The organism is Photobacterium kishitanii, from assembly GCF_003026355.1.
Classification (GTDB): Bacteria; Pseudomonadota; Gammaproteobacteria; order Enterobacterales; family Vibrionaceae; genus Photobacterium; species Photobacterium kishitanii.
The window spans coordinates 1-57,671 of sequence record NZ_PYON01000002.1; the positions used below are offsets into that span (position 1 = coordinate 1).

41 protein-coding genes (1 of these 41 running past the window's edge) are annotated in these 57,671 nt (G+C 37.2%); 25 read left to right on the top strand and 16 right to left on the bottom strand.

Features of this window, described 5'->3' with window-relative positions; all coding sequences use genetic code 11:
* The 5 genes from C0W29_RS02240 to phaC all read left to right on the top strand — a co-directional run.
* The coding region (locus C0W29_RS02240; protein WP_146147146.1) for an ATP-binding response regulator at window positions 1–1,592 on the top strand (1,592 nt) is incomplete at its 5' end.
* A 702-nt stretch (window positions 1,593–2,294) separates the two neighbouring features.
* Window positions 2,295–3,038: an SDR family oxidoreductase gene (locus C0W29_RS02245; protein WP_045045308.1), complete on the top strand. Its 744-nt coding sequence runs from the start codon at window positions 2,295–2,297 to the stop codon at window positions 3,036–3,038.
* Between the two features lie 21 nt (window positions 3,039–3,059).
* Window positions 3,060–4,265, top strand: coding sequence for an acetyl-CoA C-acetyltransferase (locus C0W29_RS02250; protein ID WP_036791674.1), 1,206 nt, complete (start codon window positions 3,060–3,062; stop codon window positions 4,263–4,265).
* A 72-nt stretch (window positions 4,266–4,337) separates the two neighbouring features.
* Window positions 4,338–4,694 (top strand): phasin family protein, encoded by a 357-nt coding sequence (locus tag C0W29_RS02255; RefSeq protein WP_036791676.1) that lies wholly within the window; start codon window positions 4,338–4,340, stop codon window positions 4,692–4,694.
* 63 nt (window positions 4,695–4,757) lie between these two features.
* Complete coding sequence (phaC, locus tag C0W29_RS02260) at window positions 4,758–6,542, top strand: class I poly(R)-hydroxyalkanoic acid synthase (RefSeq protein ID WP_036791678.1); 1,785 nt, start codon at window positions 4,758–4,760, stop codon at window positions 6,540–6,542.
* A gap of 692 nt (window positions 6,543–7,234) precedes the next feature.
* Here the strand turns inward: phaC and C0W29_RS02265 are convergent.
* Both C0W29_RS02265 and C0W29_RS02275 read right to left on the bottom strand, forming a co-directional pair.
* The gene (locus C0W29_RS02265; RefSeq protein WP_036791680.1) at window positions 7,235–8,434 is read right to left on the bottom strand and encodes an acetate/propionate family kinase; all 1,200 of its coding nucleotides are present in this window, start codon (window positions 8,432–8,434) and stop codon (window positions 7,235–7,237) included.
* A 490-nt stretch (window positions 8,435–8,924) separates the two neighbouring features.
* Window positions 8,925–9,602 (bottom strand): CatB-related O-acetyltransferase, encoded by a 678-nt coding sequence (locus tag C0W29_RS02275; RefSeq protein ID WP_045042907.1) that lies wholly within the window; start codon window positions 9,600–9,602, stop codon window positions 8,925–8,927.
* 80 nt (window positions 9,603–9,682) lie between these two features.
* On the opposite strand from C0W29_RS02275, the gene C0W29_RS02280 reads away from it, so the two are divergent.
* From C0W29_RS02280 to C0W29_RS02320, 9 genes are all read left to right on the top strand, one after another.
* Window positions 9,683–10,141 (top strand): hypothetical protein, encoded by a 459-nt coding sequence (locus tag C0W29_RS02280; protein ID WP_045045309.1) that lies wholly within the window; start codon window positions 9,683–9,685, stop codon window positions 10,139–10,141.
* A gap of 547 nt (window positions 10,142–10,688) precedes the next feature.
* Complete coding sequence (locus tag C0W29_RS02285; RefSeq protein WP_036791687.1) at window positions 10,689–12,206, top strand: sodium:solute symporter family protein; 1,518 nt, start codon at window positions 10,689–10,691, stop codon at window positions 12,204–12,206.
* Window positions 12,207–12,208: 2 nt separating this feature from the next.
* A complete protein-coding gene (locus C0W29_RS02290; protein ID WP_045045310.1) occupies window positions 12,209–13,486 on the top strand; it encodes an AGE family epimerase/isomerase in 1,278 nt (425 codons plus the stop codon).
* Window positions 13,483–14,763, top strand: a complete 1,281-nt coding sequence (locus tag C0W29_RS02295) for a hypothetical protein (protein WP_045045311.1) — start codon at window positions 13,483–13,485, stop codon at window positions 14,761–14,763. Before C0W29_RS02290 ends, C0W29_RS02295 begins: the two co-directional genes overlap by 4 nt.
* A 2-nt stretch (window positions 14,764–14,765) precedes the next feature.
* Window positions 14,766–15,536 carry a glucosamine-6-phosphate deaminase gene (locus C0W29_RS02300; protein ID WP_045045312.1) on the top strand — a complete coding sequence of 257 codons (771 nt, stop codon included), beginning with the start codon at window positions 14,766–14,768 and terminating at the stop codon, window positions 15,534–15,536.
* Entirely contained in the window at window positions 15,533–16,681 is a 1,149-nt protein-coding gene (locus tag C0W29_RS02305; protein ID WP_045045313.1) for an N-acetylglucosamine-6-phosphate deacetylase, read from the top strand. Before C0W29_RS02300 ends, C0W29_RS02305 begins: the two co-directional genes overlap by 4 nt.
* Before the next feature lie 6 nt (window positions 16,682–16,687).
* Complete coding sequence (locus C0W29_RS02310; protein WP_045045314.1) at window positions 16,688–17,440, top strand: sugar isomerase domain-containing protein; 753 nt, start codon at window positions 16,688–16,690, stop codon at window positions 17,438–17,440.
* 163 nt (window positions 17,441–17,603) lie between these two features.
* Window positions 17,604–19,268 carry a family 20 glycosylhydrolase gene (locus tag C0W29_RS02315; protein WP_045045315.1) on the top strand — a complete coding sequence of 555 codons (1,665 nt, stop codon included), beginning with the start codon at window positions 17,604–17,606 and terminating at the stop codon, window positions 19,266–19,268.
* 314 nt (window positions 19,269–19,582) lie between these two features.
* Complete coding sequence (locus C0W29_RS02320) at window positions 19,583–20,743, top strand: ROK family protein (RefSeq protein ID WP_045042913.1); 1,161 nt, start codon at window positions 19,583–19,585, stop codon at window positions 20,741–20,743.
* 151 nt (window positions 20,744–20,894) lie between these two features.
* Here the strand turns inward: C0W29_RS02320 and C0W29_RS02325 are convergent, their stop codons facing one another.
* The 6 genes from C0W29_RS02325 to C0W29_RS02350 are packed head-to-tail and all read right to left on the bottom strand — an operon-like array spanning window position 20,895 to window position 27,333.
* Window positions 20,895–21,521, bottom strand: a complete 627-nt coding sequence (locus C0W29_RS02325; protein ID WP_045045316.1) for a bifunctional 4-hydroxy-2-oxoglutarate aldolase/2-dehydro-3-deoxy-phosphogluconate aldolase — start codon at window positions 21,519–21,521, stop codon at window positions 20,895–20,897.
* On the bottom strand, window positions 21,521–22,510 hold the full coding sequence (locus C0W29_RS02330; RefSeq protein ID WP_045045317.1) for a sugar kinase: 990 nt from the start codon (window positions 22,508–22,510) through the stop codon (window positions 21,521–21,523). Before C0W29_RS02330 ends, C0W29_RS02325 begins: the two co-directional genes overlap by 1 nt.
* On the bottom strand, window positions 22,507–23,931 hold the full coding sequence (uxaC, locus tag C0W29_RS02335; protein ID WP_045045318.1) for a glucuronate isomerase: 1,425 nt from the start codon (window positions 23,929–23,931) through the stop codon (window positions 22,507–22,509). The genes C0W29_RS02330 and uxaC overlap by 4 nt, the downstream gene beginning before the upstream one ends.
* Window positions 23,932–23,981: 50 nt before the next feature.
* On the bottom strand, window positions 23,982–25,445 hold the full coding sequence (locus C0W29_RS02340; protein WP_045045319.1) for a fructuronate reductase: 1,464 nt from the start codon (window positions 25,443–25,445) through the stop codon (window positions 23,982–23,984).
* A 55-nt stretch (window positions 25,446–25,500) separates the two neighbouring features.
* Window positions 25,501–26,802, bottom strand: a complete 1,302-nt coding sequence (locus C0W29_RS02345) for a TRAP transporter large permease (RefSeq protein WP_036791712.1) — start codon at window positions 26,800–26,802, stop codon at window positions 25,501–25,503.
* 18 nt (window positions 26,803–26,820) lie between these two features.
* Complete coding sequence (locus tag C0W29_RS02350; RefSeq protein WP_036791714.1) at window positions 26,821–27,333, bottom strand: TRAP transporter small permease; 513 nt, start codon at window positions 27,331–27,333, stop codon at window positions 26,821–26,823.
* Between the two features lie 299 nt (window positions 27,334–27,632).
* On the opposite strand from C0W29_RS02350, the gene C0W29_RS02355 reads away from it, so the two are divergent.
* The 4 genes from C0W29_RS02355 to C0W29_RS02370 all read left to right on the top strand — a co-directional run bounded on the left by C0W29_RS02355 (window position 27,633) and on the right by C0W29_RS02370 (window position 31,464).
* The gene (locus tag C0W29_RS02355) at window positions 27,633–28,616 is read left to right on the top strand and encodes a TRAP transporter substrate-binding protein (protein ID WP_045042917.1); all 984 of its coding nucleotides are present in this window, start codon (window positions 27,633–27,635) and stop codon (window positions 28,614–28,616) included.
* A 97-nt stretch (window positions 28,617–28,713) separates the two neighbouring features.
* Window positions 28,714–29,478, top strand: coding sequence for an FCD domain-containing protein (locus C0W29_RS02360; RefSeq protein WP_045045320.1), 765 nt, complete (start codon window positions 28,714–28,716; stop codon window positions 29,476–29,478).
* 145 nt (window positions 29,479–29,623) lie between these two features.
* Window positions 29,624–30,808: a mannonate dehydratase gene (gene uxuA / locus C0W29_RS02365; RefSeq protein ID WP_045042919.1), complete on the top strand. Its 1,185-nt coding sequence runs from the start codon at window positions 29,624–29,626 to the stop codon at window positions 30,806–30,808.
* Between the two features lie 395 nt (window positions 30,809–31,203).
* Window positions 31,204–31,464 (top strand): putative hemolysin, encoded by a 261-nt coding sequence (locus C0W29_RS02370; protein WP_036791725.1) that lies wholly within the window; start codon window positions 31,204–31,206, stop codon window positions 31,462–31,464.
* A gap of 112 nt (window positions 31,465–31,576) precedes the next feature.
* Here C0W29_RS02370 and C0W29_RS02375 read toward each other — a convergent pair whose 3' ends face one another.
* Window positions 31,577–31,996: a hypothetical protein gene (locus C0W29_RS02375; protein ID WP_045042920.1), complete on the bottom strand. Its 420-nt coding sequence runs from the start codon at window positions 31,994–31,996 to the stop codon at window positions 31,577–31,579.
* A 485-nt stretch (window positions 31,997–32,481) separates the two neighbouring features.
* Between C0W29_RS02375 and C0W29_RS02380 the strand changes: the two genes are divergently transcribed.
* Window positions 32,482–32,904: a YhbP family protein gene (locus C0W29_RS02380; protein ID WP_045045321.1), complete on the top strand. Its 423-nt coding sequence runs from the start codon at window positions 32,482–32,484 to the stop codon at window positions 32,902–32,904.
* Between the two features lie 404 nt (window positions 32,905–33,308).
* Entirely contained in the window at window positions 33,309–34,013 is a 705-nt protein-coding gene (locus C0W29_RS02385) for a helix-turn-helix transcriptional regulator (RefSeq protein WP_045042921.1), read from the top strand.
* 42 nt (window positions 34,014–34,055) lie between these two features.
* Here C0W29_RS02385 and pdxH read toward each other — a convergent pair whose 3' ends face one another.
* The gene (gene pdxH / locus C0W29_RS02390; protein ID WP_036791734.1) at window positions 34,056–34,694 is read right to left on the bottom strand and encodes a pyridoxamine 5'-phosphate oxidase; all 639 of its coding nucleotides are present in this window, start codon (window positions 34,692–34,694) and stop codon (window positions 34,056–34,058) included.
* A gap of 274 nt (window positions 34,695–34,968) precedes the next feature.
* On the opposite strand from pdxH, the gene C0W29_RS02395 reads away from it, so the two are divergent.
* Complete coding sequence (locus C0W29_RS02395) at window positions 34,969–36,912, top strand: bifunctional diguanylate cyclase/phosphodiesterase (protein ID WP_045045322.1); 1,944 nt, start codon at window positions 34,969–34,971, stop codon at window positions 36,910–36,912.
* A 381-nt stretch (window positions 36,913–37,293) separates the two neighbouring features.
* Here the strand turns inward: C0W29_RS02395 and C0W29_RS02400 are convergent, their stop codons facing one another.
* From C0W29_RS02400 to C0W29_RS02415, 4 genes are all read right to left on the bottom strand, one after another.
* Entirely contained in the window at window positions 37,294–38,040 is a 747-nt protein-coding gene (locus tag C0W29_RS02400; RefSeq protein WP_036791741.1) for a phosphatase, read from the bottom strand.
* 11 nt (window positions 38,041–38,051) lie between these two features.
* A complete protein-coding gene (locus C0W29_RS02405) occupies window positions 38,052–40,181 on the bottom strand; it encodes a tRNA(Met) cytidine acetyltransferase TmcA (RefSeq protein ID WP_045045323.1) in 2,130 nt (709 codons plus the stop codon).
* A gap of 102 nt (window positions 40,182–40,283) precedes the next feature.
* Entirely contained in the window at window positions 40,284–41,258 is a 975-nt protein-coding gene (locus C0W29_RS02410; protein ID WP_045044016.1) for a ParB/RepB/Spo0J family partition protein, read from the bottom strand.
* A 7-nt stretch (window positions 41,259–41,265) separates the two neighbouring features.
* The gene (locus tag C0W29_RS02415) at window positions 41,266–42,480 is read right to left on the bottom strand and encodes an AAA family ATPase (protein WP_036791751.1); all 1,215 of its coding nucleotides are present in this window, start codon (window positions 42,478–42,480) and stop codon (window positions 41,266–41,268) included.
* A 1,347-nt stretch (window positions 42,481–43,827) separates the two neighbouring features.
* Between C0W29_RS02415 and C0W29_RS02425 the strand changes: the two genes are divergently transcribed.
* The 3 genes from C0W29_RS02425 to C0W29_RS02435 all read left to right on the top strand — a co-directional run bounded on the left by C0W29_RS02425 (window position 43,828) and on the right by C0W29_RS02435 (window position 53,253).
* Window positions 43,828–45,828, top strand: coding sequence for a replication initiator protein RctB domain-containing protein (locus C0W29_RS02425; RefSeq protein WP_045045325.1), 2,001 nt, complete (start codon window positions 43,828–43,830; stop codon window positions 45,826–45,828).
* A 139-nt stretch (window positions 45,829–45,967) separates the two neighbouring features.
* Window positions 45,968–48,247 carry a patatin-like phospholipase family protein gene (locus C0W29_RS02430; protein ID WP_045044019.1) on the top strand — a complete coding sequence of 760 codons (2,280 nt, stop codon included), beginning with the start codon at window positions 45,968–45,970 and terminating at the stop codon, window positions 48,245–48,247.
* 629 nt (window positions 48,248–48,876) lie between these two features.
* On the top strand, window positions 48,877–53,253 hold the full coding sequence (locus C0W29_RS02435; RefSeq protein WP_045045326.1) for a M36 family metallopeptidase: 4,377 nt from the start codon (window positions 48,877–48,879) through the stop codon (window positions 53,251–53,253).
* Between the two features lie 86 nt (window positions 53,254–53,339).
* On the opposite strand, the gene ptsP is transcribed toward C0W29_RS02435, so the two are convergent.
* Both ptsP and C0W29_RS02445 read right to left on the bottom strand, forming a co-directional pair.
* A complete protein-coding gene (gene ptsP / locus C0W29_RS02440) occupies window positions 53,340–55,835 on the bottom strand; it encodes a phosphoenolpyruvate--protein phosphotransferase (RefSeq protein WP_045045327.1) in 2,496 nt (831 codons plus the stop codon).
* A 27-nt stretch (window positions 55,836–55,862) separates the two neighbouring features.
* On the bottom strand, window positions 55,863–56,180 hold the full coding sequence (locus C0W29_RS02445) for a PTS fructose transporter subunit IIB (RefSeq protein WP_036791768.1): 318 nt from the start codon (window positions 56,178–56,180) through the stop codon (window positions 55,863–55,865).
* 773 nt (window positions 56,181–56,953) lie between these two features.
* Between C0W29_RS02445 and C0W29_RS02455 the strand changes: the two genes are divergently transcribed.
* Window positions 56,954–57,671: the 5' portion of a GH92 family glycosyl hydrolase gene (locus C0W29_RS02455; RefSeq protein WP_045045329.1), read on the top strand. The gene runs 2,195 nt beyond the window's last position; 718 of the gene's 2,913 nt are visible here — the first part of the coding sequence; its start codon is at window positions 56,954–56,956; its stop codon lies off the right edge, out of view.

Below are 57,671 nucleotides of genomic sequence, written 5' to 3' on the forward strand. Positions count from 1 at the left end.
CTATTATTTCATGGAAGTATTGTTTTAACTGTACAATAAGAATTACTAAAAAAATAATATATAAAAAAGGTCTTTCTCCATCAGATAAAATTATATCTCTAGAAAAAACATTCCACCTTTCCATTGATAAAGGAATGAATGAACTTAGCCTTTTATTAAAAATACCTAACGATAATTTAGCAATCATAATTAATGATGATAATTCTTATAAGAGTTATTTCGATAACAATGAAAAAATAATCATTGCATACGAATTAGCCCATGAAGTTCAGTTTTTAAATAATCAAAATTTAGAATTGTTATACAACAATATGTGTAATAACCACATTGAGATTATCATTCCATTATTTACAACAACCGATAATATCAGTCACTATTTCATTTCTGCTAACAAATCGAACAATACTATATATTCATATGAGGAAATCGTAGCCTTAAAAGAATTATTTAATCGAATTCAGCATATTATTACTGCTGAAATTAAAATAAAAAGCTCACAAGCGCTAGCTAACTCTATTGCACATGAAATGAGAAATCCATTAGCACAAGTAACTTTACAATTAAAAGAAATAAGCAATAAAACAATAGATAAAAAAATATATCCACATATCATCAATGCTAAATCTGCAATCAATCATGGTAACCAACTCATTGATATTATATTAAAAGAAATAAATGACTTCACTTTTGCTGATCATAACATTGAAAATAAAAATATATCCGATATCATTAACTTTGTAATAAATACATATTGTTATGATAAGGATCAATATAGAAATAGAGTTATTTTCTTTGATAAACAAGATTTTATTATTAAGACAAACCCTACTTTAATAAACTTTGTGTTTTTTAATCTTATTAGAAATGCCACATTTTATTTTGAGTCTCACCCAGAAAGTACTATTCATATAAAAACCGTAACTGGTGAGAAATATAATTATGTAATATTTAGTGATTTCGGTCCAGGTATACCAACTAATATCATAGATAATATTTTTAATGAATTTTTCACACATAACAAAGTTGGTGGCAGTGGATTAGGATTAAGTTATTGTAAACGCGCAATGGAAGCTCTTGATGGAACTATTACATGTACCTCAATTGAAGGTATATACACCGAGTTTAAGCTTCATATTCCTATTATAGTATCAACTAAGAACAAACATCTGCCTCATAAGGAAACTAATCCACAGACTCCATTATATAACTTTACTCATAAAACAATATTGATTGTTGATGATAGCCATACGATGCGTGAGCTTACAGCTCAATATCTAAAAAAGTTTAATGTGAATATTGCCATGGTATCTAATGGCCTCGATGCAATAAATTATATAAGCCATAATCATGTTGATCTTATTCTAATGGATATTCAAATGCCGGGATTAAATGGCTATGAGACAACTGCAAGAATAAAAAAACAATTGCCTCAAATACCTATTATTGCTTTATCGGCCCAATCATCACTAGATGAAATCACTAAAATAGCAATGACGATGGATGATCACATAATGAAACCACCCACAAAAGAACAGCTACAATCAATATTAGTCAAATATCTAAAAAATACTCATCTTGTTGCGTCATCTTAAACTAGAAGCTGCTAGTGTCCTTGGCATTGAATACCAAACTGCAACATTTAAATGGCTAAACCATTACAGAAAACAGTAAAGCCTTTTGTAAAGCAACGGTTCTTAGTCATATTCAATTGTATTTAAAATTCATTGCCGATCCCACCTCCTGTAAATGCAATTATCAATGAATATAGTAATAGACACCTTTCTATACCCCAATAACATGTTGTTTATTTGTTACTAATATGGATAAACAAGGGCGAACAGTCAAAATATTGTATTAAATTATCTACTTTATAAAAATATTCACTGCTTGTTTTTTGAACACTTTTACAACCATTGATTCTAGGTGACTTACGCCACACCTGCGCGCTATTTTGACCGAGCAATACTTAGATATTCGAGTTGTTCTGTTATATCAAGCCAACCAATAAAGATGAATCACCAAACAAGAAAGATAACGCCATTAAATCTATATTAAACTCAGAAAAACAAACACTGTAGCAGTGATATTCGTTTCATATGAAAAATGACTAAATCAACCTGTAAATATACAAACTTACTTGTTTATTTTAGAAATATAAAATAACAATTCGTCGGCGCAGAATAATTAAATCAGCGACGAGGTGTTAATTTTTAAATTCACCGCCCGTAGATAAAATAGACATAACATCATGAATATTATGTATTTTAATTTAACAACAGGAGAAAAATGTAGTAATGACTAATCAAATTGCTTTAGTAACAGGGGCTAATGGTGGCATTGGTTCGAAAATTACTGAAGAGTTGGTAAAAGCAGGCTATCGCGTTATCGCAGGTTATTACCCAAGCGAAAAAGACAGAGCAACCGCTTGGATTAATGATGCCAAATATACTCAAGATGAAGTGCGCTTATTACCATTAGATGTAACTGATGCAGAACATTGCCAAGAAGTATTAACAGCTTTATGGCAAGAAGAAGGCCAAATCGATGTACTTGTTAATAACGCAGGTATTACACGAGATGCATTATTTAAACGTATGAATTTTGAACAATGGGATGCTGTTATTAAAACAAATCTTAATAGTTTGTTTTATGTTACTCATCCTCTTTTCAGCTTCATGTGTGAAAAAGGTAGCTGTCGTATTATCAATATGACTTCTGTTAACGGTTTAAAAGGTCAATTTGGTCAAGTTAATTACTCTGCGGCAAAAGCAGGAGTGATTGGTTTTACCAAAGCGTTAGCCGCAGAAGGTGCAAAATTTGGTGTTACTGTTAATGCTGTTGCACCGGGTTATACCAATACTGCAATGGTCTCTGTTTTAAAACCAGAAGTGATTGATAACATTTGCTCAACGATTCCTATGAAACGTCTAGCCGAACCCAGTGAAATCGCTGCAGCTGTTGTATTCCTTGCCAGTGAAAATGCTCAATACATCACTGGTGAAACATTATCCGTTAATGGCGGCTTGTACATGCACTAATGCTACAAAAGGATTGTAGGCATGAATAAAATTTACATTGTAGCGGCAAAACGTACCCCAATAGGTAGCTTTAACGGCTCATTAAAAACATTGTCTGCGGCAAAATTGGGTTCTATTGCAATCCATGCGGCTGTTGAACAAGCTCACTTGTCCAGTGAAGAAATTGATGAAGTAATTGTTGGTAATGTTATCAGTGCCGATCAAGGAATGGGAATTGGCCGTCAGGCCTCTTTATTATCGGGAATTCCAGAAACAGTTCCAGCCTATACATTAAATATGGTTTGTGGCAGTGGTATGAAAACTGTTATGGATGCAGCGTCACACATCAAAGCAGATGATGCCGAAATTGTTGTTGCAGCGGGGGCAGAGAGTATGTCTCAAATTCCATTCTGTGTACCTGCAGCCATTCGTAATGGTCAAAAAATGGGAAGTCTAACCCTCAAGGATTTGCTCGTTACTGACGGTTTGACTGATGCTTTTCATCACTATCACATGGGTGTAACAGCTGAGAATGTAGTTAGTAAAGAAGGACTTACACGTGAACAGCAGGACGTGTTCGCATTAAATAGTCAAAAAAAAGCTATCAGTGCAATTGAACAAGGTAAATTTGTATCTGAAATTGTACCAATTGAAGTGGTAACTCACAGGGCAACGACTATTGTTGATACGGATGAATATCCAAAATCGAACACGACTATAGAATCGTTACAAAGTTTACGCCCAGTATTTAAGCTTGATGGTACCGTAACGGCAGGGAATGCTTCTGGTATTAATGATTGTGGCAGCGCGATTATCGTTGCATCTGAGAGTGCTGTTGAAAAATACAATTTAACCCCACTAGCTGAGATTGTCAGTTATGCTCAAGCTGGTGTTGCACCAGAAATAATGGGCTTAGGGCCAGTACCTGCCGTATTGCAAGCTTTAAGTAAAGCCAAATTGTCCTTAGGTGATATTGATTTATTCGAATTTAACGAAGCCTTTGCTGGTCAAGCATTAGGAGTCATGTCCGAATTAGCTAAAGATACAGGTGTACATGTTGAAGACTTAAGTCGACGTGTAAACGTAAATGGCGGTGCGATTGCATTAGGTCACCCTCTAGGAGCTTCTGGTAACCGTATTCTTGTTACTCTTATATATGAAATGCTTCGTTCCAATGCTAAATATGGATTAGCAACTTTATGTGTTGGTGGCGGTATGGGAACTGCGGTCATTATCAAACATATTTAATTATGTTTACGATAATAATCTAATTTTCTATTTCTCTTCCTGTTTTATTCTCTATGTTATAAGGAAAATATTATGTACAACGAAATGTTTAAATCTTTTTCAGAGCAAGCAGAAAAAACGCTAGCTCCTTATATGAAATTCAATCATCTTTTTACTAAAAATATTGAAAATATAGCTGAATTACAACTTGCAGCTGTTCGTGCTTACTCAGATCTTGGTCTAAGTCAGCTAAAATCAATTGATCAAATAAAAGATATACAAAGTTTGGGTGTCTACAGTACTCAACAAATTCAATCATTAACTAAATTGTCTCAACAATTAATCGATGATAGCAACAAATTCTCTAATATTGCTCAAGAATTCAAGAACGATATTGAAGAGCTTGCGGCTGAAAATATGAAGCAAAGCGCTACCGCTAAATGCATCTGATATGTTTATAATTGCCGCCTGATCATTTAGGCGGCTTTTTTATAGCTAAAGAAGGTCGTTAAAATGGATAGCCGTTTTTTTTCAGAATATTTTTCTAGTTTAAATAATATTAACGAAACTTGGTGGAGTAATTTTAAATTAGAAAATACAGCTATTACTAGTCCATTAACTCAAGCATTGAATGATTTAACACTAAAAGATAGTCAAAAGTTGATTGAAGGTACATGGTCAAAACCTGATAGCCTTACAAAGATACAAATGGAATGGTGGGAAAGCCAAATGGCTATTTGGCAAGAAGTTATCACTTACGATAAAAAAACATCCCCTGTTATTCAACCAGACGAAGGCGATAAACGGTTTTTAGATCCAGCTTGGGATAATGATGCTTTTTATAACTGTATCAAACAATCTTATTTGCTTTTAAATAATAAAATTCAACAAGCTATCAATGATATTGATGGTGTTGATGACAAAGTAAAAGAGCGCTTAAGTTTTTTTTCTCGACAAGCGCTAAACGCTTTATCACCAACGAATTTCTTAATGACAAACCCTGAACTAACACGACTAACCATTGAACAAGATGGTGTTAACTTAGTTAACGGTTTGAAATTACTAGAGCAAGATATCGAATCAAGTGCTGATGTATTAAGAATTCGTATGACAAATAAAGAAGCTTTCCAAGTCGGTAAAGATTTAGCAAATACTGAAGGGAAAGTTGTCTTTAAAAATCATTTATTCGAATTAATTCAATACAAATCATTAACGGCGAAAGTTAATGTAACACCTCTACTTATTATTCCGCCTTTCATAAATAAATACTACATTCTAGATTTACGTGAAAAGAATTCCATGGTGCGGTGGCTTCTTCAGCAAGGTCATGCTGTATTCATGATTTCATGGAGAAATCCAGATGCATCTATGAAAGATATCGATTTTGCTGATTATATAATCGATGGTGTAATTAAGGCGACCGAAGTTGTTGAAGATATAACTAAGGCCAAAAAAATTAATGCCGTTGGTTACTGTATTGGTGGTACTTTGTTGGCAGCTAGCCAAGCATATATGATTGCAAAACGTATACGTAATCGTATTAAGACAGCAACGTACTTTACAACATTATTGGATTTTTCGCAGCCTGGAGAGATCGGTGCATATATCAATAATGAAATGATTTCCGCGATTGAACAAAGTAATGCTCAAAAAGGCTATATGGATGGCCGATCTTTAAGTGTTACTTTTTCATTATTGAAAGAAAATAGTTTGTATTGGAACTATTACGTTAATAATTATTTAAAAGGTAATAATCCAATTGACTTCGATTTATTGTACTGGAATGGTGACAGTACTAACGTGACTGAAAAATGTCATAGCACCTTATTAAGAAGTCTATATTTAAATAACAAATTGATAGATCCTAAAGGACTTAAAATAAATGATGTATACTTAGATTTAACAAAAATAAAAGTACCCTCTTATTTTATATCTGCTCAAGAAGATCATCTAGCACTTTGGAAAAGTACTTACTGTGGCGCTTTAAATCTTTCAGGCAAGAATACTTTTGTATTAGGTGAATCAGGACATATTGCTGGTATTGTAAATCATCCAGATCGGCAGAAATATGGTTACTGGACTAATGATACAATATCAAAAACACCAGAATCCTGGTTTGATAAAGCAAACCACCAAACAGGATCTTGGTGGGTCCACTGGAATGATTGGTTGAAAAAACAAGAAACTGCTAAACCTATTTTAGCCAATAGATTTGGAAGTAAAAATAATCCCGTTCTAGGTAATGCTCCTGGAGTCTATGTTTTACAAGGTTTACCTATTGTACAAGAAACTATTTAGGCATTAGTTTTACAATCAATTAAAAATATTTATTTCTTGTGATTTCTAATTGATCTGTTAATAAGTAATTTAATATAACGTCTCTTTATTACCACCGAAATTAGACAGAGTTAATCATTCTTCTGACATCGGTGGTGATCGAGTACTGCACCTGATTAATTTATAGAATACATCTATCCACTCTCATATAAATAAACTCCCAATACTGTTTATCAATATAATTAAATTCTTTACCTGCCAACTTTTCTTACAAAACACCTGATACCGTATTATGACAATTTTCACCCTGTTATAAAAACCTTTATAAAATAATGGCTTTATTTTCAGTCTCAAATAGCGGCTTCTTTGGGGAAGATTCAGAATAGAATGGTATCGCGATTAACTGTTAAGCACTGAGTAGCAGTGTATATTATAAAATATAGGGTGAATGTAAGGCTAGATTAAGTACTGGGCTTATCTTGAAATGAATAATATAACTCTTTGGTTGAGCTGAAAACGAATCTCTATCTATGTATATTCAAAATAAAAACAAACATAAAATTCAAGCTTTGACCCTTGAGTCAAAGCTTGATTGATTTATGTGTGAATATTTTCAACGCTAGACTTTTTAAGCTTTCGTCCATACATAACACTAATGCTTTGTAGTTCGACAGCTATACGCGAAACTAAGTCTAAAACAATGACAGCTACTATTACGCTTCAGCGTTAAGTAGAGCAACTGATTGTTGAGCAATCACAAATTCTTCGTTAGTTGGAATCACCATCGCTAATGGCGTATTTGGTTGGCTAATGATACCTTCAGCACCAAAACGGGCTGCTTCATTACCCGCAACATCTTCACGGTAACCAAAAATTTTCAGTAAACGCATAATTTCACGACGTACTGGCAGTGAATTCTCACCGATACCACCTGTGAAAATGATGCCATCTAACTCATCTAACGCGACCATATATGAAGCAATATATTTAGCAGCACGGTAGCTAAAGACTTCAAATGCAAGTTTAGCATCATGATTACCGGCTTCCATCGCTTCAATAACGCCACGACAATCACTGGTTAAGCCTGAAACACCTAAGAAACCAGAATTACCCACTAGTTCTTGATGTAAACGTTCAGGTGTCCAACCTTTCTTCAATAGATATTCAAGAATACTTGGATCAATATCACCACAGCGAGTGCCCATCATTAGACCAGCAAGCGGGGTGAAACCCATTGAAGTATCAATACTCTCACCATTTTTAACGACACAAACAGATGCACCGTTACCAAGGTGAACAGAAATAAAGCTTGATGCTTCAACAGGTTTATTAATCCTTTTTGCAGCTTCACGAGTAACATAATAATGGCTTGTACCATGTGCGCCGTAACGACGAATATTATATTGCTGACAAACTTCTTTTGAAATTGCATATGTATATGCTTTTTCAGGCATTGTTTGGTGGAAAGCAGTATCAAACACAGCAAACTGTGACAAGGTAGGAAATGCTTTAGCAGCAGCACGCATACCCAATACATGGGCAGGATTATGTAACGGAGCTAAATCACTCAACGCTTCAATATCAGCCATTACTTGCTCATCAACGCGAACCGTTGAATTAAACTTAGTCCCACCATGTACAACACGGTGACCAATAGTGACGATATTATCTTTCATACCAAGTTCATCAACCAATGCAACGATACGATCAATTGCTTGTTGGTGATGACCGTCAAGGCCTGTAAGTTTGAACTCTTGTTTTTCACCGTTAACTTTCCAGCTAACGACTGCTTCAGGGAGATTAAAACACTCACCAAGGCCACTTAACGTAGCTTCACCGGTTACAGTATCAATCAACGCAAATTTAAGTGAAGAACTACCAGAATTGATTACGAGAACTAAAGAATTGCTCATGGTTATCTCATCAGAATTTTTAAGGGCGAATTTCGGATTTAGTAAAAACATCCAGTTTCGGATTTACTCAGTTCAATGCGTGATATTCATTCAACTCAGTAAGTACGTGCTAATCATATTACTCAATTTTTTTTTAATGTCTCAACTTTTGTTTCAAAAAACCCTCAAAAGTTTAAAATTTACTGGTTTAGATCAATTTTAAGACTAAAAATCGATTTAATTCGCATAAATCCGCACCATTTGATCAAATTAAGTTGAGTGTTTGATGGGCTTTTTTTTATCTTTTTAAGCTATCACTAACGATATCTTATGGTTTTACCATCGGAACGATTAAGAATTAACCGTATTTAGTACGTGAATTTCAATTGAGAAATGGAATAGACACAATAAAAATAATATTATCAGTTATGCATTCTTGCAGCGAATACTAAATAGTAAGAAAACATTACCGATCACAAACAAATTAACTTCTTTTGAGATGATAGCTAAATTATTCATCTACTGATGAGCTGTCCAGTGCTTGATAATAGTCATAAAGACTATCAATATCCGCACTACACATAATTGTCATAGCTGCTTTTAATTGTGGAACTGACCAATTCCACCACTTCATTTCTAGTAATTGATTAATCTGTAACGGTGTAAAACGTTTTTTAACGCACCGACCAGGATTACCAACGACTATCGAATAAGGTTCAACATCTTTAGTGATCACCGCACGCGTCCCAATCACAGCACCATCGCCAATCTTAACGCCTGGCATAATCACACATTCAGCACCAAGCCAGACATCATTACCAATAACGGTATTCCCTGCACGCTCAAAACCACTTTTAACCCCATCACCAAACTCCTCAAAATCAAAAGGGAATGATGAAATCCAATCATGGCGATGGCCTTGATTACCTGCCAGCATAATCACGACCCCACTCGCAATTGAACAAAACCGGCCAATAATAAGCTTATCGACTTCACCAAAAATACCTGACTGCCAAACCTCATTACTCGATTTGTCGCCCAATAAATAGTGAACACATTGATCTTCAAAATGATGTTGATGGTAATAGCCAGAATAATAGCTGTAATCACCCACTTCTATATTAGGATTCGTGATATGTTGTTTAATTTCATAACCACCAATCCAAGATGGAAAAATGCTCAACGTCATTACTATTCTCCTTTTTATACTCAACATTCAAAACAAAACGGCATATTATAACTAAAATACAAATCACCTTGGATCCCACTATGACACTCAATCATTTGCACGACGCTTATTTAGGTGAACTCTATGGCATTAGTTTTTTTACCACCTTTGTTGAACAGTATAGTGACCATAGTCATAACAATAAATGGCAAACCTTATTAGATATTGAGGTTATTACAGCCAAGAAACTAGAAACAGCACTCGTACCATTAGGCATTCAATGTCCTGATTACGATGTTGAAATGGCTCAAAAAGGCATAGCAGATGCTAATAAATGGCTCCATCTGCCATGGCCAACATTAATTAATACCATGGTTAGTTGGGTCGCTCCCTATCAACAGCGCTATCAACAACAAGCAGACAATGCCCAACAACATCAGGATTTATTTGCACTCGTTGCTGATCATGAAAATGCTATTTATGATTTTCTGCTAGCTGAGCAGGCAGGTTCAGCTGAAAGTCTTCAAATATTGCAGCGTTTTATTAATAAGCACAGTTGATATCTTTATAATAAATATTTTTATTACAATCATTTAAGCCTTATTCTTGTAAAGATAAGGCTTTAAAATCACCAAGAACCATTGCTTTAATTAGAAGTTTACCCCTATTTACACGCCTTAATATTCTTTTCTTACTAACGTTCAGCCTCTTGGGTTGCTACTGTAACCGCTCAGCAGTGAACGAAATAAACTATCGACCTCAGCCTTCACCTTCCCCCTCAAATGAAGCCATTATTTTTTTGCATTGGTACTTTAAATATAAAACAGCTTATAGATGTCGATGAAATACATTCATCTAAAAAACCAATATTTAATCAACCAAATAACATTTCCCCGTTGATATTTAAGAGAAAATCATATAATTAAAACGCCTTTTGTGACGGCGATCACCAAGCATAAATTATTGAATAAGATGAAAAAAAAGCAAATTCATTGTGAGCACCCTCATATAATTACACCCAGTGTTATTATATCAACGTTGTATGAACATCTATCCCTGTTGTGATTTTAACAGTTGAATTAATATTAACGTGAAAGGAATAACAATATGCAATGGCTTGACTGGTTAGCACTCATAGCTTTCTTTTTAGTGATGATAGGGATAGGTCTTAACGCCTACCGAAAAATTAAAGGTTCAAACGATTTTTATGTTGCTGGAGGTGGACTTCCTTGGTGGCTTGCCGGCATTTCACACCATGTTTCAGGCTATTCTGGCGTTGTCTTCACCGGTTATGCTGCAATTGCTTATTCGACGGGATTTAATTTATATATATGGTGGGCGATGAACGTCGCTCTGGCTTGTTCTCTTGGTGCATGGCTCGTCGTACCACGTTGGGCTCGGCTTCGAAAAGCATTAAATATTCAGTCCCCAACAGAATACCTTAAACTTCGTTACGATATAAAAACCCAACAAGTTATTGCATGGTTAGGTGTATTACTAAAACTACTTGATACGGCAGGTAAATATGCCGCTATAGGGGTACTACTTTACGGTTTTGCTGGGGTTCCAATCCATTACGGTATTCTTATTGCTGGCTTCATCGCTATGTTATATGTCACTGTTGGCGGACTTTGGGCTGATACAATGAATGACTTTTTCCAATTCTTTGTTCAAGTTGCTGCTGGCTTAGCGATGTTTTTTATCATTCAAAACCAACTAGGAGCCGTTGGTACTAACTATTTATCAATGTGGGATAAACTTCCTGCTGGTCACTCTGACTGGTTCAATAGCGAATATTCACCGCTATTTTTTATTAGTTTTAGTATTGTTATTTTCCTTAGTTACACAGGCGGTACTTGGAACCTAGCATCACGCTTTATTGCTTCACCAACCGGGCGTGCAGCAAGAAAAGCCATGGTACTATCTTCAGTTCTATATTTAATTTGGCCACTATTCTTATTTGCTCCTATGTGGGCAGCCCCTCTTCTTCTTCCTGATTTAGCAATTGCCGACCAAACTCAAATATATTCAATGTTAACGGTAAAATATTTACCAGCAGGCGCTGTTGGGATTGTACTGGCTTCAATGTTTGCAGCAACACTTTCCATGGTAGCTTCAGATGCAAATGCGATCAGCTCAGTACTATCAAGAGATATTCTGCCATTACTTAGTAATAAGTTTAGAAATGAAAATGGTGATACGCCCTTAAAAATTGCACGTATCGTTACCTTTACTTTTACTCTTGCCACAATTCTTATTGCCTTAAACAAAGATTACTTCGGCGGCATTATTGGTCTAATCCTAGTTTGGTTTGGTGGTTTAATTGGACCAGCATCAATTCCTATGGTTTTAGGACTATTACCTTTCTATAAACATTGCGGACCTAAATCAGCACTAGGCTCAATGGCTATTGGTTTATCCGTCTTTGTATTTACACGCTTATTCGTTGCAGAACCATCAATGGCTCTCTCTGTCGGCGGCCCAGTTATTTGTTCACTTATCTTCTTTAGTCTAGCGGCAATCTATAACCGTAAGTTCGAGGTTAAACCTGAAATCGAAGATCTGATGGTGAAATTAAGCCGAGATGAGCAAGAATCAGAAATGGAACTCGCTGAGAGCAAATAATAATGACATTGACACAGAATCCCTTAAACAACATTGAAGCCATTTGGCGTAATGAGTTAGTCAATAATATCTTACCGTTCTGGAATGCTGCGATTGATACAGAAAATGGTGGGGTATACACCTGCTTTAGTAATGATGGTTCTGCGCTTTTAAGCCATGATAAATACATATGGTCACAAGGACGTTTCTTATGGAACTGGAGTCGTCAGGCATACCTTATTGAACAGGGTTATCTTGATGGTGATGCTAAAAGTTATATTGACCAAGCCAAGCTTACTGCTGATTTTTTAGATAAAAACGCGTTACTAGAAAACGGTAATTGCTGTTTTGTCTTAACTGAAAACGGTAACAAAAAAGAACGCATGAATGGTGAGAGTTATGATCTTTCATTCTACGCTGATTGCTTTGTTGTGATGGGATTCTGTGAATATGCTTATGTCAGTGGTGAGCATTATTATTTTGAAAAAGCATTGTCACTTTATGACACGATTAAAAATAGATTAAAAAGCGGTTCAGTTAAAAGTGAACCTTACCCAGCAGCTGAAGGCTTTGAACCTTATGCATTTGAAATGATCGTACTTGGTATCACTAACGAATTATTACGCTATGCCATTAAATACAATCATAGTTCATTAACGCATTTAAAATTTGCATGTACACATAGCTTAAATCGCATCTTTTCAGACTTTCATCATCCAAAGTCATTAATGCCATTTGAAATGCGCACTAGCAAAATGAATCAACACACTTTATTGGCAAGCCATGTAACACCTGGGCATACACTTGAGAATATGTGGTTTTGTATACAAGCCGCACAGTTACTTGGAACATTAGAGTCCTACCTGCCTAGGATTATCACTATTACTAAGCAAATGTGGGCAATAGGCTGGGACAAAGAGCATGCTGGCCTATTCCGTTACACTTCTCGCCTTGGGAGCAAACCTAGTGGGAGTTTATTAGGTAACGACCGCTACGAAAATCTGGTTCTCGATACTTGGGACACTAAAATTTGGTGGGTGCATTCTGAAGCATTGTATACGCTGCTACTTACTTACCAATTAAGCGGTGATAAAACCCTATTATCTATGTATCAGCAAACTGAAGCTTATGTATTAGCAACCTTTCCCAACGATGAATTTGGTGAATGGACACAAATAAGAAATCGCTTCGGTCAACCGCTTAACAAAGTGATTGCACTGCCCGTCAAAGACCCGTTTCATATCATGCGTAATTTGCAATTAATCGTGCAACTTATTGGAATAAAAGAGGAAAACTCATGATTATTGGAATGAGTAAGGTTGATATTACACCTTCAATGCCAATGAAACTGGCCGGCTTTGATTTTCGTAGAGGTCATTACGAAAAAGTTGGAATGCCCATTTTTTGCCGTTGCTTAGTATTTGAACAAAAAATTGCATTGATAAGTCTCGAACTACTTTTCATTGGCGATTATCTCGATGCTTTAATTCGAGATAAAATTGCAACTTACAAAGAACTAAAAAAGCTTAATCTACAGCTGTCAGCAACACACAGTCATTCGAGCATGCAGTCTGCAAATAACCACTCTCCAAGACTTGGAGAATTTAGTGCGACATATTGTGAAGATGTTGCCAACAAAGTAATTACAGCAATTAAGCAAGCACTTTTGAACCAAGAAATAGTTACGGTTAATAAAGCCATCACTAGCTGTGATATCGCAATATATCGTCGTGTTATCAATACTAAAGGGAAGATAGAAATGGCACCTAATAGTAATGTAGAAATTGATAAGAGCGCGCATATATTCCAATTTATTAGAAAGGATGGAACGACAAAGGCAATCCTTATCCATAATCATTGCCACCCAACTGTCTCCGCAGACAACATCCTCTCAGGTGAATATCCAGGAGTGGTTTGTCATCAAGTAGAAGCGACATATGCCAATTCTGTTTGCTTGTTCTTACAGGGGTTCTGTGGCGACATTCGGCCGAACCTTTGCCGAGATAATCAATTTTATAGGGCCCATTTTGATGAGATCATTCGCATAGGTACTTCACTCGCCTCTCGCTACCTGAAGGCAATAAAAACATCGATTAAGATAAAAGAAGAATCAGTTGTCGTTTATTCAGAGAGGATGGTTTCTTTACCTTTAAATAAACCACAAAACTGGTTCGAGCTTGAAGAATATAAAAAATCACAAGCTCAAGATAATATTCATTTTGAATGGGCTGTTCATCAGCAAGGATTATTAAATAAAGATGCTATAAAAAGTAATAATTCACAACAACAAATAAAACTTTGCTTCTTAAATATTAATAACATTTTAAAATTCATAATGATTAACGCAGAAGTTGTAAATCATTACCAACACTATATAACTAAAAACATTGATTCATCCATCCTTGGGGTTGGATATTGCAACGGCATGATTGGTTATATTCCAACACAAGATCAAATTATACAAGGTGGTTATGAACCCGACTTATCATCTTATTATTTTTATTTACCCGCGACATTTACTCAACACGTTGAAAGCTGTTTAAAACAAGCATTAAATCAAATTATTGACGAGAACTAATCATGACTAAATTACTTAATAATAAAAAAGATCAATTATCTTACCAAGTTTATTCAACAAGACAGGCTATGGGTAAAGCAGCGGCAAACTATACCGAGCAGCTATTGATTAAACTTCAAAATGAGCAAGATAGTGTGCGTATTATTTTTGCATCAGCGCCTTCTCAAAATGAGTTTCTGGCCCATTTAAAGGCTTCAACTAAGATTGACTGGTCAAAAGTCACAGCCTTTCATATGGATGAATACATTGGTTTACCAACGGGGGCTGAGCAAGCATTTAGCCACTTCATTAAAAATTCATTACTTGATGAAGTCAAACCCTCTGCGGCACACTTTATTAATATTGATGCACAAGATAGCGTGCAAGAATGTCAGCGCTACGCCGCTTTATTACAACAAGCCCCGATTGATCTTGTTTGCTTAGGAGTCGGTGAAAATGGTCATATTGCCTTTAATGATCCATGGGTTGCTGATTTTAATGACAAAGCCATTGTCAAAAAAGTTCAGCTTGATACTCAATGTCGTCAACAACAAGTTAATGACGGTTGCTTCGCAGCCCTAGACAATGTACCGCAATACGCGCTAACGCTGACAATTCCAACCTTAGTCAACGCTAAACATATGGTTTGTATCGTGCCGGCTGCAACCAAACGTGAAGCAATAACCGCAATGATCAATGGCGATATTAGCGAAGATCTCCCGGCATCAATCTTAAGAAAACACCAGAGTGCCGCATTATTTCTTGATAATGAATCAGGAGCAGACTTGCTATGATCATTACAGGAAAAACCTTGGCCGAGCAGCCAATCCGAATCTATACCGAAGCGGGTATTATCTCTCAGGTAGAACCTATCGCTACTACTGATACAACTAGCCTACCCTACATAGCACCAGGCTTGATTGATCTTCAGGTCAACGGCTTTGCAGGGGTTGATTTTAATACATTACCATTGACAAAATCAGGCATCACCCACGCGACAGAGCAGATGCTGAGCTTTGGGGTAACTGGCTATTACCCGACAATTATCACTAACAGTGACGATAATATTTGTCAGCTATTTAGTGATTTCCAACAGTTCAAACGTAATGATGCTCAACTTGCACAAACCTTACTTGGTTTCCATCTAGAAGGGCCATTTATCTCACCGAATGATGGACCTCGAGGGGCACATAATCGCGACTATGTTCAAGCACCTAATGTTAGCCTTGTTAAAAAATGGTATGACGCATCTGAAGGTCAGCTAAGTATTCTGACGCTATCGCCTGAATGGGAAGATGGTTTGCAAGAAACCATTGAATACTGTGTTGCGATGGGCATTAAAGTATCAATTGGCCACTCTGCTGCAACTCCAGACCAAATTCAACAAGCCACACAACTTGGTGCAACCATGTCAACTCACCTTGGTAATGGTTGTGATTTACAGATCCATCGTCATCACAACTACATTTGGCAGCAGCTCGCAGAAGACCAATTGTGGACGGCGATTATCGCAGATGGCTTTCATCTCCCTCCAGCGGTAATCAAAGTCATTTTAAAAGCCAAGCAAGATCAAGTGATTTTGACCAGCGATACCACTGCATTTGGCGGAATGAAACCAGGCCGTTATCAAACCCATATTGGCGGTGATGTCATACTGACAGAGCAAGGAAAATTACATCTAGCCAGTAATCCGGAGTTACTTGCAGGTTCTGCTAAATCCGTTCTTGATTGTATAAATTACCTCATTAATTCCGACTTACTGAGCGCAAACAGTGCTTGGAATAAAGCCAGTTATAGTCCATCAAGTTTCATGGGACTAAAAAACAGAGGCTCTCTAGAAGTAGGTCAACGTGCGGATATCGTTATGTTGAATAAAAACGACAACGGACTGTCGGTCTTACAAACCATTCTTGCAGGAGAAGCAGTTTATACTGCTTAACAAACCATGAGTTTATCTAAAGATTACTTACATCAAATTACCCAACATTTGAACTGTATTCATGATTCTGAGTATCAAAATATCTTAGAAGCAGCAAAGCTCATTGCTTCACAAATAGCCCAAGATAAAGTGATCCATGTTGCAGCATCAGGTGGCCATTCAAACCTAGCAACCCAAGAGATTTTCTTTCGTGCTGGCGGATTAATGCATATTAATCCCATCATTGATGAAGGGACGTTATTAACCAATGGTGCCTTACGTTCGATGGCAATTGAACGACTGGCTGATTATGGAAAAATCGTCGTTCAAAACAATCCAATGCAATGTGGTGATGTTCTACTATTAATTAATGCCTATGGTATCAATGCTGCGGTTCTAGACATCGCACTTGAAGCAAAAAAGAAAGGCGTCACGGTTATTGCCATCACATCAATAGAGCATGCTCAGCAGACCTCGGCTGAGCACCCGGCACGTCACCCAAGTAAGCAAAACCTGTGTGACGTTGTTGATCTCGTCCTTGATTGCAAAGTTCAAGTCGGTGATGCCGTTGTTCAAATAGAAGGTATCACTCAAAAAGTCGCAGCAATATCAACATTCGCTAATTCGTTTATCCTTAACGCACTCGTCATTAAAACCGTTAACTTACTCGCTCAACAAGGAATCGAACCTCCAATTTGGAAGAGCGGTAACGTTATTGGTGGCGATGAATGGAACCAGCAATTCATTGCCCGCTTTAAAGACAGAATCCGCTTATTGTAATGCATCAGCTAGCGCGCTTCTTCTAGCGCGCTGCAACTTAAAAACAAACCAATCTCGGTTAATTCACCATTAACCGCTAGCAAGGTCTTGCCGAAAGACATGACCTAAAAATAACGATAAAAACATTTTTATTAAAAATAAATCTTTTGCAAGGAGAATACCGATGACAAATAGCATTAGTAAACTAAGTCTCTTATTGTATAGCTGGGGTAAACGTAGCCGGTTTTATTTATTAAGCACTCTATTATTACTTGTTTCACAAGTACTTCATGCAGAGACAAATAATAGTGAAAATAAAAACAAACAACCTGTAATTGCATATCATGTCGATTTTCGCGTACAAGTTATGCCAATTACAGCGCTAAAAGCAATGGTAAAAGAAATATCATCTTTAGGGTTTAATACAATAATAATGGAATGGGAAGCAACATACCCATATAAAAAGCACAACATTATATCTAATCGTTATGCTTATACTCGAAAAGAAGTAAAAGAGTTTATTGAATATAGCGAAGATCTGGGACTTGATGTTATCCCGCTACAACAAAACTTTGGTCATGCTGAATATATTTTAATGCATGAACGTTATGCTTATTTAAGAGCCGACGCGAGACAACTATCACAAGTTGACCCAACACGATTAGATGCAGCCAGAGATCTGTTTGAAGAACTTTTTGACGATATGTTCTCCACGCATAATTCTCAATATGTTCACATCGGTGGAGATGAAACACGCTTACTCGATTGTGCAAATTGCCAAATCGCATGGGGGGATCTCGGTGAAGAAGCCGGTAAATCTAAAATCTATGTCGACTACATGAAAATGATAGCGGAAATTGTAACGGAACGAGGGAAAACCCCACTGATCTGGGCTGATATGATTCTTAAGCATCCAGACGCTATTAAAGATATGCCCAAAAATGTCATTTATATTGATTGGAATTATGGCTGGGATTTTGATCGCTTTGGCTCTGACCCACGAGATTTAATCAAGCAATATGGCCTTGAGTTTTGGGGAGCACCTTCTATCCGCTCAGGCCCCGATGATTATCATAGTAATTCGTGGGAAAAACACCTTAAAAATATGGCAGACTTTATCCCTGAAGCTAAAAAAGCGGGTTATACCGGCATGGTGTTAACGTCTTGGTCTACATCCGGTGAGTATGGTTATAATTGGTTCAGTGGTGAAGTTGAAACAATTGAAATCTACCCTATTCGTCAGGTCTATCCACATTCATACCCTAATGATGCATTTAGAATGACAACCAGTGCTTTTATTGACGCACTACAACAAAATGAACCGATTAAAGTTAAAGGCTATGCCCGTAGTTATGCTAAGAATCGATTTGGTATAACCGCAGCAAAAGCGAATGCTCTTTGGAATATTCTGAGTGCTGAAGTGATGAATAACAAAGTAGTAATAGGATCGGTTAAATTATCAGGTGAAAAAGGACTCTCTGAAGAAGATCGTCGTCTGGCAGAGCTAAGTCTAGAAAAAATAAGAGAATTACAAGCACAGCTTAAAAATATAGAGCCTAAATATAACAAAGCGGAATTTTCACATTATACGCTACAACTTGATTTACGTGAGTTTTGGTTAAATTATCGAACAATTCAAGGCTGGGTTCAATCTCAGGAATTTACCCGTAAAGATAAACCAGCAGCTATCGCAATGTTAACCACATTATTGGTTAAAGCCGAGCAACTCAATCAGCGTTTTTATGCTTCATTTGATGGTGCGCTATATGCATCAGAAATTGAAACCCTCAATGAATACCGCAACCATAAAATTGAAGTATTATTACAGCGACTATCAAATCAACGTTGATTATCAATAACCGTTTTTAAATTGACAAAATTGACTACTATTGTTTAAACAGATATTGCGAATTAAGCAATATCTGTTTTTCTAGTGTTCATCATATCGACTTTATTTAGCTTCAATAAATAGTATTAATATTTATAACCAAGATAAAAATCTAGTCATATATTTAGCTAAAATAAATAGCCACGACTGAAAAAACTATTTTAATATATAAAGTTAGTTGTCTATAAAATCAAAGCTAATAAATAATTTGTGCATTTAGAAGTGACTCGATATGATAAAGGTAGTTAGAGGCTCAACGATAATTAAAAACAATTATGAAACCAAAAAGTTTATCTCTAGAAAGAAAGATTCTTTTATTTGAGCAAATTATTAGTGGCTACCAAAGCGATGAAATGATTACTCGTAAAGGCTTAGTCGAAACAAATGGCCTTCGTCCTGCAACCGTAACCCAACTTATTTCCGACCTAATCTCTCTTAATATGGTAAAAGAAGATACAAAAGCTCAGGTATCAGGCCCAGGTCGCCCTGAAGTATGTTTAATTCCCAATTTACAAGCATTTAATGCCGTTTTTGTATATGTAGACTCATTGACCATTATTTCATCATTGGTAAACCTCGCTGGAGAGGTTCTTTTTACAACTAATATTGAAGTTGATAATCGAGAGGCAACCAAAGAAGAATTAGTCTTAGCCGTCGAATCTTTAGTCATTAAAGCCATCGAATCTGCGACACCTGCGATGACAATTTGTGGCATTACTTTATCGCTACCAGGTATTATCGATCGCGAAAATCAGGTTTGGAAGTATTCTAATCGTTGGCCCAATGCGACTAATATTTCGTTTAAATCGCTTGCATCTACTATTAACTATAAAATTAATCTTGTTAAAAATCTTCAGTCTGAGCTCAATGCCTTTGTTTTAGAAAATAGCCAACTGCAATCAAGAAATACCCTATACATACACTGGGGAGAAGGAATTGGTGCCGCAAATTATGATTCTCAAAGAATGACTCGCTTTAGAGAAAAAGGATTATTCAGTGAATTGGGTCAAACGATTATCGATTCGAATGGTAACACCTTAGAACAAGCTGTTTCTCTTGCTGCTTTACGCAACGAATTGAGTCATTGCCTTGGTTGTCTAATTGGCAATGAGAAACAATGTGCTGAACAAGTGATTAAACAATCACTATCGTCATTACCATGCTTGGAAACGGCCACTCAGACATTTACGCGTGCGTTAGTAAATACCTATCTCACCTTATTCCCTGATACCATCATACTGACAGGACCATTTGTTCAAAATGAGCAAGTCTTCAACTTATTGAGCCAACAATTTTTTGCGCAACTACCAAGTTATTATTCGTCTGACATTCAGTTACTCGTCAATACAAACTCTGTAAAAAATGAACTGCAAGGCTCGATAGTGCCCTTTTTTAGCCAATATGTTAATGAAACAATCTCAAAAGAGCCTTGCTAACAAATACATATTACATAGCGTTATTTAATTGAGAAAGACAGGACAGGATAGAATTAACTAGTATGCTGAAAAACGACGAACCGTTTGATGTTAAAGTGATAAATAACATAAAGACTTCCCTGAGGAAGTCTTTTATTTTAAACATAAATCCTTAGCTGACTAAATCTGCCGCTTCACGTGCAAGACGACCTATTTCATCCCAACGACCTTCATTAATCATCGACTTATCAACCATCCACGTACCACCACAAGCAAGTACTCTATCTATCGCTAAATACTGTTTAATATTCTTCGATGTAATACCACCAGTAGGCATAAATTGAATTTGGCCATAGGGACCCAGTAAAGACTTCACCATATTGATACCGCCCGATGCTTCGGCAGGGAAAAATTTAAGGGTGGTGATCCCCATTTCAATTGCCGCTTCTACCGCACTTGGATTATTAACACCTGGAATAATATCGATTCCAATCTCTTGGCATGCTTTTACTGTCTTAGGATTAAACCCAGGAGATACGACAAACGTCGCCCCTGCTTCTTTAGCTGCAATCGCTTGCTCAATATTTAAAATAGTTCCTGCACCAATAAGCATCTCAGGTTGCGCTTCACGTAATAAACGAATCGCATCAACAGCGGCATCTGAACGGAAAGTAATTTCAGCGGCCGGTAAACCATTATCAAAAAGAGCCTTACCCAAAGGGATAATATCTTCAGCGCGATCAATTGCAATTACAGGAATAACTTTAATAGCAGCAAGCTGTTGGGCTGTCGTCGTCATTACACAATTTCCTTGTTGATGTATTGATTAAAAATGTTAGTCGTCGTTTGATCGTTATTACAATTAATTTCTGCAGTTTCAGAGGCTGGAATGATGGCGCCTTTATGTTGAATAACAATACCTGCAAGTTGATGCCCTAATTCAGAACATTTAACAGGAGACAGTCCACGAATAACCCCTGCAATAAATCCAGCATTAAATGAATCGCCAGCAGAAGTTGTATCAACCACATTTTTCACAACGGTTGCCGCAACAAAAGTTCGTATATCCATCATGAAATTCTCATAATAATTCCCTTTCGGCCCCATTTTCACAACCGCTTGTTTTACCCCTGTTTGCTTAAGCCGAAGCAGTGTTTCTTCTTCAGAAGTATCTCCCCATAATGCGGCTTCGTCGTCATTGGTCACTAAAGCTAAATCAGTAATAGCAAATAGTTGGTGGTAACAATGACGAGTAGTCTCACTATCTTCCCAAAGTGCAGGTCGATAATTGGAATCAAAAATAATACTGACACCTTTTTTACTTAAGCGAGTAAGCAAATCAATGAGTTGTTGGCGATCATCAGGGGGTAAAATAGCAAGACTGATACCACTCAAATACACCATATCAACACCATCAAGATGTTTAACTATCCTTTCAAACTCAGAGTGGCGAAGCATATAACGAGCTGCGGATTGATCACGCCAATATAAAAAAGTACGCTCACCAAATTCATCAAGTTGAATCAAATACAAACCAGGCTGCCGATGCTTATCACGCAGCACAGTCGTCGTATTTATTCCCTCTTGTTGCCAACGCATGATCATACCGTCACTGATCGCATCACATCCCAATGCTGAAATATAATCAATGGCCACCGATTGCCCTGCAATACGAGCAAGATACACCGCAGTATTAAGAGAATCACCGCCATAGGTTTGTTGCATGGCACCAAATGATGAACCATTCAGTTCAATCATACATTCGCCAATCAGTGCAATACGCTTCATTTACGTACTCCTGATGGCTGAAAGTATTCTTTGGCATTGTGGTAACAGATATCTTGAACAAGCTTACTTAGCATATTGATATCATTAGGAACTTCGCCATTCATTACCCAATTACCAATAGTGTTACATAGGATTCGGCGGAAATATTCATGGCGCGTATAGGATAAAAAGCTACGAGAATCCGTGAGCATACCGACAAATTGACTTAATAATGCCAATTGTGACAATTGTTCAATCTGACGCTGCATTCCATCTTTTTGATCGTTAAACCACCATCCAGATCCAAATTGAATTTTTCCAGCAATCCCACTACCTTGGAAGTTACCAATCATTGTTGCCAACATCTCGTTATCACGGGGATTTAGACAATAAAGGATGGTTTTTGGTAGCTCATTAGTAATATCCATATCATCAAGCAATGCAGCTAATTGAGAAGCAAATGGGCGATCTCCAATTGAATCAAAACCGCAATCAGCACCAAGAAGCTGGAACATACGAGTATTATTATTACGTTGGGCACCAATATGTAATTGCATAACCCAACCTCGCTTAGCATATTGTCGACCAAGCCACACTTGAACGGCGGTACTAAACTGATCAATTTCATTATCAGTTAAGGTTTCGCCGTTTAATCGACGACTAAGGATTGCATCTAAAACACGCTCTGAAGGTGTCTTACTATAACGAACGACCTCAATACCATGATCAGCAGCACGACAATTATGTTCAGCAAAATGATCAAGCCGCAGATCTAATGCACTTAATAAGTCACTAAAACGATGAATATTAATATCAGCGACTTCACCAAGTTGCTGCATATACTCAGCAAAACCGTCAAGTTCAATTTTAAAAGCACGATCTGGGCGCCAGCTTGGCGTTACATCAACATCAAAACTATCATCTTGTGCAATCATTTTATGATATTCAAGTGAATGGATAGGATCATCTGTTGTGCCTGCCATAACAACATTCATGCCTTTCATTATTCCACGAGCAGAAAATTCTGGTGTCGCCAACATTTCATTACATTGATGCCAAATACCTTCCGCAGTATCGGGACTAAATAATGTACCAGTAATACCAAAAGGACGACGAAGCTCTAAATGCGTCCAATGATAAAGTGGATTACCTAATGTTTGCGGCACAGTTTTAGCCCATGCCATATATTTTTCAAAATCAGAGCTTTCTTTTCCAGTAATTAACGCCTCAGGTATACCTGCTGCCCGCATACCACGCCATTTATAGTGATCACCTTCAAGCCAAATTTGGCCAAGGTTTTTAAACTGACGGTTGTGAGCGATTTCCTGTGGATTTAGGTGACAATGGTAGTCGTAAATAGGCATATCTTTGGCGTAGTCATGATATAACTGACGTGCTACATCATTAGAAAGTAAAAAATCATCACCAAGAAACGTTTTCATGTTTTGCTCCATGCAATATGCTGGGCATAACAGCCCAGCTTATTATTATCTTAAAGAGAGGCAACCGCAGCGCGAGCGCCTTGAGTGATGATTAATTGATATGCTTCAGTTAACGTATTAACAAAGCTTTGATTTTGAATTAAATCGGTACCGAAAATAGCCTCAATAGATAATAAAGCTGTCACGACCGAAGGCTGGATACCATGTTCAGCATAAATAGCGTTAAATTGCGCAACCATAGGATCTCGCACATCTATCGGATTACTCTGCTCATCGACAGCAGCGACATAACGCATCCAGCCAGCAATACCCATTGCTAACCATTTATAATCAGTATGTTGTTCTAAGTGATGACGTAATGATCCCCCCATTCGTTGAGGTATCTTTTGGCTGCCATCCATGGCAATCTGCCATGTCTGATGCTTTAAACTTGGGTTAGTAAAACGTTCAATTAATAACGAAGCATATGCTTGTAAATCTGTACCTTCAGGCATGGTCAGTGTCGGTGCCTGTGCTTGCATCATCATATCGAATGCCGCTTTACGATAACTGTCGTTAGTCATCGTATCCGAAATATGAGCATAACCACCAAGATAACCAAGATACGCTAGAAATGAATGACTTCCATTTAGCATCCGTAGTTTCATTTCCTCAAATGGAACAACATCAGCAACAAATTCAGCGCCAGCAACATTCCACTGTGGACGACCATTAACAAAATTATCTTCAATGACCCATTGGCGGAAAGGTTCACAAGCAATACCACAAGGATCTTCAATACCAACTAACTGTGCAATTTCTTCCAGAGTTTCAACTGTCGCAGCGGGAACAATGCGATCGACCATGGTACAAGGGAAAGTAACATTAGTCGCAATCCAATCCGCTAGATCTTGATCAACTAAATATGCAAAATCAAGTACAGCTGCTCGTGCAACATGACCATTTTCTTGAACGTTATCGCATGACATTACCGTAAATGGTTTAAGATTTCGGTCACGTCGTATGCGTAACGCTTCAACAATATATCCAATCGCAGAAGTTGGCTGACAAGGATTTTCAAGATCAGCTTGAATCAAGCTATTGTTTTTATCTAATCGACCCGTCGCCGGATCAGCACAATAGCCTTTTTCAGTTATGGTCATAGACACAATCGCAACTTGTTGTTCTGCCATTTTTTCAAGTACAGCAGATTTACCATCCAACATCGGATGTAGTGACTCATTAACTGAACGAATTAATTTCACATCGGTACTGTGTGCACCTTTTTCAATAACGGTATAGAGATGATCTTGTGCACGTAACTGATGAATAAGATCTTCACCACCAAATAGATTAATCTCACAAATTCCCCAGTCACAGCCCGTTTTTTCAAGCATTTCATCGGTAAATAGAGCTTGATGAGCACGATGGAAAGCACCAAAACCGAGGTGAATAATACGGCTTTGTAAGGCACTACGATTATAGGTTGAGCAAATAACATGATCATGTAATGGAGTATTTGAAATAGTATTCATTTATGCAGTCCTTTATCTCGTAAATTCACACTGACGGGATAGTTGTTAATAGAGATTAATAGCCAAGTACAAGGCGTGGTAGAAATAGACTTAGTTCAGGGATAAATGTTACAGCCATAAGTGCAATGGTGAGTGCAGCATAAAAGGGCAGTAATGGCTTAATAACTTTATCAATCGATACTTTTGCGACAGAGCAACCTATAAATAAAGCGCTACCTACAGGAGGGGTACAAATACCAATTGCAAGATTGAAGGTCATCATTATGCCGAAGTGCACAGGATCAACACCAAGATCTAAAACTATTGGTAAGAAAATAGGAGTAAAAATCAGTACCGCCGGCGTCATATCCATAAAGATGCCAACAATAAGTAAAATCACATTAATAATAAGCAGTATCATCAATGGGTTATCAGAAATAGCTAATAACGCATCAGCGATCATATATGGAATATCAGCACTTGCCATGGCCCAAGACATCCCCATAGAAGCACCAACAAGAAGCAAAACAATGGATGTAGTGATCGCTGATTCAAGAATAATAGCGGGTAACTCTTTAACCTTAACTTCTCGATAAAATCCGACCGCTAATATTAATGTATACACAACAGCAATTGCTGATGCTTCAGTTGCCGTAAAGATACCGCCAATGATCCCCCCCATAATAATCGCAATTAATAATAGTGAAGGTATGGCTTTGATTGAAGTATCAACCACCTCTGCAGTACTAGGACGTGGCGCGATAGGATAACCGCGCTTCTTGGCAATAAAGCCAGCCACAACCATCAAGCTAACCCCCATAATAAGACCTGGAATATAGCCCGCTAAAAAAAGTGCTGCGACAGATGTTCCGCCAGATACCAGGGAAAATACAATAAGAGTATTACTCGGAGGAATAAGAAGCCCTGTCGGACAAGAGGTAATATTTACTGCTGCAGAAAATTGTTCATCATAGCCTTCTTTCTTTTGTAAAGGTGCCATCGTTCCACCCACAGCTGCTGCAGATGCAACAGCAGAACCAGAAATCGAGCCAAACATCATATTAGCAATGATATTTACATGTGCCAGAGATCCCGGTAATCGACCAACGAGCACTTTGGCAAAATTAATCAATCGAATCGCAATACCACCTTGATTCATGATATTACCTGCCAAAATAAAGAACGGAATAGCTAATAGAGCGAAATTATCTAATCCTGCCGCCATTCTCTGCGCTACAACGGCAATGGCCGGTTCTAAAGGTAAACTCATCATTATGGTGATAAGTGATGATAAACCGATAGCAAAAGAAACAGGGATTCCTAAAGTAAGGAGAACTGCAAAACTACCAAATAACGCGAAAATGAGCTGCCATTCCATTGTAGAAATCCTTTTAAATTAGTGTTGTTGAGTTTCTGATGTGATCAAATTATCTGAAGTTAACTGTTGTACTTTTTCTATCGTGAAAACAGTGGAATAAAACATCATTAATGCGCCACTAATCGGTAAACAAAAATAGATGTATCCCATTTGTAACCCAAGTGCGGGAGTTAATTGGCCGGTTGATAAGGTTTTCAACGCGAGGTTGGTACCACCATAAATTAATACGATAAAAGCAAAAGCTGCGATGGCTAACTGAATAATAATTTCATTAATAATCTTACGTTTTCCAGTCAATCTCATTGTTAATAAATCAATCGCAAGATGTCGTTTTTGACCTGTCGTGTAAGCAGCACCAATCAGAGCCACCCACATAAACAAATATCGAGCAAGCTCATCGGTGATCGTACTTGGTTTACCTATGACGTAACGAGAAAGGACTTGCCAGATAACACAAAACACAAGAAAAATTGAGAGAGACACGGTAAACGTGGCTAACCCTCGATTTATATAATCAACCAATTTTCTCATTTGTCGTTCCTTAAGATGAGGTGGCATGTCAAACCCTACCTGGTCAACCAATGACATTTGGTCGCTACGATATTTGGATTCATCATATTGATAATGCGCATTAGTATATTTAACAGCCGTGAATAGTCACGTGAGCAACTTCACAGTTATCATTGGTCAACCAATTAAGGTGTTTTATTGTGATTCCGGTCAATCAATTTGCTTTTTATCTTTGACTGCACCCTGATTACGCACCAATATGACGCTGTATTCACGTCTACTCCATACAATGGATGACCAATTTCACGGAGATATAAGAAATGATGACGCGTAAAAACTTGCTAACTGCAATTATTGGTACGGCTTTAACTTTTGGTGTATCGGCTTCTTCTTATGCATCAACTACGTTAAAGTTAAGTCATAACAACCCTCGCGATCATGCAGTGCATAAAGCGATGGATCATATGGCAAAAGAAGTGCGAAAATTGACAGATGGTGAGGTACGCATCCGTATTTACCCTGATGCTCAATTGGGTAACCAGCGGGAATCAATGGAGTTAATGCAAAATGGTGCGCTGGATATGGTTAAATCAAATGCCGCAGAACTAGAGGCATTTTCACCCGCTTACTCTGCATTTAATATCCCTTACCTATTCCGTGATAAAGGTCATTTTTATAAAGTGCAAGAAGGCACTATCGGAGAAGAAATTCTTGCCTCATCCCGTAACAGCGGATTCATTGGCATGACATATTATGATGCAGGTGCTCGTAGTTTTTATACAAATAAACCAATAAAGACACCTGCAGACCTGAAGGGTATTAAAGTACGTGTACAGCCAAGCCCATCAGCTATCAACATGATTAATGCATTAGGTGGTAACCCTACCCCATTAGCATATGGTGAGCTCTATACCGCACTACAACAAGGTGTTGTTGATGCTGCTGAGAATAATATTCCTTCTTTTAGTTTAAGCCGTCACAGTGAAGTTTCTAAATATTTTAGTTTAGATGAACATACTATGGTTCCTGACGTACTGGTCATTTCAACCAAAGCATATGATTCTCTCTCTGAAGAACATCAAAAAGCGCTTAAACAAGCAGCCTTAAGTTCAATGCAGCTGATGAAAGATCTTTGGGCTGAATCAGAAGCAAAAGAACGAGCAAAAGCTGAACAATTAGGTGTGAAATTTATTTCAGTCAATAAAACCGCTTTTGTTGAAGCTGTACAACCAATGTATAACGATATTGAGCAAAAGAATCCAGCACTCGACCAAATAATTAAAAGAATTCAAGCCGTTCAATAATAAAACATCGAATTAAGCTAATCACAAAGAGGTTGACCAATTTTATTTGGTTATTATGATAGTACTAAGTGCAATTTAATATAGCGGTAATATCATCATGATCCCTTTTGAACCTAAACGGCCTTATCAAGAATTAGGATTAGTACTTAGACAAGAGCTAATTGAAAACTCATATAAAGTGGGTGACAGGTTACCACCCGAACGCGATATTGCTGAACGGCTCAATGTCAGTCGTACAGTCGTTCGTGAAGCGCTTATTATGTTAGAACTTGAAAATTTGGTTGAAGTAAAAAAAGGATCGGGTGTCTATATCATTAATATCCCCAACCAACCAAATAGCCGTGAAAATGTTATTAGTGACGATGTAGGTCCTTTTGAGATGCTACAAGCCAGACAGCTACTAGAAAGCAATATTGCTGAATTTGCAGCAACTCAAGTAACGCCTGGCGATATTGTAAAAATGCGGGCGGCATTAACATTAGAGCGTAATGAGTTTATTAATGGCACCAAAGAATGTACTGGCGATGAGTTATTTCATATCTGTATTGCTGAAGCAACTCAAAACTCTGTGTTAGTCGATATGCTAAAACAATCTTGGGCGCGTCGTGAGCAAAGTCCAATGTGGCAAAAATTACATGCGCGCATCATTGACTTAGACTATCGCGAAGAATGGTTAGAAGACCATTCACGTATTTTAGCAGCCATGCAACGCAAAGACTCCGTTGAGGCAAAAAATGCAATGTGGCAACACCTTGAAAATGTGAAACTGCGATTATTATCGCTTTCTGATATTGATGATCCTAATTTTGACGGCTATTTATTTAATTCAAATCCAGTCGTTTCATTAGGAATAGATAATTAACTATTATTAGTTTACATATTTAAGGCTAATCATCTATTAGCCTTTATTTAAAGTAATTAAATTAATTAATTTTTATTTACCCCATATATAACTTAATTCGAATGATATCGAATAGGTTAAGTATATCTGCTAAAAGGTAATTATAATGGAACAAACGTGGCGTTGGTATGGTCCTAATGACCTTGTCTCTCTTGATGATATAAAACAAGCAGGCGCAACAGGTATTGTTAACGCACTCCATCATATTCCAAATGGTGAAATTTGGACTAAAGATGAAATATTAAAACGAAAGCAACTAATTGAAAACAAAGGACTTACATGGTCTGTTGTCGAAAGTGTACCTGTCCATGAGGAAATAAAAACCCAAACAGGAAACTTTCAGCACTGGATTGACAATTATAAACAAACACTACGTAATTTAGCTGAATGTGGCATAGATACAGTATGTTATAACTTTATGCCAATATTAGATTGGACACGAACAGATCTTGAATTTGAAATGCCAGATGGATCTAAAGCACTACGATTTGATCAAATTGCATTTGCTGCTTTTGAGCTTCATATATTAAAACGTCCTGACGCTATCAATGATTATAACGTAGAAGAACAAGCTCAAGCATTAGCGTATTTTGAAAATATGTCAGTAACTGAAATTGATCAGTTAACACGTAATATAATTGCAGGCCTTCCTGGTGCGGAAGAAGGTTATACATTAGCCGCGTTTCAAGCTCAACTTGATCGTTATGCAGGCATCAATAAGAATAAATTACGCCAGCATATGAAATACTTTTTAACCGAATTAATGCCAGTATGCGAAACAAATGGTATTAAGATGGCAGTGCACCCAGACGATCCACCACGACCGATTCTTGGCTTACCGCGTATCGTCTCAACAATCGAAGATATCGATTGGTTGACACAAGAAGTACCAAGCCAAATGAACGGGATCACTATGTGTACAGGATCTTACGGTGTTCGAGGTGATAATGATTTAGTCAACATGATCAAACAACATGGCGATCGTATTTATTTTACTCACCTCCGCTCAACACAGCGTGAAAATAACCCAATGAGTTTCCATGAAGCAGCTCATCTTGAAGGCGATGTCGATATGTATAATGTCGTTATGGCTATTTTAGAAGAAGAGCATCGACGTAAAGAATTAGGAGATAACCGCCTAATTCCAATGCGTCCTGATCATGGACATCAAATGCTTGATGATTTAAAAAAGAAAACTAATCCCGGTTATTCGGCAATTGGACGTCTAAAAGGTCTTGCTGAAGTTCGTGGCTTAGAAATGGCACTAAAACGCACATTTTTTAATCATTAATATCTTTCAATTAATCGCGTGCTCCTCTGAGCACGCTTTTTTATATAAAAAATATTCCGTAATTTGCCATAACAATAGTCATAAATAGACTAGGATTTAAATGCACTGCATTCATTCTAAGTCACGTGTGATGACTTTTATTTTCTACAAATAAAACGCAACTAAATTTATATTAAAAACCATCCCTAAAAAATAAATACTTTAAAAACAATGTAATAGCTCATTGCTCTTTATTGACGTCTTGAAAATTAAAATTTATTTGCATAAAGTTGACATTAATAAGCATTAAAACATCCATAATGAACACAAATGTTGACAAATATTAACATTAAAGTGTTTATCAATAGGGATGCACTTAGCGTCTACATACCATTTTAATCGCAAGAGGAAGATAAATGAAAAAGATCTTACTGATAGCCTTAAGTGCTGCAGCAATTATGACTGGATGTAAAACGCTACCAGTACCTGGTACGGCAAATATGTCAAATCCTGCCGCTGATTATTGTGTACAACACGGTGGTACCCACAAAATCACCACCAATAAAGATGGTAGCCAAGCCGGCGTCTGTGAATTTGATAACGGTAGCCAATGTGATGCATGGGCATTTAAACGTGGAACATGCACTAAAGAAAATAACGCGCCTATCGTTTACTGATACTAATCATATCAGCTAAAATACATAACGGGTATACGAGGATCCTCCCCCTTTCTTTGTATACCCGTTTCCTATTCTAGGACTAATTTTCAACATCAATAAAATAAAAATGTTATTTAATAATGACTTGATAACTTACTCTCGCTCTACTGCCAACGTCAAGTTTTCCAAATAACTGCCAAGCAATCGTCCCCTGATAACCTAACTGATTTATACCATCAGACGTAATAACTTGGCAGCGTAATGCAGATGGCAAATGATGATCATCACAAGTTATTATTGTTGCTAATGCTGTAAACTGAGGAACAGAAGTAGATATATGAATATTTGAAATAACACTTTCAGAGCTATTTAGTACATCAATATTATATTCAATCACATCCCCAGGTCTTGCTTCGATCAATGTTGATACTTCACCACCTTGTGTAACATTTTTCACTGTCTCGGTGAAGGTAATACCAGATGAGTATGAACAATAACTTATTGATATAATTGAAATAAAAAATAAAAACTTACGTATAAAAACTAACATAACCTAGCCTCTATCAATACTGCTTCGTAAATAATAATTTTATTACTTATGATTTTATTGTTTCATTAATTACTCATTGTCTTATTTTTAAGAAATAGGGATACACCTTCAACAACGGAACGATGATCAAGTCATATTTTTTTACGGTTAATGTAAGATCAATTACTAGTATAATGATTAATCGGTTATTAAATCATTCAAAAAAGCTTATTGAGCTAATAAATAACCATTCACCAATCTACGCTATAAATAATAAATCCTTAATAAACAAAGTATTACACTAATGTTGTCTCAATTACCTATCGATTCAAGCGCTCATCCTTGATCATTGTTCCATACTGGTTTTATATTTAATCTCTACGCTATGCCATTAGTTATTAAACATCGATTAGTTTAAATAATAATTAATTTTTTATTACTACTATTAAATCGAAATAAATTCTTTATGCTAATCAAACAATTTAATAACTGATTAGAGATATATCTTGAATGAAACCAAACACATATGTGATTTTTTAGAAAATAATCACTTACTAACATTATGTACTAGCGCTAATTCAGATTTATGGTGTGCTAGTTGTTATTATTATTTTGATCAAAAAAAAATGTCTTTATTTATTATGACAAATAAAGATAGCCATCATACTCAACTAATGATAATGAATAAAAATATTGCAGGTACAATTTCACCTCAGCCTAAAAATATAATTGATATTAAAGGTATTCAATTTAAAGGTAAGATTGAGGAACTTACAAATAAAGATGCCGAGATAGCAAATACCATTTATTACAATAAGTTTCCTGAAGCCAAGTTTATTTCAGCACCAATTTGGGAAATAAAACTAACAATGTTAAAAATGACAGACAACAGCTTAGGGTTTGGGAAAAAGCTTTTTTGGCGCCAATAATGCATAAAATAGTAGGCAGAAAAGAACACTTAACAATACATAAGTAAAATGTCAACAGGTGATTTCCCCCCTTTTTTGTTGCCAGAAGCTTAGATATAGTTGCACCGTTAATATTTAACCTAATACAGGTAAATATTAATAATTATCTGTTAAGGATAAAATCAATAAATGTTGTTCAAATAACAACTATTATTGGTTACCTCTTCTACACGTCGTACAGGATTATACTCTCAGGAGTCACGTCTTGTTTTTGCCGATCTATATGATCGGCTTTTTTTTATTAAATATTTTTTGCTTATAGAGCGAGCATTACATACTATACATATTTACCCACTGTAATAAACTCATTACAATTGGCAAGAATAATAATTAATAATTAATAAAAGATATAAAGCCCATAAAAAATGAACAATAATGGAAATCCCCCCTCATTCGAGATATTAAACCAATTACCTGGGTGTTGGGGTTGTAAAGATATAAATTCAGTTTTTGTTTATGTTAATGAGGAATATGCGAGGATCATAGGCTTTAATAACCCTCGGGACTGTATTGGTTTAACTGATTTTGATATACCACATTTAAGCGCTGAATATGCACATCTCTTTCAGCAACAAGATTTACAAGTAATGACATCTGAAAAGCCTTTACGCATACTTGATATTCATCCATACGCTGATGGCTATTGGCGAGCACATTTATTCACAAAAACAGCATGGAGAGATGATAAGAGTAAAATTATTGGCACCATCTTTTCAGGTATAGAGTTAAAGCATACATCTTTACTTGAGATAGGACATTGGATCTGTCGTAGTGATACAACAAGACAACAAGAAAGAAATAACTTTAATAAACATGTAAATATTTTTCTTAACACTCGAGAATCCGAAGTATTATTTCTCTTACTTTATGGAAAAAAACCACAATACATATCAAAAACACTACAATTAGCAGTCAAAACTGTTGAGAATTATGTTGTTAGGTTAAGAGAAAAATTTAATGCTAATTCAAAAGGTGAGTTGATTGAATTAGCACTTGATGCCGGTTTTGGTTCTCATATTCCAGAAAGTATGTTGAAAACTCAACAATCTATCATTTTAAAAGAATACTAACCGGTATGAGCAGAGTAATAATTACTCTGCTCATTCATTTAGCTATGGTGCTAAACGCTCAATATCCCAATCATTTTCGTCATTACGTAAATAAATAAAACGATCATGTAAACGATGTTTACCACCTTGCCAAAATTCAATCGAATCAAACTTCACTCTATACCCCCCCCAGAAACTTGGAAGTGGTACTTCACCAGCAGAAAATTTCTGTTTTAATTCAAAAAACTTGCCTTCAAGAGCCTGACGAGCAGAAAGACGAGAACTCTGTTTACTCGCCCAAGCGGCAATTTGACTTTCTTTCGGTCTACTTGAAAAATATTTCATTACCTCGAGCGTCGACAATTGCTCAACATGCCCAGTAACATGTACTTGTCGCTCCAATATATGCCATGGAAAATGTAGACTTATTTTATTATTTATATGCAATTGTTCCGCTTTGCGGCTACTTAAATTAGTGTAAAAAATGAAGCCATCATCGTTGACATCTTTTAGCAAAACAATGCGCTGGAAAGGTTGACCATCAGCATTTACAGTTGCCACAGTCATTGCTGTCGGATCCGGTAAATTAGCATCAACTGCTTGCTGTAGCCATTTATTAAATAATTCTAAAGGGTCTTTAGGTAAATCATCGCGTCGCAACCCACCTTTGGTATATTCTCGTCGAATATCAGTCAAATCCATCTTTTCTCTCCTACTACAAAATACTCAATAATTAATTATTAATATCTAGTTCTTATGAATGACTGAATAAAGAGTACTTCCCTACTGCAAGCAGCTAATTGTTGCATAAAGAAATAGACACATTTATCGAAAAACAACTTTTGTTGAGAAACAGGCAACTGTACATCTCAGAGTTTTGATAAATTATATCAATCAGATATCTTCATATTCAGCATCTCATTAATCAGCTCTTTACTCATTGAATGCTGCCGTTAACCTTTTTGGTGCTCAAATTATGACACTTTTCAAACGCCAAGTTATTAGTCTAACTGTGTTAGTTTGCGCTGTTGTTAGCGCAGCAACTGCACAACAACTTTATTCAAGTTATTCAACATTAAAACATCAACATATCCTAGCGTCACAGACAGATATTAATCGAGCTTTAGTTATACTACCTCAAGCGCTCACAAACCTAAATGTTCCAATGCTGTCAAACACCCAAGAGCAAGAACTATTAGCTATCACAAACCAATTATTTTCAAATGCTAATTATAGTCAGATAAACCTGACATCAGCTGACTCTAACCAACTCATTCGTCAAGATAACGTTATACCAACGACACATTCACCTGGTTGGTTTCAAGAAATATTTAAAATCCCATCTCATACAGAGCAGCGAATTATTGAATATAAAAACAAAACATTAGGCCAGTTAACCGTCACAGCACAACCGATACTTAATTATCAACAGTTATGGCAAATAAGTTATCAAACATTGGCAATCAATATATTAATTACCATCATATCAATTTTTCTCATTTATTTTATTTGTCGTAAAAACCTTTCAGCATTAACTCGCCTAACGGCACGAGCTCGAACCATTGCCAATTTAAATCAAGCACCTCTTTCAATACCTAATGAATCAGATTTGGCAATTATTGTTCGAGCATTTAATAAAATATGTTATCAATTAGATACAAATTTCAGAAATCAAGCTGATGAGGCAATGAAACTAAGGCAACAGGCCTATCTTGACACAACATCAGGTTTAGGTAATCGTAGTTTCTTTATGCACCAACTTAGTTCATGGCTAAATGAATCTTACAAAGGAGGATTGGGGCTAATTCAAACGGATTTAATTAATGAGTGCTATCAAAATGAAGGGTTTAAACAGGGAGATGAATTAGTAAAAACAATAGCCGATCGATTAAATGAAGTACTTACTTTTAATGATGCGACACTGGCTCGTCTTTCTAAAGATGAATTTGCCATTCTTATTCCAAACATTTCTATAGAAAAACTACAACTTTGTAGTAAATCATTAATTAATATTTTTAATGATTTAAGTGCAACAACTACCACGATAAATAACAATGCAGCTATTGGTTTAGTCTTTAATGAAAACAAAAGCACACCAAGCCAAATATTAACTCAATTAGATAATGCATTAACCCAAGCAAAGATAATGCCTCAAGAAGCTATTTTTATCATAAAAGATATTAATACCCAAATAACGCTCGGTAAACAACAATGGAAATCTTTACTTGAAGAAGCAATCAGCCAAGACTTATTTACCTATAAATATCAGCCTGCAACTCTATCAAATGGCACTAATTATCATTATGAAGTTTTCACCGCAATCAAGAAAAATAGCAACTACTATTCAGCGGGCATGTTTTTAGGTGCGATAGAAGATTTAAAAATAGGAAGTTGGTTTGATCGACATGTTATTGTTGCGATTATTAATAAATTAAATGCAGATAGAACTAGCGGACCATTTGCAATAAATATCACCAACAGTTGTATCAATGATTCGAGTTTTATCCGCTGGTTAGATAACTTACTGCAAAAAAACACCCTCTTAAATACTCGGCTATTTTTTGAAATTCAAGAGATAAGTTGTATCAGACATACAGATGCTACTGGTATTTTATGCTCAATCATTAGAAAACATCATTTTGGATTTGGCATTGATAACTATGGCCGCAATTTTCAATCATTGACCTATTTAAAAGAACTCCAACCTAATTACGTTAAAATAGATTATGTCTATACTCACCAACTAAATGATCAGACAAAATCAACGGTACTATCATCTATCTGTAGAACGGCACATAGCCTTAATATAAAAGTTATAGCGACTCGAGTAGAGACAGAAACACAATTAGAAAGACTTTCTGAATTATTTGTAGGCGGCTATCAGGGATTCATTACAGATAAGCAGCGACAGACAGCTTAATATATTTACAGTGTAAATTTAAAACATCCTTAGACTCTATTTACAGTGTAAATAGAGTTTTTTTATTCCTCCCGCTTTACAGTGTAAATTCAATATCTAACATGCTATCCCTAATTGAGATTTACACTGTAAATAATCATACTGTACACAAATAATAGGCAATAGAATGCATACTATTGCTTCAAAGAAATCCTTGGCTGCAGCTGAGGTGTTTGGCTGAGGTGTTTGGCTGAGGTGTTTGGCTGAGGTGTTTGGCTGAGGTGTTTGGCTGAGGTGTTTGGCTGAGAGGTTTGATTTATTTACAGTGTAAATCAGATAACTCAATTTACACTGTAAATATGATTTAATTTCAGTTTACACTGTAAACCGAAATACTATCGACTACCACTTATGCCCTTGGTATTGTTCCTCAACTAATTTACCTCGCTCAGTTAGAAATGCCAATAAGGTCTGTGGATGCTGCGTTGTAATCAACTCTTGAGGAAAATTAACATGATCTAATAACGTTTGAATACTTGAGAAATTACCTACGTCAGCAGCAAAGTGAGCATCAGACCCCGTAGTTATTCTAGCGCCAACGTCTTTAGCTATCATAGCAATATCTTCACATCGTGGAGCACTACCCACTCGAGATCGTCCTAATGATGAATTATTAATTTCGACTAACACATTATATTCAGCAGCCGTACGAATCACTTTTTCAAAATCGAAATCATAATTAGGATTCCCCGGATGACCAATCGCATCAACAACACCAGATTTAATGGTATTGATCAGCGCCTCTGTATGATCTAATCGAGTGGTAGGTTTAAAAACTGGCTCATGTAAGCTAGCTATTACCCAATCTAGTTTAGCTAAAACAGTCTTATCCAAATCAACCTCGCCAGCAGTATTTACGATATTAGCTTCAACACCGCGTAATACAGCAACACCATTTAGAAAACGAGGAAGTACACGTTGATTAGCAAAGTACCAGAAATGCGGAGCACCAGGCATTAAAGATGCGTGATCTGTATTACAAAACATTTTTAACCCCTTAGCTGCAGCAGCTTGAGAATTTTCAATAATTGTACTGTAAGCATGGCCACTTGATAATGTATGGGTATGGGTATCAACTTGAATCTGCATAACGTAAACCTCTAGTGAAGTGAAGAAGATAAAGAATAATAGCGAGCAACAACATTACGTAAATGCTGCTGGGCCAACTTTCGACTGGATAAATGGTACCGCTCAACCATAACTAACCAAGATTGTTTCTGTAAAATTTTCGCAATCGCAAAACCTAAATCATCATCCCAATGACAATCATCTCGCAATAGAAGCTGTGACAACCAACTTTCAAGGCTTGCAACCACGACATCGTAACCAAGTCCACCATCAATAAATATTTCTAATTGATGATTGATTTGTGAATGCGATAAACCATAATTTAGCGGTTGTTGAACATTATCAGAATATAATTTAAAGAATAATTGACTATCTAATTGGTTAAATTGTTCAACACGCTGACAAGAAAAAGAAGCGCCAAATAAAGATTGAGCATCATCAAACCATGACTGAGCAGCCATTGATAGTGGCTTAACGCACAACAATGAATGATGACCACTCGCAACATCTTTAGTAATACCTAATCTTAGGGGGCGCAATAAACAATGAGACCAAAAATCAACTAACTCGCTAACAGCACCAAAACTTGTACCAATATAATCAATATTCTCATCCATCGCCTGTTGCAACACGGTATTAATTAATTGCGTACCAATCCCCTGCTGTTGAAAGCCATCCGCGACTGCAATACGCAATATACGATAACAATGTTGTTCTGCTGCAATCGCATAACCTAAATGTGCCGCCAACGATTGTGCCAGCAAATGCCCTTGTGGACGACGCTTGCCCTGCATCACTAACTGGGCTAATTGTTTGTCAAACCCGCCCTCTTTCGATACCACACAGCAACCAATAATTACCTCGGATTGTGAAGCAATAAGCAGCCTTAAATTAGGATCATCCAGGAGTTGCTGAATATCATTAGGAGAGGTTTGGTAATGAGCATTAATTAATAAACCAAAAAGTTGATTCAGCAATACTTCATTATGAGCGAGTTCTGCCGCCGGCAACACCGAATAACTCATCGATTCAGTAGCTGTTGTGGTTTCTATATCAATAAGATTTGGCGCTTGGGCAGCAAGTAATAATGCTTTAAAAACCCAAGCCTCTAGTGGATCACCTTTCGCCCATCTTATTGGCTGCTCCAAATGATAACTTCGCCATTGGGGCATGCACTCTGTTAATCGTTGTTTAAATTTAATCTCAAATCCACGCCCTGTACCTTCATAACCATGAATAGTGGTCGCAAAAACTAATCGGTTATGGCATCCAAGTAGCGCAGTTAAAATCGATGCGGGGATAGCGGCAGCTTCATCTACGATAATAAAATCAAAATTATGAGCTTCATTCACAATCCTATCGGCAGCTATAAATTCAACTCGACTCGCTCCTAAATGCAATTGATGACGATGAGGATGATCGGTTGCTGGTAATCGTAACTTAGCATGTTTAAACACCGTCTCAGCACAGGCAAATGAAGGCGCAGTAACCGCAACTTTAATCGTTCGAGTTTGTAATAATTCTGCCGCCGCAATACCTAACGCTGCTGATTTTCCACGGCCACGATCAGCTGATAAAACTAATGGTCGTTTACGGTGCCCTGTCATCACTTTAATAATCGCATCTACGGCTTCAGACTGGCCATCAGTTAAACAACTACGCTGAGTGTTTATATCAATAAATGTAGGCGGCAAAATTACCTGTTGGAACGACGTCATTAAAGAAGGCTGCTGCTGTGGTTGCGACTGCTGAATGAGCACCACTTCAGGGTTAACAAATAATCGACCTAAACGTTGATAAAACGGCGTAGCTGCATCGCTTAAACGCCATGTAGGCGGTGCTATAATTACTAATATACCGCCGCCTCTAATCGTGCCAGAAAGTGCACCTAGCGTATCAGCATTGATCCCACCTAAACCATTAATAACCACCATATCAAACTCTTGTCCAAGCCATTGCTTTGACTGTTTAAACGATGATGATGTAAATGATACAGGTGCATTATCACCACTCCATAACCGCTGTGGAAAGTGTTTACCAACAATAACAGCTGTTGTGGCTGCCCATTCTAAACTACCTTCTAATACCACTAATTGGCGGCAAAAATGCTGCGATAGCTGCTGCTGAAGTTGAGCAAAAAAAGTATCTAACGGCACCGACATAAATAGATCCAAAAATAAATGACAAATAAATCATAACACAGCCACAACAGGCATAAAAAAACCACGCATAATAGCGTGGTTTTTATTAAGTAAAATAAACCGTTATTTTAGATAATCATCTAAATAGGCCAACACATCATTAATTTGACGATCACTCATCTTTTTTAATTTAAGCTGTAACTTATCACCATCACGAGTATAAGAAACTTTTCCTTTAATTAAATCTTGTGATGTTGGCTTTTCTACTACAGCTTTAGGATGTAATTGCTCGCCTAATTGCTCTAGTTTTCCAGTCACTTCACGAGTAATACGACTAATACCCTGCGCATTAATTGTTTTCCATAATGACGCATTATCACCACTTAAATCAGCAATCATGTGCTGTTGTTGCTCATGATTTAAACCAAAGAAAATACGATGAAGTTTCACAATTGTTGGACGACCAAGTTCACCAACACTTGGATAAGCCATCAACAATTCCATAGGTAAACTAGCTGCTTTTAATGCACCACTTACTAATGCTTCGCTGCATTGTAAATATTTAGCGAGCTCTTTTTGATCTGCAACTTTACCCGAGTCGAGCAACGACTGCATTTCTTTACCACGTTCAAACAGTGATAACGGTTTATGGGCGTTAGCGACATCAGATAGAAACTTAGCATGTTCAGTATTGATGCCTTTAGCGACATAAATTAAAAAATCTTTGTGAGCAATAATACAAGACATGCGACGGCGACTACCGTCTAATACTTCAATACGACCATCATCAAGCCAACGACCCACTGCTGGATATTGTTGGCCACGATCTTTTAATGTCACCAAAATATCCGCTAAAGCATGCTCATTTAAGAAGGCTTGTTCACGGGCATTTTCAGCAAAAACGATAGTTTGAGTACTGACATCATCTGCCTTTACTTTTACTAATTCAAAAGCAACAGTATCTTCACCCGCAACAGCTAATTCAATAACTGCAGCTTTATCACGAGCTGCTGTTTGTGCTTCTGTAACGTTAGTAGCGCGGCGTTTATCTGCTTTGCCAAACAAACGTGCGTTAAGATCTGTAGTTTTAATTGCCATCTGTCAATTACTCCTCATTCAAGTTTGCCCAGTGGCTGTGCATAACACGTTCTAATTCAAGACCAACCCGCTGAATAGCTTCTTGAGCGGTTGAAAGGGTCTTTTTTCCCCCTTCAAATTCAGCAGCAGTAAGATCAAAAACAGTACTATAAGTATCAGCACATGTCTCAAAAGCACGGCTTCGTGGCACTGTTGCCATCATTACTTGCTCACGTAACAAGTAATTCATTTCCGTTAATACAGAAACTTGCTTTTTATTATCATCTTCAAACATAGTCGGCATTAGACGAATAAATTCTAATCCATGCCAATCTTCTGGAAACATCTCATAAACAGTAGGTAAATGCTGAAAAAAGTTAACCGTTGATGCCCAGTCTAAACGTTTTGCAGCACATGGAATAATCAGAGCATTAGATGCATACATTGCATTCCATACTAAAGGATCGATATGAGGACCAGTATCAATCATAATGATATCAAACTCATCAGCGATAGGATCGATCACTTTCTCTTTAAGCAAACGGACAATATCAAGATCTTGATTTACGGCTAAATCCTGCCAAGCGTCAGCATTGAACATGGCATCTTCAGGGAAAGCTGCAATCGTTTTAAGGTTTGGATATTGAGTTGGCATTACCACATTATCCATCACAAAATGCTTATCCGTTAATACACCCTCAGGGACATTATCTAACATAACATCGACAGCAGAATAAATCGTTTCTTGCTTACCAATACTGATCAAAGGGTTGAGAAATAAACGTAATGATCCTTGAGGATCGAGGTCAATAAGGCAAATTCGGTAGCGCTTATCTAAATCTAACGCTAAACAAGCAGCAATATGTACTGCTGTCATTGATTTTCCAGTCCCCCCTTTTTGATTCTGAACATTCACCACCCATGGTTTACGCCCAGCACCTTCACGTTCATAAAAGGCCGGTTTTTTTGCAGCAGCCATCAATTGATGCGCTTCTTCAAGGGTTATTGAATAATGGTTAGCTTTATTTTTAGTAAATTGATGACCCGTTGCTTCCATCCGTGAAATTGCATCATCCAATTTTCGACGAGTTAAACCTGAACGTGTCTCCATTAGCGCTTTTGACATTGGCGGAAAAACCTCGTCACGACGCTCTTCTAAGACAATTTCAATACGATCAGCTTGTACTTGTTTGGTTTGCTCTGCAATATTGAGCAAATTTTGTATCGTCTGTTCCCTATTCATTATTACTCTACGCCATGATGATTGACTGACTATATTGTACAATAAATATCACTGTAAACAATAAAAAGCTGAACAAAAACATGTGATACTAATCTCAACTAAAAAACATACTGTAATGCAAAAAGCATTAAATTTAATGCTTTTTAGACTTAATTTAACTTTAATATCTAACTTAATCCCCCAAGAAAAACCATTTCATAAAAATGTTACAGCGTCACAAGTTTACATTGTAAATCTTACTTCGGTCTTTCTTAAGCGGAACAATGAAAAAATAGGGATAGTTTACGGTCAATGCTATTTCAATCTTAAAATCATCTTTTATGCTAATAATATAATAATGCTAATGAAATTAGCCAATTTCATTAGCAAATCAGTCTAAAATTGAAAATAAAGGCTAATTATCTAAAAAACAAGCTGAAATTAAACATCCCGTTATCAAAAAAATTGCTCGCTACTTGATCATTGTTCCATGGGAAATTCGAATAAAATGAAACGATGATCAAGCGACAAAAAGCATTAAAATAAGGCTGTAAACCACGTATTTTCAACCTATTAATAACGGAAAAATGATCAAGAGTAACAACGATGATCAGTTAGTCACTTTAAACGCTACGGAAGCATGTAAAATAATAGTGGAACTACGGAGAATGCTGATTCAATAAGGGCTGTGAGAATATAAAGATAAGATTAAAGTAGCTAAAACAAAGCGAAATTTAAGCATTTGGTTAGATTGAAATACACATTTTCCCTGATGATCATTGATCCCACAACGGATAGATGACATTTAGCCCTCTTTTTACGTTGAATGTCATTTCAATTAGCTGTTAAATCAACTTCAAATAGACACTAAAGAGAAGACTCAGGGATGAAATATCAATTTGAAACTTGAAAACGCGTAATCATGATCATCTTTCCAGTACAAGAAAGAGTAGAATCGGCATAGAAGGTGGCCCTTTTCGCTAAAAATACACACTTTACGATCATGGCTGTGGATAACATTGTGGAAAAGATGAGAGTGAATGATGATCATGCTTTCATTATTATTATGATCATGTTTTCAGGTTACTAATGATCATCTTTCCATCGCTATTATGATCATGCTTTCAGGCTCTATATGATCATGTTTCTGGATTTACATTGATCATCGTTCCAATAGCACTAAAAATAATACATAATATAAACAAATGGTTACGATAATATTTTCCACCTGATCATTAGATCATAATATCAATAAGATCAGATTTAATCATAAAGATCAGTTTTAAAATCTTTAAATAAAAAACTTTCTTTCTTGATCTTTTTCTATTAATCTTTACGGAAAGATGATGCTTCTACGGCCAATGACAAATGAACTCCGCTCGAAATACTAAAAAAACCCCGATTGATAAGATATTGATCGAAGCACCAAGATCACACAAAGATGGTCATTTATTTGTGATCCCAGCAAATCTGGTTGACTGGTTACCTCAGTACCAACATTTTAAAGGTGTGACCAAAAGTATTATTGAGCTGTTAAATATTATTTCATTACGTGGCCTATCAACCCAAGATGGTATGGTTTCAACAACCGAACTGATTGAAGCTACCGAAGGCCAATTAACTCGAGCGGCAATTCAACAACGTTTACGAGCTGCGGTGACTGTTGGTTTATTTAGCCAACAGCCCGTACGATTTGAAGAAGGTCTTGCTGGTAAAACAATGTTGCATCATTTTATTAATCCAGCCTTGCTGATTTCTCAACTTGGTACCGGTAGTTTACTCTCAGAACAATTTAAGCAACGTGAAAAGCAAAAGCGTTCTAAAGCGTTAGCACAAAATCATGTTAATCGTCGTTTACTGACTGAATATGGCTTAGGCACTCCTCCCTCTATGCCTGATGAAGCTGATCAAATTGTGGTATCACCAACCAGTTGGGCAGGTATCATTGATCAGGCGTTAGCACCACCACGCACTAAAAAAAGCTATCAAAAAGCAATGGTTGCGATCAGTGGAACGAAAGCGATCATTGAAACACGATCTTCAAAATCGATCATGACAGTTGATGATCTTATGACGTTGTTTGCGTTGTTTACGTTAACAGTACAATACCATGATCATCATCTTGCTGATTATGAAATTCAACTACGATCAATGGCGAATAAAACCCCTGTATATATTACTGATATTTTGGCATTACGTGGCAAAAAAGACAGTGGCCCAGCGCGTGATTCTATTCGTGAAAGTATCGATCGTATTGAATTTACTGATTTTCAATTGCATGAATTAACAGGCCGCTGGCTTAGTGAAAATATGCCTGAAGGTTTTAAAAGTGATCGGTTTCGATTTATAGCACGTACAATCACGGCATCGGAAGAAGCACCTCAAGAAGGTGAAGATGGTGAAATTCGAATTAAACCTAATCTTTACATTTTAGTTTGGGAACCGTCATTTTTTGATGAATTATTAACGCGCGATTATTTTTTCTTATTTCCACCAGAGATCTTACGTCAACATACATTAGTGTTTCAGTTATACACATTTTTTAGAAGTCGAATGTCTCGTCGTGTGGTCGATTCAATGCTTTTAAGTGAGCTAAATCAAAAGCTTGCGAGGAATATTGAGTGGCGCCGTTTCTCTTCAGATATTATTCGAGAACTGAAGAAATTAGCGGAAGGAAAAGCAACCGAGACAATGTTTGCCGTGAATTTATGGGGATATCATTTAACGATATCTGCTGACGATATTGATAAACGTTATACTGATTATCGTGTTGATATTCGGTCTGACGCCGAAGAGGTTATTCGCTATTCTCGAGCGAAAACAACCAACGAAGGCAAACGTAACATGGCACCAACAATGCCAAATCCATTACGTAATGAAATTATGCCGAAACAAGCGCTGGATCAATTATCAGCAATTATTGATGGCGAATTTGAACCGATTCAGCGTAAAGAGTCTCGTCCTCGTGGTCGTTTAGGACGTCGAATTAAGTTACGTAAACATTTAGTTGAAATTAACGCAGATGAATTAACCATCGTTTTATCTAAATATACCTCTTCTGAAGCGCTACAACGTAGTATAACAGCGTTATCGGCAATGACTGGTCATCCCGCCACTACAATTACAGAAGAGTGTCAGGGATATTTAGAGAAGCTTGATTGGCTTCATGTTGCGGGTGAGCGAGTGAGTTATGAAACGTTAAGTAAAACGGTTGAATTGTATAATAGCCGTCAAGATGAGCGTCATTTGTCGATTGAGCGCTTAATTTCAGGATTAGCTGTTCGTCGCAAGATATGTAAGCTGGTTCATGAGGGCCATATTACCGAGCAAGTATTAACCGCATTAGACGATGTCGCTAAAGGTATTTAACGAAGAATCATTGTGGAGTACAGAGAAAGAGAGTGCTTCTAGGTGCTCTTTTTGTTTTAATAAACAGTAAATAGAATTAACACGTAATGCCGAATGTGTAGTACGTGATATTAAGTATTATTGTTAGCGGAGTTAGACGATGTTGTTCAGTAAGAAGGATTTTAGCAGTGTTTTATTTTGTATTATTATTAGTACGCCAGCTGCTAATGCCTATGCTGCTGAAGCAGATCGTCCCGTAATTGATCGTCCTAAAATTGGGGTAGTGCTTAGCGGTGGTGGAGCGAAAGGTGCTGCCCATATTGGGGTGCTTGAGGTTTTAGAAGAAAACCGTATTCCTGTAGATATCGTGACGGGTACCAGTATGGGAGCCTATGTTGGTGGTATGTATGCCATGGGGCTCTCAGCTAAAGAAGTAAAACAACGTACTTTTGATATAAATTGGAATACGGGTTATATCGATCGAGCAAGTCGTAATGACTTATCTTTGCGACGAAAAAAACAAAATGATACTTATCAGCTTCATACCGATTTAGGCTTAGATATTGATGGTGAATTTAAATCTCGTCCAGGCGCTTTTCAAGGACAGGGGCTAGCCGTACTTTTACGTCAACTTACTGATAATTTACCGGCATTAAAAACGTTTGATCGACTCGCTATTCCTTATCGTAGTGTTGCCACTGATATAACCAAAGTAACACCTGTTGTGATTGGTTCTGGTCATTTAGCGACGGCAATGCAAGCATCTATGACCGTACCTGGTGCGTTAAAACCCGTCCATTTAGATAATAAATTATTGGTCGATGGTGGGGTGGTTAACAATATGCCTGTTGATGTCGCTAAGCAGCTTGGTGCTAATGTGATTATCGCCGTTGATCTTCGTGATAGTTTAATGCCCAAAAAAGATTTAGACAGTGCATTAAATATTGTGTCGCAGTTAACAACCTTTATGACCAATGCCAGTGCTGATTATCAAAAAAGCTTAATGAAACCTAGCGATGTTTATTTACAGCCTAATGTTTCTTTTATGACTGCGGCTGATTTTGATAAATTAGAACAAGCTTATCAAGCCGGACGCAAAGTGGCTCTAGCGTCATTACCTCGTTTATTACGCTATCAATTATCACCGTCAGCATATGCTGAATATAATAAACAAAAAAATCTTCGTCGAGTACGTTTATCTGCACATGACTCTTATTTTATTGATGATATTAAAATTGTAAATAATACTAATCTTCCAGATAAAACGCTATTAGCGCAATTAGAGTTAAAAACTGGAAAAGTTATTACTAATAAAGAGTTAGAGCAAGCTGTTAAGCGTTTACAAAGTGAAGATATCTATGGTCGAATTAATTATTCAATAAAACAAAAAGATAATAAAAACATTCTTATTATGGATATTAATGAGAAATCATGGGGGCCTGGGTATTTAAACTTTACGCTCGCATTTGAAGATGATTTTGAGAGTCGTTCTGATTTTTCTTTTGGTGCTCAATATATCTATACCGATCTTACCGATAAAGGTGGAGAGTGGTTACTTGAGTGGAAATTAGGTAGCTGGAAAAATATAGCTACCGAGTTTTATTTCCCTATAGATTATCAGCAACACTTTTTTACCGCATTTGGTGCTGAAACAAGTAATGAAATTCGTCGGTTTGATAACTCCAGTTATTATAATCTTAACGAAAAAGAATTAAAAAATATTGATGCAAAATATAATCAAACCTATGCTTATGTTGAAATGGGCTGGAATATTAAACCTTGGGCAGCATTAACGTTAGGTTATAAAGGACAAACGGGTAGCATTACCGTTACTTCAATAGATCGTAAAGAAAATTATGATACCTATGGGCCATATCTAAATCTGACTTACGATGATTTGGACAGTTTTTTCTTTCCATCTCATGGTTCTTATTTTAATAGCGAAATTGGATACAGTAATACACTCCGTCGGCCAGATACTGGTAAGCATGAGTATGGTGATACGTTATATTATGATGTATCGATGATAAAACCATTTACATATGATAGACATACACTAGTCGCCTCAATAAAAACTGCCGGTTCAGATGCCGATGATTTATTGCCTATTTATGCACAAGATCTTGGTGGATTATTTAATCTATCAGGTTATCATCGCTATGAATTAAATGGGCGTTATAGTGCTTTAACTAGCTTAGTTTATCGTTACCGAGTGATTGATAATAATTTTGGTGCGATTAAATTACCCGTTTATGTTGGTGGTTCGCTTGAAAAAGGTGGTGTATGGGATCGTACATCAGCGATGAGTTGGAATAGTGCAATTACTGCGGGCAGTGTATATGTTGCCGTAGATTCTATTTTAGGACCTGTTTATTTAAGTTATGGCCAAACATCTACTGGTGAAAGTTCATTTTATCTTTCATTAGGTGGAACATTATAAAGACTAATAAACGAGATCTTAAGTATAACCATATTATATGGTATGTATAATTTTATCTAATACTTTACATATTATTGACAATTCACCACTGCTTTTGTTGATAATCGTTCTTGATATAACCTTTTGCTTTTATTTGTATGTTTTCTATTTGTAAGGATACGAATGGATTAACAACCAAGCAGTTAAAAGTATTATATGATTTTTTTCGAGCCTTTTTAGGCTCGATTTTTTTTATGATTATTTTAATGTAATCATAAAAATACCGCTGACAGTGATCCACAATATGATATTGGCAATAATAAAAGCATCAACTGCCCAATAAGCTGTTTGTATTAGGCTTTCCTTATTTTTAAGAGACGGGAGTAATCAATAGCAATATGATAACTATTGATGGTAATAATCAGTGATTTCAAGGTGATGAACAAGCTACAAGCTGCTGTTAAATAAAAATAAATGCTAGATATGTTCGAATGAGATCTGCATTATTTATTGGGTAGGAGCTGGGCTTATTTTTATAAGACGAAATAATATTCTTTATAATAAGACTAATTGATAATTTACGGTCTCTATAATTTTATCTTGTGTCAGGTGGGCTGACATTATAAGAAAAAATTAGAGAAGGACGTATTATGAAAAGGCTGCATTATTGGATCTTGCTGTGTTTATTGCTATCGATTATTGGTTGTAATGATAGCAGCTCTAAAGTTGATGCAGTGACGGTTGATTTTTCACCTAAATTTAGTGCATTTCAGATATTAAATGATAGTAATGAAGCAACAGCTAAGAATGTACAAGCTCCGATATTAGTTGCTGGTAAGTTGACGGTGACTAATCTAGATGAAAACACCACAGAAACCTTTGATTGGAAAGCGTATTTAAATTTAGACAGTTTTGAAATATCATCGGCAACCACGTTAGGGCTAGCACCTGCTAATTATCATTTTGTGCTTAATTTACAGCATAATGAACAAACCTATTATGGTGAGCTTACCACTGAAGTGACCGGTGACAAGGCACTGGTGGATATGGCAATAAGCCCAGTGCTAGGTAATATAGATACTCAAATATCCGTTAATCCTGAGATGGCAAAGCTATTTTTTAATATGGATGCGGCTCAATTAAATTTATTAGCATTAAATAATCCGATGGTTGGGATTGAGATTGATAATGCTGCCGAGATGAAATTCTTGATTAATCCGGCAACATCACGGTCTGATTTATATTTTAATATTGCGTTTGGTAATTATAATTTAGGGGTTAATTTTTATGATGATAATAAACATATAGGTAAACTTGCTCTTTCTAATTCACCACTGATTATTGACGCAACGACGACGAATATTCATTATGATATTGTGCCGTTAATGGCGGTTGCAGTGTTTGATTTTAACTCGCAGGGTGATACCACCAACTTAACAATCGAAATTCCTTCTAATATTATCAACCATGTTAATGATATAAATAACTTACGTACTCAACTTAAAGTGATTAATCCTGATAGCATGATTGTATTTGATAATGCAATTACGTTTAGTCCTCCAACAACGACTAATAGCGCTTATCAAGCAACCATTCCGCTTAATTTAAGCTTTGCTGATGCAAATAGTGAAGCATTATATTTAACCCTCAAATTTTTCGATGATAGTAGCCAGACGGTGAATGCAGATGCGTTTGCAAGTTGTACTTCCGATAACTTTGTTTTAGCCAAGCAAGATAAAACATTAGGGTGCCAAGTAACGTTTAATGACTCTGAAGTTGATGTGATCACGGCTTTAAATGCTCAATTTGTAGTGAATGTTTATGATGTTAATGGTAATCCCATTAAGGGCGCTGAAGTTTATTTAGATGATGCATTAACACCCATAGGTATTACGGGGGAGGATACCTTTACCAGTGAAGGTGCTTTAGTGTTTAAAACCAGTGTTGGTGCGCATGATATTAAAGCCAAAGCGATAGGATTCATGGTTCAAAAGGCAGTAACGGCTGCACCATTAAGTATTAATAATGTCGATTTATATCTATCAGAACGTCAAGACACGACAGATCATCTTGAAACCGCTAATTATGATATGCGAATAGCCTCAACGGCAAACGTTAATATTACGCCTACAACAACTCAGATAAATGCGCAGGCTGTATTAAGTCAGCGATTACCAACCCTGGATGTGGATTTCGATAAAAAAACCGGTGTGGCGCGGGTTATTTATAATAAAACTGGCTATCTAACCGAAGCGGATCCAGCGAAGCCTGTTGCAACGGTAGTGATGGATTTTCTTGAGCAGCAGCGTGATCTTTTAAGATTATCTTCAACAGACTTAGCTAATGTTAGTCAACAAGTACGTCAAACTGAGGTAACGGGAGCGCAGCGTTATTATTTTCAACAACAGCATCATGGACGCGATATTTTCAATGCTCTACTACAGGTGAATGTTAATCGAGATGGACGTATTTTAAGTGTTAATAATGGTTTTTCACCCGCGGTTGATCAAGTTGTAACAAGTAAAGTTGCTCCAACGATCTCGATTCAGCAAGCGATCATTAATGGCGCGAAGGAGGTAGGGATCAATCTTATCCACCAGCCAACGATCGACAGTGAAGATCTTAGCCGCGATGATCAAAAATCGACCGTCCGTGCGACGACGGCATCGAAAGAATTAATTGAAGCAAAATTAGTATATTTTCCAATAAAAGGCGATCAGTTACGTTTAGCATGGAGTTTTGTTTTATTTACCCACGATCAACGTCATGTTTATCAAATGTTGGTGGATGCTCAAAATGGCGATGTATTAGCTTTCTTTGATCAAGTTGACAGTGATAGCTATGAAGTATTTCCCGTTCCGATTGAATCACCAAGCCATGCTACTCCCGTTAACACGCGTCAAACAATAACTAATCCGGCAGTAAGCCCTGGCTCACCGTGGAAGTGGCATGATACTAATGCCAGTATTGGTGCTGAATATACCATTATGCGAGGGAATAATGTTCATGCTTATAACGATTCAGATAACAGTGGTTCACCCTCAGTAACAGAACCTGATTGTGGTGCTGGATTAAATTGTTTATTTCCATTGGATTTAAGTTTAGCGCCAGCAGATAGCAGCTATGCAGCGACAGCTAATTTATTCTATTGGAATAATATTATTCACGATATTACCTATATGTATGGTTTTGATCAGGCCTCAGGAAACTTCCAAGTTAATCAATATGGTGGTGCAGGGCTTGGTGGCGATGATGTTCGCGCAGAATCACAAGATGGCGGTGGCTATAACAATGCTAACTTTTATACTCCAGCAGACGGTAGTCGACCACGAATGCAAATGTATTTATGGAATCTTACTACCCCTGAGCGTGATGGTGATTATGATGGCGCCATTATTGTTCATGAATATGCCCATGGTATTTCTAATCGCTTAATTGGTGGCGCAAGTAATGTTAACTGCTTGAATAATTATCAACGTCCTTCTGAAGGGATCAGTGATTTATACGCATTAATGTTAACGCATCAAGCCGGTGCAGCAGGGACAGATCCACGTGGTATCGGGACTTATGTATTAGGTCAGCCTGTTACTGGTGCTGGTATTCGTCCACAGCAATACAGTACTGATCCTGCCATAAACGATTACACCTATGAAAGTATTACCTCTGGCATGTCAGTACCGCATGGTATTGGCTCTGTTTGGACTCAGGCTGGCTGGGAAGTTTATTGGGCACTGATTGCTGCTCATGGTTTTGACAGCGATTTTTATAACTCAGCGGGTGGTAGTGGTAATCAACGTGCGTTGTTGTATTTCACCGAAGGGTTGAAAAATACTATTTGTTCGCCAAGCTTTATCGATGCTCGAGATGGGGTAATTCAAGCCGCGATTGATAATTATTCTGGTGAAGATGTGTGTTTGGTATGGCAAGCGTTTGCTGATTTTGGATTAGGCGTCGATGCGATATCTGTTAGTAATAACAGCTTAAATGTGACGGATGGGTTTGCTATTCCAACCGCTTGTGATAATACCGCTGATGTATGGGTTGAAGATACCCATTATGACTATACTGGTACCTTACCGGATACTGGCAATGAGCCTGATGCCAATATGTTCGGCTTGAGTATGTGGCGTAGTAAAGCGATTTGGAACCGTACTACTGTCGGCAGTACGGGTGGCCATCAAAACCCAGAATATGGTCAACCGAACGAGATCCACGTTAATGTTAAAAATCGTGGTGCAGCAACAGCCTTTAATACGACGGTTGAAGTGTATTGGGCGCATGCCGCAACAGGATTATCATGGCCTGCAGATTGGAACTTATTAGGCACTGATACCATCGGTAGTTTAGCTGTTGGGGCTGATGCAGAGGCAACTGTCGGCTGGACGCCATCGGGTACGGGCCATTATTGTTTAATTGCACGATTAGTTAATCCTCAAGATCCAATGACGAATCCTGAAACCACTAACATTAATTACAATACTCGTTACAACAATAATATCGCTTGGCGAAATATGAATGTGGTTGATTTATTAACGAGCTTAACGGAAGAAGTTAGCTTTATTGCCCGTAGTATTGCCAAAGATAACAGTCCAATCATTCTTCAGATTGGTACTGCTGAGCAACAACGGTTTTTACAACAAGGCGGACAACTACAGCTCAATTTAGTTAACTTTACAGGGCAAGATGAATGGCAAACGATCACTCAATTACCGCATATTATTCGTAATTTAAATACAGCGACAACTACCACCAGCCAAGGTAAAAATGAAGGAGTAGTTAAATTACTGTTTAAAGCGGGTCCTATGGCCGTTACCGATAATATCCGTGGTTTTTATCATCTCGATGTGATGCAACTGGATGATAATGCGAATCAGGCTAATGGTGGTATTGCGTATGAGATTGTGACTCGAACACAGCTTACTGATAGCGATAACGATACTATTCCTGATGTGCAAGATACCGATGACGACAATGATCAGCAACTAGATACTGTTGATAATTTCCCACTTGATGCATTACGTCAGTAATTAACTGCTGGTCTAAAACAAGAAAACCCCTCCGTTGCTTTGTTATGGCAACGGAGGGGGTTTCTTTTTAGGTGTGGTTGTAAGGGTTATAAACCAATTTGGTCTTCAATAATGGCAATGATTGCTTCAGGAGACTCAGCTTGGCGTAAACTGTCACGGAAACTTTCATGGATGAGTTTACGAGCAAGGCCTGCAAAGATACGCATGTGTTGATCACCTTGGTCTTTATTTAGCGTTAACATGATAACGAAATCGACATCGCCAGAGTCAGACATCCAATCAATAGGTTTATCAAGATGGGCAATACTGATACTAGAATGACGAATGTGTTCAGATTTAGTATGTGGAATTGCAAACCCATGTCCTAAACCGGTTGAGAATACCGCTTCACGCACCCACACATCATCTTCAAGCTTATACACATCATCAGTACGGCCTTGAATACCTAAGTTACCGACTAATGCCTGGATTACTTCTTCTTTATTAGCAAAGTCTGCTGCTTTAAACACACATTGCTGAACTAAGATCGGCTTTAATTGTGCTTGAGCGTGACGTTGTTCAAGTAAGGCTTCAACGTCTTCAATCGTGGCGCACTCACATGCCTGTGCAAATAACGTTTGGCTATCAGTGAAGTTGATTTCAGTTAAATGCGCTTTAGTGGCAGCGATCTTCGGGGCACTCATACTTATTTCATCAAGACCTGCGCCAACCAATAATGGTAGTACTTTACTGTCTGCGCCAAGTTCGCCACATAAACCAACCCATTTACCGTGAGCATGGGCAGTAGTAACCACTTGCTTCAATAGCCGTAGGAAAGCGGGCGCTAAGCTGTTATACAGTTTTGAAACACTGGCGTTATCACGATCAACCGCTAATAGATATTGGGTCATATCATTGGAGCCAATACTGAAGAAATCAACTTCCTGACAGAATAAATCGACAATAAACGCTACAGATGGTACTTCAACCATGATGCCTAATTGAATCTCGGTATCAAAGGCAATGTTTTGTTCGGTCAGTTGTTGTTTTACTAATTGTAATTGTTGCTTAACCCAGCGGATTTCCTCAATGCTTTGAATCATTGGGATCATGATTTTTGCTTTGCCATGAACAGATGCACGCAAAATAGCCGTTAGTTGGGTATGAAATAGCGCTAAGAACTGTGGGTAAATACGCACAGCACGGTAACCAAGGAACGGATTATTTTCATGAGGTAGGGCAAGGTAATCAATTGGCTTATCGCCACCAATATCCATGGTACGAATGATCACAGATTTACCATTGGCTGCGGTTAACACTTCACGGTAATGATTAAACTGCTCTTCTTCATCGGGTGCTTGGTGGCGATCCATAAATAGCATTTCAGTGCGGAATAAGCCAATTCCCTCAGCACCTTGAGCGAAAGCATTAGTAGCTTCGACTGAGCAAGCGATATTAGCCGCCACTTCGATTGTATGACCATCGGCGGTAGTTGCTTGCTGGTGGGCATACTGACTTTGCTGTTGTTGAAGGGTATTGGCGAGTGTGATTGCGCGGTTGAAGTAACCACTAACTTCGATGCTAGGCTCGATAGCCAATACACCTAATTGCGCATCAAGATAAACATTATGATTCAGTGCTGTTGTACATTCTTTTAGTTCAATACCAGATAAGGTTGGAATATTAAATGCGCGCGCTAAAATTACCGTATGTGAGGTGCTGCCAGCGTGGGTTAATACCAAACCTTGTAATAATGCTTTATCAAGCCCTAAAAATTGACTCGGAGTTAGATCGTTAGCAATAACGATACTTGGTTGCTGTAGTGAGAAAGCCGTTTGGTTATCGAGTACGTTAGGGTAAGCGGCTGTTAATAATTGCAGTGAGACATCTTTGATATCCAGTACGCGCTCACGTAAGTAACTGCTTGCTGACTGTTCTAGTTGCTGACACAGTTTTTCCATGACCGCTAAAATAGCATTCGCAGTTGAATGGTTGGCTAGCAGTGCCGTCACACCATCAATAAAACTTGAATCATTAATAATGGCTAAGTGAGCACTGGTGATTTCTTGTTCGTGGTGTGAGCCGTTAGCGATAGTCTGATTTAAGTTAGTGCTTACTTGTAGACGTGCTTGTTCAAAGCGCAGCGCTTCATTGTCATCGTGCGCTGCTGTGGTAAATTGTTGTGGATCAATTTGGCTCATGGCAACTAACACGCCACAACCAATGCCAGGAGCAAGTCGTTTACCCGTGATCAAATGTGGCTGGTGGCGAAGTAATGATTGCGGCAATACAATTTCACTATCATCAGCTAATGTTTCAAGTGCTTCATCGCAATGAGGGAACTGCTGTTCAATATAGCTTTGTAATGTTTGACAAGCTTGCTCACTGTCAATGCCTTCAAAGTTCAAGGTACAGTTATCATTTAATAAAGTATCTGTACCGACTAACGCTAATACACTTTTCGCATCACCTGAATTATTAGTTCGGTGGTTAGTTAAGGTAATTTGACAAGCAAACTGACGGCACTGCTGCTCTAAATGATTCGCTGGACGAGCGTGAATACCATTAGGTAATACACATTGAAACTGAAATTGATGAGTCATAAATAAAACGCCTTAATTTATTTAATGTTAGTGGTGAGTTAACAACAGTTGCTGACATTGAGAAAAAATGCGTCGTGGATGCTGTAATGCATCTTGAATAGAAACTTCTAGACAGCGATGCTTTTTAAAACGATCACTTTGCTCGACATTAATATCGGCGGCGAGGATGACAATATCAGCACGCTCAACATCCTGGTCGGTGAGGCGGTTTTCAATTCCCATTGCTCCTTGGGTTTCGACTTTGATTGTGATCCCGAGTTTTTTCGCTGTCTCGATGAGCTTGTCGGCTGCCATATAAGTGTGTGCAATCCCTGTTGGACATGCGGTAATCGCGACAACTCTCATGTGTCTCTCCTGTTGTTAAATAATGTAGTGCTAGTTCGATGGCATGAATATAAGTATTTATGAGATTGCAAGATAGAAGATAAACGACGCTTTTATAGGACATTTGTAACCGTAATAACCAATCGTGATAGGGATCTCATTGCTTTATAGACTGGTATTAGAATAACGAACTAGCATTTTTGTGCGTTTTTGATGTTAGCTTTATCTGGGACTGATTGGGTATTAAATGGGTTGCTATATAAGAGTGTGGACTCAATGGCTAAAATAATGACAAGTAAAAATGAGCAGGAAAGAAAAATGCAGCATGAGCGGGGGACTACATGCTGCGAAAGGTCATTTCAAGGGGATGAGAATGACAATATTTATATATTTAAGCTGTACATTAATTATTAATGATTTTAAAAATATAAAAACTGGATAAATATCGCTTTAATAGCACTATTCTATCCAATCATTATTTATCTGATATAACGTAATACTACACAAATAATAGCTGAAGATTTTATTGATATATAAATAAAATAACAAACTGTGATATTGAGCCAAAATATCGTTATATAACAATGAGAGTCCACTCACAGCTATTTACGGTTGTTACAAATATGCAGTGAATGCGTAATTTATCCTATATCACCACGAAACTTTATTCTTAATAATGCTTGCCAATAACGATACCGAATATCATTTAAAGATAACGATAAAATTAAATTTGTGGTCATGAATGAGAATTTCGACCGTGAATATATATTAAATAAATTACAAAAGGATTTGAAATGAAATTCAAACGTACGCTACTTGCAATGGCCGTTATCGCTGGCACATTTGGCTTAACTGGATGTGATGACGAAACGAATAATATTGACGTGAATGTTACTAATCCTAATGGTAATAGCGGTGATACCTTACCACCGGTTGATGAAGGTGATAAACCGGTTTGCCCACCAACAGGCGATGAAGACTGTGATGATAAACCAAGTACAGAAAAACCGGTGATTGATATGGGTGTCCATGTTCCCGTTGAGTTATCGGGTATGGACGTAACGCGCTATGTTAATCCATTTATCGGTACTGGTAATTTAGGTAATACTTATCCAGGCGCAACTACACCTAATGGTATGGTGCAATTATCACCTAATAACGGTTCTAACGGCTGGGAATATATTTCTGGTTACTATTATCATGATGCACGTACCAGTGGTTTTTCTCATACTCATCTTTCAGGGGCGGGTGCCGGTGATTTAAATGATATTTTGGTCATGCCAATTAACTCCCGTTCTGATTTTATGATCAACGAAGGCTCTGCGACCCTGAATTTAGAAGCATCACATTTTAAACATAAAGATGAACAAGCGACTGCAGGTTACTACAAAGTCGATCTGCTTGATTATGATATTACCGCTGAGCTAACAGCTTCAGATCGCGTCGGTGTTCATCGTTACACTTTCCCACGTGATCAAAAATCAGAAATTATTGTTAATACTGGCTTTAAGC

Bases quoted from the DNA above. Each gene is read 5' to 3' on its own strand.
- C0W29_RS02315 (WP_045045315.1), top strand. From the start codon at position 17,604: ATGACAAATAGCATTAGTAAACTAAGTCTCTTATTGTATAGCTGGGGT.
- C0W29_RS02355 (WP_045042917.1), top strand. From the start codon at position 27,633: ATGATGACGCGTAAAAACTTGCTAACTGCAATTATTGGTACGGCTTTA.
- C0W29_RS02445 (WP_036791768.1), bottom strand. From the start codon at position 56,180: ATGAGAGTTGTCGCGATTACCGCATGTCCAACAGGGATTGCACACACT.
- C0W29_RS02245 (WP_045045308.1), top strand. From the start codon at position 2,295: ATGACTAATCAAATTGCTTTAGTAACAGGGGCTAATGGTGGCATTGGT.
- C0W29_RS02330 (WP_045045317.1), bottom strand. From the start codon at position 22,510: ATGAAGCGTATTGCACTGATTGGCGAATGTATGATTGAACTGAATGGT.
- C0W29_RS02425 (WP_045045325.1), top strand. From the start codon at position 43,828: ATGAACTCCGCTCGAAATACTAAAAAAACCCCGATTGATAAGATATTG.
- C0W29_RS02280 (WP_045045309.1), top strand. From the start codon at position 9,683: ATGACACTCAATCATTTGCACGACGCTTATTTAGGTGAACTCTATGGC.
- uxuA (WP_045042919.1), top strand. From the start codon at position 29,624: ATGGAACAAACGTGGCGTTGGTATGGTCCTAATGACCTTGTCTCTCTT.
- C0W29_RS02385 (WP_045042921.1), top strand. From the start codon at position 33,309: ATGAACAATAATGGAAATCCCCCCTCATTCGAGATATTAAACCAATTA.
- C0W29_RS02435 (WP_045045326.1), top strand. From the start codon at position 48,877: ATGAAAAGGCTGCATTATTGGATCTTGCTGTGTTTATTGCTATCGATT.
- C0W29_RS02405 (WP_045045323.1), bottom strand. From the start codon at position 40,181: ATGTCGGTGCCGTTAGATACTTTTTTTGCTCAACTTCAGCAGCAGCTA.
- ptsP (WP_045045327.1), bottom strand. From the start codon at position 55,835: ATGACTCATCAATTTCAGTTTCAATGTGTATTACCTAATGGTATTCAC.
- C0W29_RS02430 (WP_045044019.1), top strand. From the start codon at position 45,968: ATGTTGTTCAGTAAGAAGGATTTTAGCAGTGTTTTATTTTGTATTATT.
- uxaC (WP_045045318.1), bottom strand. From the start codon at position 23,931: ATGAAAACGTTTCTTGGTGATGATTTTTTACTTTCTAATGATGTAGCA.
- C0W29_RS02415 (WP_036791751.1), bottom strand. From the start codon at position 42,480: ATGAATAGGGAACAGACGATACAAAATTTGCTCAATATTGCAGAGCAA.
- C0W29_RS02300 (WP_045045312.1), top strand. From the start codon at position 14,766: ATGACTAAATTACTTAATAATAAAAAAGATCAATTATCTTACCAAGTT.
- C0W29_RS02290 (WP_045045310.1), top strand. From the start codon at position 12,209: ATGACATTGACACAGAATCCCTTAAACAACATTGAAGCCATTTGGCGT.
- C0W29_RS02320 (WP_045042913.1), top strand. From the start codon at position 19,583: ATGAAACCAAAAAGTTTATCTCTAGAAAGAAAGATTCTTTTATTTGAG.
- C0W29_RS02255 (WP_036791676.1), top strand. From the start codon at position 4,338: ATGTACAACGAAATGTTTAAATCTTTTTCAGAGCAAGCAGAAAAAACG.
- C0W29_RS02400 (WP_036791741.1), bottom strand. From the start codon at position 38,040: ATGCAGATTCAAGTTGATACCCATACCCATACATTATCAAGTGGCCAT.
- C0W29_RS02370 (WP_036791725.1), top strand. From the start codon at position 31,204: ATGAAAAAGATCTTACTGATAGCCTTAAGTGCTGCAGCAATTATGACT.
- C0W29_RS02305 (WP_045045313.1), top strand. From the start codon at position 15,533: ATGATCATTACAGGAAAAACCTTGGCCGAGCAGCCAATCCGAATCTAT.
- C0W29_RS02285 (WP_036791687.1), top strand. From the start codon at position 10,689: ATGCAATGGCTTGACTGGTTAGCACTCATAGCTTTCTTTTTAGTGATG.
- C0W29_RS02360 (WP_045045320.1), top strand. From the start codon at position 28,714: ATGATCCCTTTTGAACCTAAACGGCCTTATCAAGAATTAGGATTAGTA.
- phaC (WP_036791678.1), top strand. From the start codon at position 4,758: ATGGATAGCCGTTTTTTTTCAGAATATTTTTCTAGTTTAAATAATATT.
- C0W29_RS02340 (WP_045045319.1), bottom strand. From the start codon at position 25,445: ATGAATACTATTTCAAATACTCCATTACATGATCATGTTATTTGCTCA.
- C0W29_RS02250 (WP_036791674.1), top strand. From the start codon at position 3,060: ATGAATAAAATTTACATTGTAGCGGCAAAACGTACCCCAATAGGTAGC.
- C0W29_RS02265 (WP_036791680.1), bottom strand. From the start codon at position 8,434: ATGAGCAATTCTTTAGTTCTCGTAATCAATTCTGGTAGTTCTTCACTT.
- C0W29_RS02310 (WP_045045314.1), top strand. From the start codon at position 16,688: ATGAGTTTATCTAAAGATTACTTACATCAAATTACCCAACATTTGAAC.
- C0W29_RS02325 (WP_045045316.1), bottom strand. From the start codon at position 21,521: ATGACGACGACAGCCCAACAGCTTGCTGCTATTAAAGTTATTCCTGTA.
- C0W29_RS02275 (WP_045042907.1), bottom strand. From the start codon at position 9,602: ATGACGTTGAGCATTTTTCCATCTTGGATTGGTGGTTATGAAATTAAA.
- C0W29_RS02395 (WP_045045322.1), top strand. From the start codon at position 34,969: ATGACACTTTTCAAACGCCAAGTTATTAGTCTAACTGTGTTAGTTTGC.
- C0W29_RS02345 (WP_036791712.1), bottom strand. From the start codon at position 26,802: ATGGAATGGCAGCTCATTTTCGCGTTATTTGGTAGTTTTGCAGTTCTC.
- C0W29_RS02410 (WP_045044016.1), bottom strand. From the start codon at position 41,258: ATGGCAATTAAAACTACAGATCTTAACGCACGTTTGTTTGGCAAAGCA.
- C0W29_RS02375 (WP_045042920.1), bottom strand. From the start codon at position 31,996: ATGTTAGTTTTTATACGTAAGTTTTTATTTTTTATTTCAATTATATCA.
- C0W29_RS02295 (WP_045045311.1), top strand. From the start codon at position 13,483: ATGATTATTGGAATGAGTAAGGTTGATATTACACCTTCAATGCCAATG.
- C0W29_RS02350 (WP_036791714.1), bottom strand. From the start codon at position 27,333: ATGAGAAAATTGGTTGATTATATAAATCGAGGGTTAGCCACGTTTACC.
- pdxH (WP_036791734.1), bottom strand. From the start codon at position 34,694: ATGGATTTGACTGATATTCGACGAGAATATACCAAAGGTGGGTTGCGA.